24 protein-coding genes and 1 tRNA gene (2 of these 25 only partly in view) are annotated in these 57,671 nt (G+C 70.8%); 9 read left to right on the top strand and 16 right to left on the bottom strand.

Annotation, left to right across the window (positions count from 1 at the left end):
- Nucleotides 1–1,123, top strand: partial view of a lycopene cyclase family protein gene (locus ACFVAV_RS19325; RefSeq protein ID WP_379036333.1) — the 3' portion only. Its footprint begins 62 nt before the window's first position; 1,123 of the gene's 1,185 nt are visible here — the last part of the coding sequence; the start codon falls outside the window, past its left edge; its stop codon occupies nucleotides 1,121–1,123.
- A 28-nt stretch (nucleotides 1,124–1,151) separates the two neighbouring features.
- Here ACFVAV_RS19325 and ACFVAV_RS19320 read toward each other — a convergent pair whose 3' ends face one another.
- From ACFVAV_RS19320 to ACFVAV_RS19310, 3 genes are read right to left on the bottom strand one after another with little or no spacing between them, the layout of a single operon-like run.
- Nucleotides 1,152–2,018, bottom strand: coding sequence for an ABC transporter permease (locus ACFVAV_RS19320; RefSeq protein ID WP_379036331.1), 867 nt, complete (start codon nucleotides 2,016–2,018; stop codon nucleotides 1,152–1,154).
- Nucleotides 2,015–2,824 (bottom strand): ABC transporter permease, encoded by an 810-nt coding sequence (locus ACFVAV_RS19315; RefSeq protein WP_379036330.1) that lies wholly within the window; start codon nucleotides 2,822–2,824, stop codon nucleotides 2,015–2,017. Before ACFVAV_RS19315 ends, ACFVAV_RS19320 begins: the two co-directional genes overlap by 4 nt.
- Nucleotides 2,821–3,825: an ATP-binding cassette domain-containing protein gene (locus ACFVAV_RS19310; RefSeq protein WP_379036329.1), complete on the bottom strand. Its 1,005-nt coding sequence runs from the start codon at nucleotides 3,823–3,825 to the stop codon at nucleotides 2,821–2,823. The genes ACFVAV_RS19315 and ACFVAV_RS19310 overlap by 4 nt, the downstream gene beginning before the upstream one ends.
- A gap of 295 nt (nucleotides 3,826–4,120) precedes the next feature.
- Between ACFVAV_RS19310 and ACFVAV_RS19305 the strand changes: the two genes are divergently transcribed.
- On the top strand, nucleotides 4,121–5,635 hold the full coding sequence (locus ACFVAV_RS19305; RefSeq protein WP_379036328.1) for an aldehyde dehydrogenase family protein: 1,515 nt from the start codon (nucleotides 4,121–4,123) through the stop codon (nucleotides 5,633–5,635).
- 4 nt (nucleotides 5,636–5,639) lie between these two features.
- Here ACFVAV_RS19305 and ACFVAV_RS19300 read toward each other — a convergent pair whose 3' ends face one another.
- The 7 genes from ACFVAV_RS19300 to ACFVAV_RS19270 all read right to left on the bottom strand — a co-directional run bounded on the left by ACFVAV_RS19300 (nucleotide 5,640) and on the right by ACFVAV_RS19270 (nucleotide 47,241).
- Nucleotides 5,640–6,875 (bottom strand): TetR/AcrR family transcriptional regulator, encoded by a 1,236-nt coding sequence (locus ACFVAV_RS19300; protein WP_379036327.1) that lies wholly within the window; start codon nucleotides 6,873–6,875, stop codon nucleotides 5,640–5,642.
- Nucleotides 6,876–7,046: 171 nt separating this feature from the next.
- Nucleotides 7,047–8,069: an alpha/beta hydrolase gene (locus ACFVAV_RS19295; RefSeq protein ID WP_379036499.1), complete on the bottom strand. Its 1,023-nt coding sequence runs from the start codon at nucleotides 8,067–8,069 to the stop codon at nucleotides 7,047–7,049.
- A 172-nt stretch (nucleotides 8,070–8,241) separates the two neighbouring features.
- The gene (locus tag ACFVAV_RS19290; RefSeq protein WP_379036326.1) at nucleotides 8,242–25,188 is read right to left on the bottom strand and encodes an amino acid adenylation domain-containing protein; all 16,947 of its coding nucleotides are present in this window, start codon (nucleotides 25,186–25,188) and stop codon (nucleotides 8,242–8,244) included.
- A gap of 59 nt (nucleotides 25,189–25,247) precedes the next feature.
- A complete protein-coding gene (locus ACFVAV_RS19285) occupies nucleotides 25,248–32,579 on the bottom strand; it encodes an amino acid adenylation domain-containing protein (protein ID WP_379036325.1) in 7,332 nt (2,443 codons plus the stop codon).
- Nucleotides 32,580–32,737: 158 nt separating this feature from the next.
- The gene (locus ACFVAV_RS19280) at nucleotides 32,738–38,764 is read right to left on the bottom strand and encodes an amino acid adenylation domain-containing protein (RefSeq protein ID WP_379036498.1); all 6,027 of its coding nucleotides are present in this window, start codon (nucleotides 38,762–38,764) and stop codon (nucleotides 32,738–32,740) included.
- Between the two features lie 82 nt (nucleotides 38,765–38,846).
- A complete protein-coding gene (locus ACFVAV_RS19275) occupies nucleotides 38,847–46,124 on the bottom strand; it encodes an amino acid adenylation domain-containing protein (RefSeq protein WP_379036324.1) in 7,278 nt (2,425 codons plus the stop codon).
- A 253-nt stretch (nucleotides 46,125–46,377) separates the two neighbouring features.
- Nucleotides 46,378–47,241: a M23 family metallopeptidase gene (locus tag ACFVAV_RS19270; RefSeq protein ID WP_379036322.1), complete on the bottom strand. Its 864-nt coding sequence runs from the start codon at nucleotides 47,239–47,241 to the stop codon at nucleotides 46,378–46,380.
- A 267-nt stretch (nucleotides 47,242–47,508) separates the two neighbouring features.
- On the opposite strand from ACFVAV_RS19270, the gene ACFVAV_RS19265 reads away from it, so the two are divergent.
- Both ACFVAV_RS19265 and ACFVAV_RS19260 read left to right on the top strand, forming a co-directional pair.
- Entirely contained in the window at nucleotides 47,509–48,540 is a 1,032-nt protein-coding gene (locus ACFVAV_RS19265; protein WP_379036321.1) for a nitronate monooxygenase, read from the top strand.
- An 84-nt stretch (nucleotides 48,541–48,624) separates the two neighbouring features.
- Nucleotides 48,625–49,017: an SCO5389 family protein gene (locus ACFVAV_RS19260; RefSeq protein ID WP_379036320.1), complete on the top strand. Its 393-nt coding sequence runs from the start codon at nucleotides 48,625–48,627 to the stop codon at nucleotides 49,015–49,017.
- Between the two features lie 135 nt (nucleotides 49,018–49,152).
- Here the strand turns inward: ACFVAV_RS19260 and ACFVAV_RS19255 are convergent, their stop codons facing one another.
- The 3 genes from ACFVAV_RS19255 to ACFVAV_RS19245 form a co-directional block, all read right to left on the bottom strand.
- Complete coding sequence (locus tag ACFVAV_RS19255; protein WP_379036319.1) at nucleotides 49,153–50,790, bottom strand: long-chain fatty acid--CoA ligase; 1,638 nt, start codon at nucleotides 50,788–50,790, stop codon at nucleotides 49,153–49,155.
- 118 nt (nucleotides 50,791–50,908) lie between these two features.
- Nucleotides 50,909–51,292: an ArsR/SmtB family transcription factor gene (locus ACFVAV_RS19250; protein ID WP_379036318.1), complete on the bottom strand. Its 384-nt coding sequence runs from the start codon at nucleotides 51,290–51,292 to the stop codon at nucleotides 50,909–50,911.
- Nucleotides 51,293–51,328: 36 nt separating this feature from the next.
- Nucleotides 51,329–51,928, bottom strand: coding sequence for a TetR/AcrR family transcriptional regulator (locus ACFVAV_RS19245; RefSeq protein WP_379036316.1), 600 nt, complete (start codon nucleotides 51,926–51,928; stop codon nucleotides 51,329–51,331).
- A gap of 72 nt (nucleotides 51,929–52,000) precedes the next feature.
- On the opposite strand from ACFVAV_RS19245, the gene ACFVAV_RS19240 reads away from it, so the two are divergent.
- From ACFVAV_RS19240 to ACFVAV_RS19230, 3 genes are all read left to right on the top strand, one after another.
- Nucleotides 52,001–53,140, top strand: a complete 1,140-nt coding sequence (locus ACFVAV_RS19240; protein ID WP_379036315.1) for an acyl-CoA dehydrogenase family protein — start codon at nucleotides 52,001–52,003, stop codon at nucleotides 53,138–53,140.
- A 99-nt stretch (nucleotides 53,141–53,239) separates the two neighbouring features.
- On the top strand, nucleotides 53,240–54,031 hold the full coding sequence (locus tag ACFVAV_RS19235) for a DUF1542 domain-containing protein (RefSeq protein ID WP_379036313.1): 792 nt from the start codon (nucleotides 53,240–53,242) through the stop codon (nucleotides 54,029–54,031).
- Between the two features lie 298 nt (nucleotides 54,032–54,329).
- Complete coding sequence (locus ACFVAV_RS19230) at nucleotides 54,330–54,623, top strand: hypothetical protein (protein ID WP_379036312.1); 294 nt, start codon at nucleotides 54,330–54,332, stop codon at nucleotides 54,621–54,623.
- 806 nt (nucleotides 54,624–55,429) lie between these two features.
- On the opposite strand, the gene ACFVAV_RS19225 is transcribed toward ACFVAV_RS19230, so the two are convergent.
- Nucleotides 55,430–56,092: a hypothetical protein gene (locus ACFVAV_RS19225; protein WP_379036311.1), complete on the bottom strand. Its 663-nt coding sequence runs from the start codon at nucleotides 56,090–56,092 to the stop codon at nucleotides 55,430–55,432.
- 311 nt (nucleotides 56,093–56,403) lie between these two features.
- On the opposite strand from ACFVAV_RS19225, the gene ACFVAV_RS19220 reads away from it, so the two are divergent.
- A tRNA-Arg gene (locus tag ACFVAV_RS19220) sits at nucleotides 56,404–56,476 on the top strand.
- Between the two features lie 38 nt (nucleotides 56,477–56,514).
- Here ACFVAV_RS19220 and ACFVAV_RS19215 read toward each other — a convergent pair.
- Entirely contained in the window at nucleotides 56,515–56,676 is a 162-nt protein-coding gene (locus ACFVAV_RS19215) for a hypothetical protein (protein WP_379036309.1), read from the bottom strand.
- The gene (locus ACFVAV_RS19210) at nucleotides 56,673–56,903 is read right to left on the bottom strand and encodes a hypothetical protein (RefSeq protein ID WP_379036308.1); all 231 of its coding nucleotides are present in this window, start codon (nucleotides 56,901–56,903) and stop codon (nucleotides 56,673–56,675) included. The genes ACFVAV_RS19215 and ACFVAV_RS19210 overlap by 4 nt, the downstream gene beginning before the upstream one ends.
- A gap of 213 nt (nucleotides 56,904–57,116) precedes the next feature.
- Between ACFVAV_RS19210 and ACFVAV_RS19205 the strand changes: the two genes are divergently transcribed.
- Nucleotides 57,117–57,671: the 5' portion of a helix-turn-helix domain-containing protein gene (locus tag ACFVAV_RS19205; RefSeq protein WP_379036307.1), read on the top strand. The gene runs 558 nt beyond the window's last position; only the first 555 of its 1,113 coding nucleotides appear in the window; its start codon is at nucleotides 57,117–57,119; its stop codon lies beyond the right edge, outside the window.

The following is a 57,671-nucleotide window of genomic DNA, read 5'->3' as shown; positions in this document are numbered from 1 at the left end:
GGCGCATCGCGCTGCGGTGGCGGGGTTGCGGGTGGCCGCGGTGGATCCGCGGCCGGAGCGGTTGTTTCCGCCGACGTTCTCCTGCTGGGTGGACGAGCTGCCCGCGTGGTTGCCGGCGAGTGCGATCGCGCAGCGGATCGCGGCGCCGACGGTGTGGACGAAGACCGAGCATCGGATCGAGCGGCCGTACTGCGTGCTGTCGAAGGCGGGGTTGCACGAGGCGCTGGCGATCGACGACGCGACGGTGTTCGCCGATCGGGCGATGCGGGTCGAGCAGCATGCGGTGGAGCTCGCGGACGGGACGGTGATCTCGGCGGGCGTGGTCTTCGATACGCGGGGTCTGCCGACGCTGGGCAAGCGCAGGGCCGCCTCCGCGCACGGGATCTTCGTCGACGCGGAGACCGCGGCGCCGATGGTCGCCGACGGCGAGGGCCTGCTGCTGGACTGGCGGCCGGAGAACGGTGCGGGGCCGGACGAGCCGCCGTCGTTCCTGTACGCGGTGCCGCTCGGCGACGGGACGGTGATCTTCGAGGAGACCAGCCTGGGTCTGCGTGGCGGGATGCCGCAGCACGAGCTGCGCAAGCGGACCCTGAGCAGGCTCGCGGCGCACGGCATCCGGCTCACCGGGGACGAGCCGCACGAGGCCGCGCACTATCCCCTCGACCAGCCGCCGCCGAAGAAGGGCACCGCGGTGGCCGTCCCGTTCGGGTCGCGCGGCGGGATGATGCACCCGTGCACCGGCTACTCCGTGGCCGACTCGCTCGCCCTGATCGACACGGCCGTCAGCGCGGTACAGCAGGGCCATGATCCGATCGCGGCGCTGTGGCCGTGGCGGGCGCGCGCGGTGTACTGGATGCGGATGCGCGGGCTGTGGGGGCTCGGCAGACTCACCACCGACCAGTCGATCGCGATGTTCGAGGTGTTCTTCACCGAGTCCGAACGCGGTCAGCGGGCGCTGCTGTCGGCCCACGACGACTACACCGCGCTCGGCGCTGTCCTGTTCAACACGGTCGCCCACACCTGGCCGTTCCGCTGGCGCTACGACCTCGTCGGCTGGACCAACCGCGATCGCTGGCTCGACTACCCGTTCGCGTCCGCGGACGCAGAACGGCACGTGGGCTGACCCACGTGCCGTTCGACGCCGGACGGACCTACGACGACTCGGCCGCCTTCTTGTAGCCGACGATCGCCGGGTAGGCGAAGACCACCACCATGCCGACCGTCCACGCGACCGTCTTCAGCAGCGGTTCGGCGACCGGACCGCCGTAGGACAGACCCTTCATCGCGTCGATCGCGCAGCTCATCGGCTGATTCGCGACGATCGACTGCAGCCAGGTCGGGTAGGCGAAGACCGGGACGAACCCGGAGTTGAAGAACATCAGCAACGTGTTGACGATGCCGATCAGGCTGACCAGCATCACGCCCTCGGTGATGGTCGCCAACGCCGTCACCATGACGGCGAAGCCGAGACCGAACAGCACCGGGATGCAGATCAGCGCGATGTTCGTCAGCGGGTCCTCCATGAACAGGAACCCGAGCGGCACCGCGACCAGCAGCACGATGACCGTGGTGGTCAGGATGCGCAGCGCTTCGGCCAGCAGCCGGCCGGTGAGCAGCGACGCCCGGTTCAGCGGCATCGTGTAGAAGCGGCTGAGCAGCCCGCTGGCCTTGTCGCGTTTGAAGCCGAGCGCACTGACCACCGCGCCGGTCATCGCGGCGATCAGGGTGAGCAGCGCGGCCTGGCCGTAGATGCTCGGTATGCCGGTGGCATCGGTGATCGAGTCACCGAGCACGACCTGGAACATCAGCAGGGTCACCGCGGGATACACGATGGTCTGGATGGTGGTCGACGGGTCGCGCACCCACACCATGAGCAGTCGTTTGCACTGGAGCAGGCTGTGGACGAACCACACCGACACCGAGGTCTCCGGCTTGGCGTCGACCACGGGTAGCGCGGCCGCGGTCTTGGCCGCGGCCACCGGCTGGTCGATCCGCTCGGTCGTATCCACTGTCGTCATGATCGCCTCACACTCGCCCACACCGCCAGTGGGAGGAAGAAAATGCTGACCGCACCGAGCCACACCAGCGACACCCACACGCCGTCCCAGCTGGCTCCGCCCGCGGCCATATCGCTCAGCGACTGGGAGAACTGTGAGATCGGCTGATTGCGGGCGAACCCACGAATCCAGGACGGGAAACTCTGCTCCGGCACGAAGCCGGTGGAGAGCATGCCGAAGATCAGGATCGGCAGCGTGAGCGCCTGGCTCAACGCCTCGGGGTTCTTGGTGAGGCTGCCCAGCGCGTCGGCGCCGAAGGTGAGCACCAGCCCGACCAGCAGCGCGAAGCCACAGAACAGCATGGCCTGACCGAACCCGGCGTCGAAGCGGAAGCCGATCAGATAGCCGTAGCCGATGGTCGCGACCAGCGAGACCACCGAGCGGACCAGACCCGCGCTGATCCGCGACGCCAGCGGCACGATGGTGCCGATCGGCATCGTCTGCAGCCGGGTGCTCAAGCCGGTGAGCGCTTCGAACGCGGCCAGCTGCGCGTTCGACATCATCGTCATCGCCATCGTCTGCAGCACGACGATCGGCATCACGTACTGGGCGTAGTCGATGCCCTGGAACTTCATCACGTACCGCAGCGGCAGGTAGAAGCCCAGCGTCACCACCAGCGGGAAGATCAGCGCGACGATCAGTTCGCCCTTGGTGACCATGGTCCATACGACGCGGCCGGTCAGCGCCCGCCACTGGGCGAAGCTGCTCGGGTGCGCCGCGGGGACCGTGGCGAACAGCTCGTCCGCCCGGAGGGTCGGCACGCTCACTGGTGCCCGCCCGAATGCCCGGTGATCGAGAGGAACACGTCGTCGAGTGACGGCCTGCGCAGCGCGATGTCGGCCAGGTCGATGCCGGCGTTGTCGAGCCTGCGCAGTGCCTCGGCCAGGGTGGCGGCGCCTTCGGGGGCCGGGATGGAGAGTTTGTCCGCGCCGTCGACCTCGGCGGCGACGACGGCGGGGACCAGGTCACCGAGGGCCTGCACGGTCGCCGGGATCTGGCTCGGGTCGAGCGGGACGATCTCGCAGAAGCTGCCGCCGGTGCGCGCCTTGAGCTGGTCGGCGGTGCCTTCGGCGATGACGGTGCCCCGGTCGATGACGATGATGTTGTCGCTGAGCACGTCGGCCTCTTCGAGGTACTGCGTGGTCAGCAGCACCGTGATGCCCTGGTTCTTGAGCGCGGTGACCAGGTCCCACACGCCCTGACGGCTGCGCGGGTCCAGACCGGTGGTCGGCTCGTCGAGGAACACGACCTCGGGCCGCACGACCAGCCCGCAGGCGATGTCGACACGGCGGCGCATACCGCCGGAGTAGTTGCGCACGGCGCGCTTGCCCGCACTGACCAGGTCGAACTCCTCGAGCAAGGTGTCTGCGCGTTTGCGGGCGGCCGATTTGGCCAGGCCCATCAGCCTGCCGAACAGCTCTAGGTTCTCCCGGCCGGAGAGGTTCTCGTCGAGGGCGGCGTACTGGCCGGTCATCATGATCGACCGGCGCACGGCCGCACTGTCGGTGAGCACGTTGTGCCCGGCGACGACCGCGGTGCCCGAGTCGGGGCGCAGCAGCGTCGACAGGATCTTGACCGTGGTGGTCTTCCCGGCGCCGTTGGGTCCGAGGATGCCCAGCACGCTGGCCTTTTCGGCCTGGAAACTGATGCCCTGCAACGCGTGCACATCGCCGAAGGACTTGCGCACATCGGACACCAGCACCGCGGGCTCACCGCCGCGCGACGCGACGCCGCTTGCGGGCGAATCCACTGAGATCGAACTCGGCATCAACTCTCCACCATCAGCCGGGTGCGGCGCCCTGAGCGGACGAGCGCACGCGGAATTTGCTTCCCGGTAAGTGATCCATACCGTTCGGCGCGATGTTACCGGTCCGGCGGTTTTCCCGGTCCGGTCTGCGCCGACCCGGCCGGTGACGTGGCTGCTGTGGTCTTGCTCACGGAGGCAGTGGAAGGGCAGTGTGATGACCTTGTCGGCTCGCCCAGGCACCCATACGCTGACGGTTGGGGAAACACTCGTCTCACCGGCCCGCGCGCGGGCGTGTTCGATCTCGTGAGAGGTGACAATGGGCGACTCAGCACCGGCAGGCGCCGCCGTGCCGACGGGGCGATCCGACGTGCTGACGTCGTTCGACCCGCGCACCGGCGAACAACTCGCGCACTATCCGGTCCACGGGCAGTCCGAGGTCACCCGCGCGGTACGCACGGCTCGCGCGACCCAGAACTGGTGGGGCGAACTGGGATTCGGCGCTCGCAAGCGGCTACTGCTCGACTGGCGCAGCCATATCGCCAGGCACACCGGCGAATTGGTGGAGGTGCTGCGCAACGAGACGGGCAAGCCCGAGGCCGACGCCGCGCTGGAAGTGATGCTGGCGGTGGAGAATCTGGACTGGGCCGCCCGCAATGCCCAGAGCACGCTGGGCCGTAAACGCCTGGCCACCGGCTGGTTCACCCGCAATCAGCATGCCTCCGTCGGCTATCTGCCGGTGGGCGTCGTGGGTGTGCTCGGCGCCTGGAACAACCCGGTCTTCACGCCGATGAGCTCGATCGCCTACGCCATGGCGGCGGGCAACGCGGTGGTGTTCAACCCGCACGAGCTGACCACCGGCGTCGGCACCTGGCTGGCCGGAAGCTGGGCCGCGGTGGTGCCCGATCAGCCGGTGCTGCAAGCGGTCACCGGTGACTCGCGCACCGCGACCGCGCTGTGCAAGGCCAAGGTCGACAAGATCGCCTACGCCGGTCCGGAAGCAGGCGGGCGGGAGGTGATCGCACTGTGCGCGCAGACGCTCACGCCGGTCGTGGTGGAGAACAGCGGCAAGGGCAGCATGATCGTGCACGTCGACGCCGTCCTCGACGCGGCGGCCGAGGCCGCGGTCTTCGGTGCGATGGCCAACGCGGGCCAGAACGCCTCGGGCATCCAGCGCTGTTATGTCGCCGATTCGGTGTTCGACGATTTCCTGGCCAGGGTGGCCGACCGGGCGGCGAAACTGCGGCCGGGCGCCGACAATCGCGCCGCCTACGGCCCGATGATCAATGCCACCCAGGTCGACGTGGTGCGCAAGCAGGTCCGCGACGCCATCGCCCGCGGCGGGCACGCGGTCCTCGGTGGCCTCGATTCCTTCCGCGATCCGTATGTGGAACCGATCGTGCTGGCGGAAGTGCCCGAAGAGAGCATCGCGATCACCGGCGAGGGCATCGGCCCGGTGCTGGTGGTGAACCGCGTCGCCGACCTCGCCGACGCGGTGACCCGGGTGAACGCGGCGGGCAACGGCATCGCGGTCACCGTGTTCACCCGCGATATCCCCAGCGCCGAGTTCATCGCCGAACAGCTGAGAGTCGGTGTGGTGACGGTGAATTCGTCGACCGCCTTCACCGGTATCCCGGCCCTGCCGTTCGGCGGCGTCGGCGAGTACGGGCAGGGCCACAGCCACGGTCAGCAGGGCCTGCGCGAATTCAGCCGCACGATGTCGATCGCGCGCCGGCGCTATCGGGCTCCGGTCCGACTATCGACCTTCGACCGTCATCCCGGCCATCTACACACGGCCAAAGCCCTCTTCCGGCTCCGCCACGGCCGCGGCTAGCTACTCAGTTCCGGTCGGCCGGGCCGCCGAGGAGGACGGCGCCGGTCAGTGCGCCGAGGCGGGCGAGTTGTTCGGGGCGGGAGTCGAAGCGCAGCAGCCTGCCGACGTCGATGATCTGGCCGATCGCGGCGTGCACGCGGAAGCGCGATTCGATCGGGTCGTCGTCGAGCAGGTTGGCCCACTCGAGGATGTTCTGGCGCTGGATGGCCCGCAGCCGGTGCTGTTCGGCCTGCGGGAGGTTGCTGAATTCCGCGTAGTAGACCGGCATGATCTCCGGGGTCGCGAAGGTGAGGCGGGCATAGCGGTCGGCGATGCGGCGGGCGGCGTCGGCGCGGCTCTCGGCCTCGGCCAGCGCCTCGCCGATCGCGACGGCCAGGCGGTCGCCGGTGCGGTGGAAGGCGGCGGCGAGCAGGTCGGCCTTGCTGTCGAAGTGCCGGTAGACGCTGGAGGCGTTGATGCCGACGGCGGCGCCGATCTCCTCGATGCCCGACTCGTGGTAGCCGTTGCGCCCGAAGATCCGGATCGCCTCGGTGAGCAGCTGTTCGCGTTTCGAGGTCACCGGCAGGCCGCGGTTCTGTCTATCCGGTTCGGCCTCGGCCGGTGCGGGCGGCAACTCGGCGCGCACGATCGCCCAGGCCATGTCGCGCTGCACGGCGAGCATCCGTCCGTGCGAGAGGGTGGTGCGGTGCGCGGCGATGCTGGCCAGCGCACTCAGCGCGCCGACCGCGAGCAGGGTGACGTCGTCGGGGCTCGCGTCGGGCCGCATTTCGGCGATCGGCGCGGCGACCATCGCCTCCAGTTCGCGATAGAACGCGCGGATGCGCACCCGGTCCTCGCGCTCGAGGTAGCGGCGTTCCCAGCGGTAGAGGCCGGCCTCGCGGCGGATTTCGATATTGTGCTCGGCGACGGCGGTGAGCAGCGCGTCGAGCCTGGCCTCGGGGCTCAGCGCCGGGTCGTCGGCGGCCTTGGCGACGTCACGCAGGCTCCGCGCGCCTTCCTCGGCGGCGGCGACGAGCAGGGCGTACTTGTTCGCGAAGTGGCGGTACAGGGCGGGACCGGAGATGCCGACCTCGGCCGCGATCTCGTCCACGCCGACCGGGTAGTAGCCGCGTGCGCTGAACGCACGGGCGGCGGCCCGCATGATCTGGATCTTGCGGTCCTTGGGCCTGCGGCGCACGACCCGCGCCGGTGCGGTGGTCGGCTCGCAGGCGCGTTCGGCCTCACTGCGATCGGCGACCATGCACTCACTTTCCGTTCCGCGAACCGGGGCTGTGGACGGCTCCGGCGCCGCCGGTTGGCAGCGCCGGACCAGTCAACCTAAGTTAACCACAATTCGCAAACGTCGAGTGGCAGTCCGGAAAACGGAAACCGCCCCGGCGGTACCGGAGCGGCTTCGTCGAACACGAAGTCCCTACAGGCCGAGGCCGCGAGCCAGGATCGGCCACGACAGCTTCAGCTCGTCCTTCCAATAGCCCCACGAGTGGGTGCCGTTGGGACGGAAGTTGAAGGTCGCCGGGATACCGAGCTCCTCGAGCCGGTTGGCCAGGTTGTTCGTGCAGTAGTTGGTGCCCGCCTCGATGACGCCGCCGATGATGATCTGGTTGGCCAGGCCGTAGGCGCCGGGCAGGGCGTACGGACCATTGAGGGTGTCGTACGGACCGGGCAGGCCGTTGCCGGTGGAGACGTAGAGATCCAGACCGCGCAGGCCTTCGGCGTTCACGTACGGGTCGTTCTTGACCCACTCCTCCGAGCCCTGCGGGCCCCACATGTTCATGGTGTCGCCGCCGCCCCAGGTCTCGACCGTGAGCTTGACGAACTCGGAGCCGACCGGGTCGCTGGTCTGCGCGCACCCGCTGTAGGCGGCGGCCGCCTTGTACAGGCCGGGCTTGGCGATCGGCAGCGCGAGCACGGTGGTGCCCGAGGTGGACAGGCCGGCGATGGCGTTCACGCCGTTGGTGCCCAGCGCGCCGTCGATCAGCGGGGGCAACTCCTCGGTGAAGAAGGTCTTCCACTTGTTGCGGCCGACGACCGGGTCGTCCTTGATCCAGTCGGTGTAGTAGCTCCAGGCGCCGCCGATCGGCTGGATGACGTTGACGTTCTTGTCGCCGAGGAACTCCAGCGCATCGGTCTTGGCGACCCAGGACGCGGTGTCCTCGCCGCCACCGGCACCGTTGAGCAGGTACAGGGTGGGGCGCGGGACGGTGGCGTCGGCGGGGCGCTGCACGTCGACGATGATGTTCTGGTCCATGGCCGCGGAGTACACGTGCAACCGCAGGCTGCGCGAATCCTTGACCTCGGCCTTGACGATCTTGGAGCCGTCCTCGGAAACAGGGTTCGCGAGCAGGGTTTTGGAATCGATGATCGGGTCAGCCGAAGCCGGGCTCGCGCCGATACCGGACATCAGTCCGGCGGCCACTGCTGTCGCCGCGATCATCGCCGCGGCGCGGGAGCCACGACGCCGGGAGTGCCGACGAATCAATTTCGCACCTTCGCTTCGTTTCGAATGGGTTGCACCACGCCAGAACCCTACGGGCTACCAGGGCGCTACAACAGTAGGAATCGTTACAACAGCGCGGTCACATCATGCCTCACCAGCCACACCGATGTCATCGGGCCCCCGTCTCCCGGTCGCCCGCATCGAGCAGCTCCGCCAGGCGCGGGCCGATTTCGGCCAGCGCTTGCGGTGAGGTCATCTGATCATGCACCACCGCGACCGGCCGGTCGCGCACATCGCCGTCGACATACGGCGCCCAATTCCGGGCAGCCGTCTCGTGTCCGAGCGCGCTGAAGTACTCCAGCCTGCCCCGGAACACCGCGGGCCGGTGCTCGGCGATCAGCTCGGCCGAGCGCACCGCGCTGCGGTAGATCCGGCGCACCCGTTCCGGGGTGAGCACGGCCATGTTGGCCGGGATGATCGCGTGCAGCGCGGCCAGCCCGTCCTCGCTGAGCTCGCGCACACCGGCGGCGGGCAGTGCCGCGCTCAGGTCGACGCCGAGTTCGGCGAGCGCGTCGCGGACCGCGGTGTGGAAATCGGGGACGTCGATGTCGGGGTGCGAGTCGAGCATCGCCAGCAGCGAGACCCGCTCCCCCGCCGCCTGCAGTTCGGTGGCGACGGCGTGCGCGAGCACACCGCCCAGCGACCAGCCCATCAGCCGGTACGGACCGTGCGGCTGCTCGGCCCTGATCTCGGCGGCGTAGCGGCGGGCCATCTCCGCGAGCGTGCCGGGCAGGTAACCCGCCTCGCTCAGCGCGGGCGACTGCAGGCCGAAGATCGGCCGCCGGGCCGGGATGTACTGGGCCAGACCGGCGTAGCACCAGGACAGGCCGTACATCGGGTGGACGCAGAACAGCGGGCCGCCCGCTTCGGTGCCGTGCGGCACCCGGTTGCGGATGGGCAGCAGCACGCCGAGGGCGTCGTCGGATTCGAGGTCGTAGTCGCCGCCACCGGACTGGGTGGCATCGACGCGGGCGGCCAGCCCGGCGACCGTGGCATCGGTGAAGAACCACTGCACCCGCACCTCGGCGCCGACCCTGGTGCGCAGCCTGCTGATCGCCTTGGTGGCGACCAGCGAGTTGCCACCGAGCTCGAAGAAGTCGTCGTCGAGGCCGACCTTGCCCGCGCCGAGCACCTCCGCGTACACCTCGGCGACCGCCCGCTGCAGCGGGGTCGTCGGCGGCCGGTAGGGCCGGGTGGTGACCGCGGGCACCGGCAGTGCGTTGCGGTCGAGTTTGCCGCTCGCGTTGAGCGGCAACGACTTCAGCGTCACCAGGGTCGAGGGCACCATGTACGACGGCAGCGCCGCGCGGGCATGGGCGAGCAGCGCCGTCTCGTCGAGACCGTTGCCTTCCGCACCGCTCTCGATCGAGTATCCGGCGGCGGGAGTCGCGGTCTCCGGCTTGTCGGTCTCGACCGGCACCACGTAGCCGACCAGCCGGTCACCGGTCGGTCCGTGGACGAGCGCGACCGCGGCGTGCCGGACCCCCGGATGGTCGCTCAGCACGGCCTCGATCTCGCCGAGCTCGATCCGCTGACCACGCAGCTTCACCTGGAAGTCACTGCGCCCCAGGTACTCCAGCTCCTGCTCGGCGGTCCAGCGGACCACATCGCCGGTGCGGTAGAGCCTGCCGCCGCCGGGATGGGCGACGAACCGCTCGGCGGTCAGCGCCGGCGCGCCGAGGTACCCGCGCGCCAGCTGCACGCCTTCCAGGTACAGCTCGCCCGCGGTGCCGGGCGGTACCGGCCGCAGCTGACGATCGAGCACATGCACCCGGGTGTTGGCGACGGGTATACCGATCGGAATGCTCACGGCGGCAGCGGCTTCGGCCTGCGCCGCGGTGACGACGGTCGCCTCGGCCGGGCCGTACCAGTTGATCAGGTCGACACCGGGCAGCGCCTGCGCGAACCGCCGTGCGGTCGAGGCCGACAGCGCTTCACCGGCGGCGAATACCCGGCGCAGCGCCGGGAATTCGGCTTCGCGCCGGTCGGCGAGGAAAGCGTCGAGCATGGACGGCACGAAATGCACTGTCGTGACGGCACGGTCGGCGAGCACCTGAGCCAGATAGACCGGATCGCGGTGGCCGTCCGGTTCGGCGAGCACCACGGTCGCGCCGGTCTGCAACGGCCACAACAGTTCCCAGGTGGAGATGTCGAAGGTGACCGGTGTCTTGTGCAGCACCACGTCGCCGGGACCGTGCGGGTAGGTGCGCTGCGCCCAGCGGAACTGGGCGACCAGCTGGCGGTGGGTGAGCATGACGCCCTTGGGCGCACCGGTGGAGCCCGATGTGTGGATGACATAGGCCAGGTTGTCCGGCTGCGGCGCAGGCATCGGCGCAGAAACCGCCGCACCCAGGGTGTCGATCTCGACGACGGGAACGGCAGCGGCAGTGGCGAATCCGGTCCCGCCGGTCGTGAGCACGCAGACGGGAGCGGCCGCGGCCAGTACCCGCTCGGTGCGCTCGGCCGGATGATCCGGGTCGACCGGCACATAGGCGGCACCGGCGCGCAGCACCGCGTAGATCGCTGTCACGAGGTCGACGCCGCGCCGCATCGCGACCGCGACCAGCCCCTCGGGACCCGCGCCCTCGGCTCGCAGCGCGGCGGCGAGCGCACGGACCCTGGCGTCGAATTCACCATAGGTGAGCGAGGTTTCGCCGTCGACGAGCGCGATGGCGCCGGGAGTCTTCGTCACCTGCGCGTCGAACAGCGACAGCAGAGTCGCCTCGCCGAGCAGCTCCGGCGCGTCGGTGGCATTGATCCCGGACAGGGTCGCGCGCTCCTCCGCCAGCAGCACGTCGATCTCGGCGATCCGCGCGTGCGGTGCCGCGGTGAAGCGGGCCAGCAGCATCGAGAAGCGTTGCGCCAGTGCGGTCGCGGTGTCCTCGCCGAACACGTCGCGCAGGTATTTCACCGAGACCCGCAGCTGTCCGTCGGCGACGACCTGCACGGTCAGCGGGTAGTGCGTGCCGTTGGTGGCGTCCATCCCGGTGACGGCGGCCGATCCGCTGGCGGCCAGAGCCAGGCCCTCCCGGTCGACCGGGAAGGACTCGAACACGACCAGCGAGTCGAACAGGGCCTCGATACCCGCGATCTCCTGGATCTCACCGAGCCCGAGGTAGTGGTGATCGAGCAGCGCGGCCTGATCGTCCTGCAGCCTGCGCAGCAGTTCGGCGACGGTGTCGCCGGGCCGCACCCGCACCCGCACCGGAATCGCGTTGAGGAACAGGCCGACCATGCGTTCCACGCCGTCGAGCGCGGCGGGCCTGCCGGAGACGGTGGCGCCGAACACGACGTCGTCGCGGTCGACCAGGCGCGCGATGAGCACGCCCCACGCGGCCTGGACCACGGTGTTCACCGTGACACCGAGTCCCACGGCGAGTTCGCTCAGCGCGGCGGTGTCGGCCTGCGACAGCGCGAAGCCGGTTTCGCCCGTCCCCGTGGCGATCTCGCGCCCCTGGTCGACCGGTGCCAGCGGGGTCGGCTCGGCGAGACCGGTGAGCGCGGCCCGCCAGGCCTGGCGCGCGGCCTCGGGATCCTGTTCGACCAGCCAGGCCAGGTAGTCGCGGTAGGGCGCCGGTTTCGGCAGGCGCCGGGTGCGAGCGCCGACCGCGTAGGCGGTGAGCAGTTCCTGTAGCAGCAGCGGGGTCGACCAGCCGTCGATCAGGATGTGGTGGCTGGTGACCAGCAGGTGCGCGGTGTCCGGTGTGCGCACGAGGGTGAAGCGCAGCAGCGGGGCGACGGCCATGTCGAAGTGCGCGGCCACGTCGGCCGCCCTGATCCGCTGGTAGGTCGCGGCGTCGGCGTCGATGACCTGCCACGGCACGTCGATGTCGTCGAGCACCACCTGCAGCGGGGTGCCCGCGGCGTCGGTGGCGAACGCGACGCGCAGGTTGTCGTGGCGGTCGAGCACGGTCTGCGCGGCCCGGTGCAGTCGCTCGGCGTCGACGGCCGGGTCGAGGTCGAGGACGAACTGGGTGATGTAGGGATCGACCGAGTTCTCCGCGAGCAACGCGTGGAACAGCATGCCGGATTGCAGCGGCGTCACCGGCCACACGTCGCTGAGCAGCGGGTAGCGCCGGGCGAGCCGGCCGAGTTCGGTCTGGCCCAGGCGTACCAGCGGGAAGTCCGACGGGGTGAATCCGCCTGCGCCGGGGCGCAATCCGTGTTCGGCGAGGCCGCCGAGCGCGCGGATCCAGTGTTCGGCGAAGGCCTTGACCGCGTCGGCGGTGAGCACCGCGGTGGCGTAGTCGAAGCGGGCGACCATGCCGTCGTCGGTGGCGTCGACGGTGAGGGCCAGCGCCAGGTCGTCGGCGGTGACGTCGGTGTGCACCTTGGCCGGGCGCAGATCGCGGAAGCGCACCGCGAACCGGCCTCGGTCGAGCGCGCGCACGCTGTCGGCGGCCTCGACGTCGAGGTAGCGCAGCAGGCCGAAGCCCGCACCGTGCGCGGGCACCGTCCGGCGCAGTTCCTTGATCTGGGCCAGCGCGATACCGGCGGCCGGACCGCCGACGAGCGCGTCGGCGATGTCGACGCCCTCCAGGCGCAGCGCCAGCGGGTAGTCGGTGGTGAACCCGCCGACGACATTCTCCGCGTCGGGCCTGCCGAGCACGCGCTGGTCGGCGCGCAGCCGGACCACGGTGCCGATCGCCCGCGCGACGGCGGAGTCGGCCGCGGTGGACAGGGCGAGCGCGGTGGCGGTGAGCAGCACCTCGTCGACCGTGGCGCGGTAGGCCTCGGCGACCGTGCTGACAGCGGCGGTGCCCTCGCCGGTAATGCTCAGCGAGACCCGGTTTCGCTGGTGCAGATCGGCGGATTCGGCTGCCCTGGATCGGATCGCGCGATGCCAGTACTCGCGATCGGTGCGAGCGCGGGCCGAGGACGGGTAGTCGGCGAGCCTGCGCACGAGGTCGCCGAGCCCGGCATCGGGTGCGGCGGGCGCCGCGTGGCGGCCGCGGCTCCACGCGGTGGTCAGCTGGTCGACGACGGAACGCCACGACACCTCGTCCAGGACGAGGGCATTGGCGACCACGACCAGGGTGGAGCCGCTCTCGGCGTTGCCGGTGAGCACGAAGTGGATATTGCGGCCCTCGTCCGGATCGAGTGCGGCGGCGGCCGCGGCGACGATGTCGTCGACCGGCAGCGAGGACTCACCGTCGGTGGCGTCGAGCTTGCGGAAGGCGTCGCCGGTCCGCTCCTGCTGCGACGGAATCACCAATACCGGTGTGCCACCGGTGCGGTCGAGCACCGCCCACAGCATCGGATGCTGGTTCATCACCGCGTGGGCGACCTCGGCTACCGCGTCGTCGGAACAATCGGCGGGCACGTCGAGCAGCACGGCACGCGGTTCGACCGCGCTCTCCCCCGCCTCGATCAGCTGCGCCGCCGTGGCGGTCAGCGGCAGGGCGGCGGGCCGCAAGCCCACGTCGAGGGTGACCTCTGCGCGCCCGGCGAGCGCACCGACGGTGCGCGCGTCGAACAGGTCACGCGGGCGCAGCACCACGCCTGCCGCCGCGGCCCGGGAGACCACCTGGATGGCGGTGATGCTGTCGCCGCCGAGGGCGAAGAAGTCGTCGTCGAGGCCGACCCGGTCGTGGCCGAGCACCTCGCCGATCACCCGGGCGACGGCGCGTTCGGCCGCGGTGCGCGGCGGCCGGTACTCGCTGCGCGCGGTGACCGGGTCCGGCAGTGCGCGCCGGTCCAGCTTGCCGACGGGGGTCAGCGGAAGCTCGTCGAGGACGATGATCGCGGCGGGCACCATGTAGTCGGGCAGCACCCGCGCTGCCAGCGCCGTGAGTTCGGCCGGGTCGAGCCGCTCCCCCGGTTCGGCCAGGACATAGGACACCAGCATGGTCGCGCCCGCGCCGTTGTCGCGGCCGAGGGTGGTGACCCAGGAGACGCCGGGTGCGACGGCCAGCACGGCGTCGATCTCGCCCAGTTCGATCCGCAGGCCGCGGATCTTCACCTGGAAGTCGTTGCGGCCCACGAACTCCAGGACATCGCCGTGGCGGCGCACGAGGTCGCCGGTGCGGTAGAGGCGGGCCCCCGCCGTGGAGCCCTCGGCGGCGCCGCCGTCAGGTACGGCCCCGAACGGGTCGGCGACGAAGCGGGCAGCGGTCAGGCCGGCGCGGCGGTGGTAGCCGCGGGCCAGCTGGATGCCGCCCAGGTACAGCTCACCGGTGACGCCCTCGGGGACCGGGCGCAGCCGCTCGTCGAGGACCAGCGCGCGGATGCCGCGGATCGGACCGCCCATGTGCACCGCCGCGCCCGGCTCCAGCGGGTCGCTGATGCAGGTCATGATGGTCGTCTCGGTGGGGCCGTAGCCGTTGTGGAACTTGCGCTCCGGCACGGTGTTCCAGCGCGCCACGAGATCGTCCGGCACGTGCTCGCCGCCGACGACCAATGCCCGCAGCCCCGGCACGCCGGCCGGGTCGAGCGTGGCGACGACCGCGGGCGTGAGAAAGGCGTGCGTCACGTCCTCGGACCGGATCAGCTCGGCGAGCTCGGTACCGCCGACCGATCCGGCCGGAGCCACCACCAGCGTGCCCGCGCCGCCGAGCGCGAGCAGCAGTTCGAGCATGGACGCGTCGAACGACGGCGAGGCGAAAGCCAGTGCGCGCGTATCGGAATCGAGACCGTAGCGCTCCTGCTGCTCGGCGCAGAAGTTGGCCAGGCCGGCATGGGTGACGACGACGCCCTTAGGCAGACCCGTCGAGCCGGAGGTGTAGATCATGTACGCGCCGTTGCCGGTCCGCGGCTGGGCACGCAGCTCGATCTCGCGCAGGCCGACCGAGGCGTATTTCGCGACCTCGGCCATGAATTCCCTGTCGTCGAGCGCGACCCAGCCGCCGTCGCCGGGCAGGATGGGCAGCCCGGTGAGTTCGGCGGAGAGGGTGATGCCGAAGACCGCATCCGAGTCGGCGACCATGTGACTGATCCGCTCGGCCGGGTAGCCGGGATCGATCGGCACGATCAGCGCGCCGGTGCGGGCGATCGCCCAGACCGCGAGCACCGATTCGACCGACCGCCGGATCGCCACGGCGACAGCGACTTCCGGGCCCGCACCGCGGGCGATGAGACCGCGAGCCAGCTGGCTGGCCGCCGCGTCGAGCTGGGTGTAGCTGAAACCGCGACCGTCACCGCGCACGGCGATACCCGACGGGTTGGCGCGCACCGCGGCGTCCATCAGCTGCGACAGCGTGCGTTCCGGTTCGGCGGGCGGGCCGGTGAAGGTGGTCTGCGCGGTGAACTCGGCGTCGTCGAGCAGGTCGACGTCGCCCACCGCGATCTCCGGATCGGCGACTACCTCGGCGAGCACGCGGACGAACCGAGCGCCGAGCGCCTGCACGGTCGCCTCGTCGAACAGGTCTGTGGCGTAGGTGAATTCGGCGTGCATGCCGCCGTGGTCCGGCCGTTCGCGCACGGTGAGCAGCAGGTCGAACTTGGCTTCGGCGGTGCGGGCGTCCAGCGCGCTCACCCCGATGCCGGGCAGTTCGAACGCGACCGGGGCCAGGTTCTCGAACGACAGCGCCACCTGGAACAGCGGATGCCTGCCCGCCGACCTGGCGGGCTGCACGGCCTCGACGACCCGCTCGAACGGGACGTCGGCGTGCGCGAAGGCCCGCAGGTCGGTGTCGCGGGTCTGCCGCAGCAGTGCGGTGAACGGCTCGGCCTCGGCGATCCGGCTGCGCAGCACCAGGGTGTTGACGAACATGCCGACGAGATCGTCGAGCTCACGGGCGCCGCGGCCCGCGATCGGGGTGCCGATCGCGACGTCGTCGGTGCCGCTGGTGCGGGCCAGCAACACCGCGAGCGCGGCCTGCACGACCATGAACACGGTGACGCCCTCGGCGCGAGCCAGCCCGGCCAGGTCCGCGTGCAGCGTCGCGTCGATCTCGACGGTGCTGACGGCGCCGGCGAAGGACTGGACCGGCGGGCGCGGCCGGTCGGCGGGCAGCGCGATCTCCTCGGGCAGCCCGGCGAGTTCCCCGGTCCAGTAGGCCAGCTGCGCGGCGGCCGTCGAGGCCGGATCGGCTTCGTCGCCGAGCGATTCCCGTTGCCACACAGCGTAATCCGCGTACTGCAGCGGCAGCGGCGACCAGGCGGGCGCGGCACCCCCGGTGCGCGCGGTGTAGGCCAGGACCAGGTCACGGGTGAGCGGGCCCATCGAGAAGCCGTCGGCGGCGATGTGATGGGCGACGAACACCAGCACGTGATCGTCGGCGCCCAGCCGCAGCAGCCGCAGCCGCACCGGTGGCGCGGTGGTGACGTCGAATCCGGTAGCGACGGTGCGGCGCACCTCGTCGGCGACCTGGTCAGCGGTGACCGGCACCGGAGTCAAGTCGATACGCACCGCGCCGGGCGCGAGGATCTCCTGCACCGGGCCGTCGCTCGGCGCGCCGCGATCGGCGGGACCGGAACGATCGGCGGGCGCAGAGTGTGACCACGCGGAGCCCGCCGAAGCGGCTTCGCCGAGCACCGGGTAGCGGGTGCGCAGAACCTCGTGCCGGGCGAACAGGTCGCCGACGGCCACGCCGAGGGCGGCGAGGTCGAGGGCGCCGGTGAGGCGGATCGCGGCGGGGATGTTGTAGACGGTGGCGTCGGGATCGAGCTGGTTGAGCAGCCACATCCGCTGCTGTGCCAGCGACAGCGGCAGCCGCTCCGGGCGCGGGCCTGCGACCAGCGGCAGCGCGGAGAATTCGTCGGACCGGTGCACGCGCAGGGCGAGGTCGGTGACTGTCGGCGCCTCGAACAGCAGGCGAACGCCGACCGCGCGATCCAGCGCGGCGCCGATGCGCGCGGCGGCCCTGGTGGCGAGCAGGGAGTTGCCGCCGAGCGCGAAGAAGTCGTCGTCGGCGCCGACCGCGTCGACACCGAGGATCTCGGCGTAGACCCCGGCGACGAGTTGTTCGGTCGGTGTCGCGGGCGCCCGGAACGCCGCGGCCTCGAAGACCGGCGCGGGCAGCGCGGCCCGGTCCAGCTTGCCGTTGACCGTGCGCGGCAGCGCGTCGAGCACGACGAACGCATCCGGCACCAGGTAGGCGGGCAGCCTGTCGCGCAGTGCGGACTTCACCTGCGCCACATCGAGTTCCGTGCCCGCGATGTAGGCGACCAGTCGATCACCGAAGTGCGGATCGGTGCGGGCGAGCACCGCTGCTTGCGTGATCTCGGGCAGGCCGAGCAGGGCGGCTTCGATTTCACCCGGCTCGACCCGGAAACCACGGATCTTCACCTGGAAGTCGGTGCGGCCCAGATAGATCAGCGCACCGTTCCCGTCGCGGGTGACCAGGTCGCCGGTGCGGTACATGCGGGCGCCCGGCTCGAAGGGGTCGGCGAGGAAGCGTTCGGCGGTCAGCGCGGCCTTGCGCAGGTAGCCGCGGGCCAGCTGGACGCCCGCGAGATACAGCTCGCCCCTGACGCCCGGTGCGACCGGGCGCAGGCGCTCGTCGAGGACGTAGACCCGGCAGTTCCATTCGGGGATGCCGATCGGCACGTTCAGCACGTCGGCCGCGGTGACCCGGTGATCGGTGATCGACACGGCGGCCTCGGTCGGGCCGTACAGGTTGTCGATCCTGGTGTCGGGCAGCGCGGCCAGCAGGCGCTGGGCGAGCGGTGCGGGCAGTGCCTCGCCGATGGCGAGAATGCGCCGCAGCGTCGCCTGCTCGCGCCGCGCCTCCCAGTAGCCGGACAGCGCGTCCAGCAGCGAGGGCACCGCGGTCAGCGTGGTCACCCCGGCGTCGGTGATGAGCGCGTCCAGGTAGGCGGGATCGCGGTGCCCGTCGGGGGCGGCGATCACCAGGCGGCCACCGCACACCGCGGCGGACCAGAACTCCCACACCGACAGGTCGAAGGTGGCCGGGGTCTTCAGCAGGAACACGTCGGTGGCGTCGGTACCGAATTCACCACGCAACCAGCGCAACTGGTTGACCACGGCGGCGTGCGGCACGGCGACGCCCTTGGGGCGGCCGGTGGAGCCGGAGGTGAAGATGACGTAGGCCGTGTTCTCCGGGCGCAGCGGCGCGCGACGGTCCGTGTCGGTGACCGGCGCCGGGTCGACGGACTGGAGCACGGGATGATCCACCCGGACCACCGGTGCGGCATCGGTACGGAAACCGTTGCTGAGCACACAGATCGGTGCGGCCGTGCCGAGGATGTAGTCGGTGCGGTCGGCGGGCTGATCCGGATCGATCGGCACGTACGCGCCGCCGGACCGGGTCACCGCGAACATGGCGACGACGAGATCGATCGAGCGCGGCAGTGCGAGCGCGACCAGTGATTCCGGGCCGACGCCCAGCGAGATCAGGTGGCGGGCAAGACGGTTCACCCGCGCCTCGAACTCGGCGTAGGTGAGCTCCAGCCGTCCCTCGGGCAGATCGGCGACCAGCGCGACGGTCTCGGGGCGGGCCAGCGACGGCAGGTCGGCCAGGGTGCCACCGGGGACGGCGAGATCGGTGCTGCCGGTGGTGATCTCGGCGGCGCGTTCGGCGGCGGTCCGCAGGTCGACATCACCGACGACCACGCCGGGCTCGCGCACCACCGCGTCGAGCAGCAGCGTGAGCCGATCGGCGAAGGCCTGCACGGTGGCGGCGTCGAACAGGTCGGTGGCGTAGGTGAAGAAGCCCTCGATGCCGGTCGGTGCACCGTCGGCGTCATAACCGTCGCCGACGATCAGATGCAGATCGAACTGTGAGACAGCCAGTTCCGCGGACACCGGCGCGATGCGCAGACCGGGCAATTCCAGCGCGGCACGGTCGACGTTCTGGAAGGACAGACCCACCTGGAACAGCGGATGTCGTGCTGTCGAGCGCGGCGGATCGAGTACCTCGACGAGCCGCTCGAACGGGACGTCGGCGGCGGCGAACGCGGCCAGGTCGCTCGCGCGCTGAGCGGCAAGGAGATCGGTGAAGGCGGCATTGCCGTCGTAGCGGGTGCGCAGCACGACGGTGTTGACGAACATGCCGATCAGGTCGTCGAGTTCGCGTTCACCACGACCGGCGACCGGGGTGCCGACAGCCACGTCGGCGGCCGAGGCCAGCCGGGCCAGCAGCACGGCGAAGGCGGTGTGCAGCACCATGAACACGGTCGCGCCGCTGTTCTGCGCGATCCGGGCGAGCCCGGCGTGGGTGTCCGCGTCGATCCGCACCGGCACCCGGCTGCCGGACAGCGAGGCCACCGCGGGACGCGGGCGATCGGCGGGCAGTTCCAGTAGATCCGGCAGGCCGGACAATTCGTCGCGCCAGAACGAGATCTGCTTGGCGGCAGCGGAATCGGTGTCGGTTTCGTCGCCGAGGCGGTCCAGCTGCCACAGGGCATAGTCGGCGTACTGCACCGGCAGGGTGGCCCAGCCGGGTGCATGGCCTGCGGTGCGCGCCAGGTAGGCGGTGGTCACGTCACGCACCAGCGGCACCATCGACGACGCGTCGGCGGCGATGTGGTGCACCACGACGGCGAGCACATACTCGGTGGGCGCGTCAGCCTCGACCCCGGTGATGTCGAACAGCCGGACCCGGAGCGGGACCTCGGTGGTCACATCGAACGCGGTCGCCGCGAGCGCGGTGATCTGCTCGGCGAGACCCGCCGCAGTAGCTACTGGCGGGACGACCGAAGACCCCGTGTTGTCACTGTCCGCCAGCTGGTCCCAGGCCGCCGCGACGCGGTGCACCGACACGTCCAAGCCGACCTGCTCGACGGGCAGCACCTGCTGGATCGGGCCGTCACCGGTGTCGGGGTAGATCGTGCGCAGCACTTCGTGCCTGGCCAGTACGTCGCGCAGGGCGGCGCCGAGGGCGACCACGTCCAGGCTGCCGGTCAGGCGTAGCGCGAACGGGAGGTTGTAGGCGGCCGCGCCGTCACCGCCCACGCCCTGGTCGAACCGGTTGAGGAACCACATACGCCGCTGGGCGGGCGAGAGCGGCAGCTCGGCGGGCCGCTCCAGTGTGCCGAGCCCACTGGTGGAGGCGGTGTCGGCGTCGGTGTCGAGCGCGGCGGCGAGGCCGGCGACGGTCGGCGTCTCGAACAGGGTGCGGACGGCGACCCGGCCGCCGGTGGCCGCGCCGAGGCGGGCGACCAGCTTGGTCGCGATCAGCGAATTGCCGCCGAGCGCGAAGAAATCGTCGTCCGCGCCGATATCGGTGCGGCCCAGCACTTCTCCGAACAGTGCCGCGACCAGCCGCTCCTGCTCGGTGCTCGGGGCGCGGAAGGCACGGGCGGTGAAGTGTGGCGCGGGCAGCGCCTTGCGATCGAGCTTGCCGCTGGCGTTGAGCGGCAACGCGTCGAGCACGGTGACAGCGGCCGGAACCATATAGGCGGGCAGGATTTTCGAGGCGAAGGCCTGGAGCCGGTCCGGCTCCGCCGCGTGGCCGGGGCTCGACACGACATAGGCGACCAGCTGGTCACCGAGTTCGGTCGCGGCCACCAAAGCCACTGCCTGGCTGACGGATTCGTGCGCGAGCAGCGCGGTCTCGATCTCGCCGAGCTCGATCCGCTGACCACGGAACTTCACCTGGAAGTCGATGCGGCCCAGGTAGTCCAGGCGATGCGGCGCGGTCGTGGTGGGAGGGCGCCACACCACGAGATCGCCGGTGCGGTACATGCGCTTGCCCGTGTCGAACGGGTCGGCGACGAAGCGGTCGGCGGTCAGGCCAGGCCGCGCGACATAGCCGCGCGCGAGCTGATCACCCGCGAGATAGAGCTCACCCGCGATACCGGGCGGCACGGGTCGCAGCCGCGAATCCAGCACGTAGACACGGGTATTCCACTGCGGCAGGCCGATCGGCACCGTGCGCTCGCCCGCACGTGCGGGCCAGTAGGTCACCGACACCGCAGCCTCGGTGGGGCCGTACAGGTTGTGCAGGCGGGCCGAGCTGACAGCGGCCATCGCGTCGACGGTCTCCGGCGGCAGTGCCTCGCCGATGACGAACACCTCGCGCAGCGACGGCATCGAGCCCGGCACCACGTCGCCACCGGTGGGCGCGGAGGCAGCAGCGGAGCGTGACGCAGCGCCATCGGCAGCGGTGCTGTTCGACGCCGCCTGGGCGGCGAACACCGTGAGCATCGACGGCACGAAATCGGTGACGGTGACGCTGTGCCGATCGATCAGATCGATCAGATAGGCCGGATCACGATGCCCGTCCGGGGTGGCGAGCACCAGCGTCGCGCCGACCCGCAGCGGCATGAAATAGCCCCACAGCGACACATCGAAGGTGGTCGCGGTCTTCTGCAGGTACACATCACCCAGGGCCAGCGGGTATTTCGCCAGCATCCACACCAGCTGGTTGTGGATGGCGGCGTGCGAGATCGCGACGCCCTTGGGCTTGCCGGTGGAGCCGGAGGTGAAGATGACGTAGGCCGGGTGGTCGGCGCGCAGGGGCGTGCGCAGCTCCGCCGAACGCACCGGGTCGACGGGCACACCACGGGTGTCGAGCTCGTCGAGCAGCAGCAGCTCGGTCCCCGCGGGCACCGCCATCACGTCGGTGCTCAGGACGGCGGCCGGGCGGGCGGTGTCGAGGATGTAGGCGATGCGCTCGGCCGGATGATCCGGGTCGAGCGGCACGTACGCGCCGCCCGCGGTGAGCACCGCGTACATGGCGACGACGAGTTCCGGCGAGCGCCGGATCGCCAGGCCGACAAGCCCTTCCGGACCGACGCCCGCCTGGATCAGCAGCCGGGCCAGCGCGTTGACGCGTTCGTCGAACTGCCGATAGGTCAGTTCGGAGCCCTCGTAGACGAGCGCGGTGGCGCCCGGATGTGCCTGGACCGCACGGCGATACGCGTCCAGCATCCGTTCCGGCGCCATCGCGTGGCCGGTCCCGTTCCAGGCGACCAGGGTCTGTTCGCGCTCGGCCGGGGTGAGCAGGCCGATGTCGGCGATCGCCACATCGGCGTCGGCGGCGACCACGTCGAGCAGGTGGGTGAAGCGACTGGCCAGTGTCTCGATCGAGTCGGCGTCGAACAGATCGGTGGCGTAGTTGAAGGACGCGGCCATCGGCTCGGTCGGGTCGGCGCCGGGAACAATGGTCAGCTGGAGGTCGAAACGTGCTACCACACCGTCGAATTCGACGGGGGCCGCGTCCAGGCCGGGCAGCCGCAGATTCGGCAGATCCAGGTTCTGGAAGAACAGCGCGACCTGGAACAGCGGGTGGTGGGCCTGCGAACGGACCGGGTCGAGCAGTTCGACGAGACGCTCGAACGGCAGGTCGGCATTGCCGAAGGCGGCCAGGTCGGCGCGCTTGGTCTCGCGCAGCAGCTCGGCGAAGCTCGCCCGCTGGTCGATGCGCGAGCGCAGCACCAGGGTGTTGACGAACATGCCGATCAGGTCGTCGAGTTCGCGCGCGCCGCGCCCGGCGACGGGGGTGCCGATGGCGATGTCGTCGGTGTGCGCGAGCCTGCCGAGCAGCACCGCGAAGGCGGCGTGCACGACCATGAACTCCGAGGCGCCGCTGCGCTGGGCCAGCGCGGCGATCGCGGCGTGTACCGAGGCCGGGATCTGGAAGCCGAATTCGGCACCGCGGCCGGTGAATACCGGCGGGCGCGGGCGATCGGTGGGCAGGTCGAGCCGGTCGGGCAGCCCGGCCAGTGCCTCGCGCCAGTGCGCGATCTGGGCGGCGGCGACCGAATCGGGGTCGTCCTCGGCGCCGAGCAGTTCGCGATGCCAGAGCGTGTAGTCGGTGTACTGCACCGGCAGCGGCTGCCAGCTCGGCCGCGACCGGTTGCGGCGCGCGAGGTAGGCGCCGAGCAGGTCACGCAGCAGCGGCGCGACGGAGGCGCCGTCGGCGGTGATGTGGTGCAGCGCCACCGCGAGCACGTGGTCACGCGGGCCGAGTTCGGCCAGCGCCACCCGCAGCGGCACGCCCGCGGCGACGTCGAAGCCGGTGGCGGCGAATTCGCCCAGCCACAGCGGCAATTCGTCCTCGGTGAGCGAGTCGACCAGCACATCGGGCACCGCGTCGGCGATCGGCAGCACCACCTGGTGGCCGACACCGTCGGCGACCGGGCCGTCGGGCGCTCCGCCGTCGTAGACCGGGTAGTAGGTGCGCAGGGATTCGTGCCGGTGCACCAGGTCGGTCAGCGCGGCGTGCAGGGCGCGCGCGTCGAACGGACCGGCCAGCCGCAGCGCGAACGGGATGGTCTCGGCGGTGGAGTTCGGATCGAACTGGTTGAGGAACCACATCCGCCGCTGCGCGGGCGAGAGCGGGATCAGCTCGGGTCGCTCACGGCGCGTCAGCGGGGCGTGGCCGCCCGCGCCCTTGAGCGGTTCGAGCAGCCGGGCCAAGTCCGCGACCGTCGGGCTCTCGAAGACATGGCCCGCGGGCACCCGCGCCGACAGCTCGGCGCCGAGCCTGGCCGCGGCCTGGGTGGCCAGCAGTGAATTGCCGCCGAGTGCGAAGAAGTCGTCGTCGGCGCCGACCGGGCGTTCCGGCGCGAGCAGCTCGGTGAAGATGTGCGCGACCAGTTCCTCCATCGCCCCCGAGGGCGCGCGGAACTCCTTGGCGCGCAAAGTCGGCGCGGGCAGCGCGGCCCGGTCGAGCTTGCCGACGGGGGTCAGCGGGATGGTGTCGAGCACGGTCAGCGCGGTCGGCACCATGTGCGCGGGCAGGCCCGCCTTGGCGTGCGTGAGCAGCTGGTCCAGGTCGATCGTCGCGCCTGGCATCGCGTGCACGTAGGCGGCGAGAATCGTGGTGCCGTTGTCGAGTTCGTGGCCGACGGTGACGGCGAAGTCGACGCTGTCGTGCGCGGTGAGCACGGTGTCGATCTCGCCGAGCTCGATCCGGAAACCACGGACCTTCACCTGGAAGTCGTTGCGGCCGACGAACTCGACCGCGCCGTCGGGACGCCTGCGCACCAGGTCGCCCGTGCGGTACATGCGTCCACCGGCGGGATCGAACGGGTCGGTGACGAAACGGGATGCCGTCAGCGCCGGTCGCCCGTGATAGCCGCGGGCCAGCTCGTTGCCCGCGATGTACAGCTCGCCGATCATCCCGTCCGGCACCCGGACCAGGCGTTCGTCGAGCACGTATTCGGTGACCCCGCGCAGCGGCGGGCCGAAGTTCACGGCCGCGCCCGGCGCCAGCGCGGCGCTGATGTTGGTCATGATGGTGGTCTCGGTCGGCCCATAGCCGTTGTGGAAATGCCGTGTGCCCGAGGGCAATTCGGTGGCCCAGCGGCGGACCATGGCGGGCGGGACGTCCTCGCCGCCGCTGGCGATCACGACCAGGTCGTCCAGCCCGGCCGGGTCCACCGAGGCGAGCGCGGCGGCGGTGATGAACATGTGCGTCACCGACTCGCGGCGCAGCACCTCGGCGAGCTCGGGCCCGCCGAAGATCCCGGCGGGCGCGATCACCATGGTCGCCGCGGCGCCGACCGCCATCAGCAGTTCGAGCACGGCGCCGTCGAATGAGGGCGAGGCGAAGTGCAAGGTCCGCGAGGTGTGCTCGATGCCGTAGAGCGCGCGCTGTTCAGCGCAGAATCCGGCCAGGCCCGTGTGGGTCACCACGACGCCCTTGGGCAGGCCGGTGGAGCCCGAGGTGTAGGTGATGTAGGCCGGGTGGGTCAGCCGCAGCGGGCGCACCCGGTCGGCGAAGGTCACCGGGTCGCCGGGCTGCTCCTCGGCGGCGCGGCGCACGGCCGGATCGTCGAGGCACAGCCAGTCGACGGTGCCGGGCAGCCGGTCCAGCGCGGCGCCGACCGCGAGACCGAGCACCGCGCCGGAATCGGCGAGCATGTGCGTGACGCGGGCGGGCGGATAGTTCGGGTCGACCGGCAGGAACGCGGCACCGGCCTTGGTGACCGCCCACATGGCGAGCACCGACTCCGGCGAGCGCGGGATACCGACGGCGACGATGTCCTCGGGACCGACACCGCGCGCGATCAGCAGCCGGGCCAGCCGGTTGGCACGTTCGTCGAGCTCGGCGTAGGTCCAGCGCACCGGTGCGGACACGCCGTCGTCCCAGGACAGCGCGAGGCCACCCGGGTTGGATTCCACGGCGACGGACAGCAGTTGCGGCAGCGACTTTCCGCGCTGCCGGGCCCGGGCGCCGGACGCCCTGCTGGCCCGGGTCACGCCCGCTCCCTCCGATCGACGGAGTCGACTAGCCGTTGCCCGGTCATGCGCACCTGCACCTATCCATCCATCCCGACCGCCGCACGCCGCTGGTGCGGCTGCCCGGCGTTGCCGATCATTTCACTCAGGGCGACGATCGTCGCACCGGCGCCGTCGCCCGGCGCGGCCACCGCCACCGCCGACTCGGTGAACACATGGCTCACCTCGTCCTCGCCGCCGTCGTCCGGCGCCATCACCAGCGTCGCGCCGCCAATTCCGGTCGCGACGATCTCCAGCACACCGGCCACCGAATCCGGCCGCCCCGCTGCCCTCGTCCGTGAATCGAAGCTGAGCCCGGTGCGCTGGGCCACCCGCTCGGCGGCCCCGGCCAGCTCGTCGTAGCTCAGCGTGCGGCCACCGCCGACGAAGGCGACATCGTCACCGCGCAGCGCGCGGGTACGGTGCGCGTAGCCGATCGGGCGCGGTGACTCCGCGGCCAGCTCCGCCTTCAGCGCGGGGTCGGCCAGGTCGTACCAGTCCAGGCCGTCGGGCGCGTCGAGGATATCGATCGTCAGGCCCAGCTTCACCTCGAGCCGGCCGGGCAGCTCGGCGTCCATCGCCACCAGCGGTACCACCGCGGCACCGGCCTTGAGCACCGCCCAGGTGGCGATCGCCGCGTCCACCCCGCGATCGAGGCGCACCGCCACACCGGTGCCGGGGCCTGCCCCGCGGGCGATCAGCGAGCGCGCCAATTGGGAAGAGCGGGCATCGAACTGGTGATAGGCGAGTTCGGTATCGCCCAGATCGATGGCGGGGGCGTCGGGGTCCTCCTCCACCGCGGCGCCCAGTTCCTGGGCCAGCGCGGCGCCGTTGGCCGACGGTGCGGGGGCATAGGCCGCCGCGGTCAGTTCGCGTTCACGTTCCCCGGCGTCGCGCAGATCGATGTCACCGATGCGGACCGTGGGGTCGGCGGCGACCGCGGTGACGATCTCGGTGAGTCCGCGCGCGAACGCCGCGACGGTGTGCTCGTCGAACAGGTCGGTGGCGTAGGTGAAGACGATGCCGAGCACATCGGTTTCGCCCGTCTCGGTCAGCCGCGGCTCCACATTGACCTGCAGGTCGAACTTGGCGGGCCGCGCGGCCAGATCCAGCGCCTCGATGGTGAGCCCGGGCAGCCGCAGCACCGGTGCCTCGGTGTTGTGGAAGGACAGCACCACCTGGAACAGCGGGTTGTGCGAGACGGTGCCGGTGGGCGCCACCTCCTCGACGATCCGCTCGAACGGCAGGTCGGCGTTGGCGAACGCGGCCAGATCGACCTCGCGGGCCGTGCTGACCAGCTCGTCGAAGCCGCGCAGTGGCGATACCTGGGTGCGCAGGGTCAGCGTGTTGACGAACATGCCGACCAGATCGTCGAGCTCGGGTTCGCCGCGGCCCGCGATCGGGGTGCCGATCGCGATGTCGGTACTGCCGGAGACGCGGGCGAGCAGCACGGCCAGCGCCGCGTGCACGACCATGAACAGCGACGCGTTGTGGCTGCGCGCGATCTCGGCCAGCCGGGCGTGCACGTCGGCCGGCAGCGTGGTGCTCACATCGGCGCCGCGGAGCGAGGCGTGCGGCGGGCGCGGGTGGTCGTGCGGCAGTTCGACGGTGCCCGCCTGCCCGGCCAGCGTGTGCCGCCAGAAGTCGAGTTGGCGTGCGGCGGTGGAGTTCTCGTCGGTCTCCTCACCCAGCACCTCGCGCTGCCAGAGCGCGTAGTCGGCGTACTGCACCGGCAGCGGCGCCCAGCTCGGCGAGCGGCCTTCGACCCTGGCCCGGTAGGCGATCACCAGATCGCGGGCCAGCGGCGCCAGCGAGGCGCCGTCGGCGATGATGTGCTGCACCACCACGGCGAGCACATGCTCTTCCTCGGCCAGCGGATCGTCGTCGGGGACCGTGAACAGCGCGGCCCGCAACGGAATTCGCTCCGAAACATCGAAACCGCCTGCGAGCAGCCACATCACGCGATCGCGCGGGTCGTCGCACTCCTCGATCGGCAGCCCGGTCGGCAGGACCGCGCTGACCGGCAGGATCTCCTGGTACGGCACCCCGTCGGGGCCCGCGGGGAACCGGGTGCGCAGTGCCTCGTGCCGTTCCAGCACGTCGGCGACCGCGTAGCGCAGCGCCGAGGTGTCCAGCGCACCGCGCAGGCGCAGTGCCAGCGGGATGTTGTAGGCCGGGGAATCCGGGTCGATCCGGTTGAGCAGCCACATCCGCTGCTGGGCGGGCGAGAGCGGGATGACGCCACGGTCCTGCGCCGGGGTCAGCGGTGGCCGCGGTGCGGCCACCGCGCCGGGCCGCACCCGCGCGGCCAGCGCGGCGACGGTCGGCGCCTCGAACAGGTCGCGGACCACCAGATCGGTGCCGAGCGCCTGGTCGATGCGGGCGATGGCCCTGGTGGCCAGCAGCGAGTTGCCGCCGCGGTCGAAGAAGTTGTCGTCCAGGCCGACCTCGGCCACCCCGAGCAGCGTCGCGAAGACCTCGGCGACGCTCAGTTCGATCGGCGTGGTCGGCGCGCGGAAGGCGGTGGCCGCGGTGAACTCGGGCGCGGGCAGGGCGGTCCGGTCGAGCTTGCCGTTGGCGGTCAGCGGCAGGCTCGCGATCACCACGACCGCGTCGGGAACCATGTAGCCGGTGAGGAATTCGGCGACCTCGGCGCGCACGGCGACCGGGTCCAGTGCCGCGCCGTCGACCGGGACGACGTAGCCGATCAGCCGGTCACCCGCGTGCTCGTCGGCGCGGACGACGACGGCGGCCTGGCCGACGCCGGGCACACCGAGCAGGGCGGCCTCGATCTCGCCGGGCTCGATCCGGAACCCGCGCAGCTGGACCTGCTGGTCGCCGCGACCGCCGTATTCCAGGGCGGGCGTGCCACGGAAACCGATCCAGCGGCCGAGGTCACCGGAGCGGTACCGGCGGGAGCCGGGCGGTCCGAACGGGTCGGCGACGAAGCGGGTCGCGGTGAGACCCGGCTTGCCCAGGTAGCCGCGGGAGAGCTGACCGCCGGCGATGTAGAGCTCACCGGCGACGCCGAACGGCACCGGCCGCAGCCGGTCGTCGAGCACGGCCACCGACAGGCCGGGCAGCGCGCGACCGATCAGGCTGCTCGGCAGTTCCGCGGCGCCCGCGTCCATCGTCAGATGCGAGACGTGCACGGTGGTCTCGGTGATGCCGTACATGTTCACCAGTTGCGGTGCGGCGGCATCGGTTCCGTAGCGCGCGTACCAGCGGCTGAGCTTGCGCGGATCGAGCGCCTCGCCGCCGAAGACGACGTAGCGCAGCGGCAGCGGCGCCGCGCCGGCGGCCTGGGCGGCCCGGTCGGCCTCGTCGAGCTGGGCGAACGCGGTGGGGGTCTGGCTCAGCACGGTCACCTGTTCGCGGGCCAGCAGCTCCCTGAACTGGATCGGCGAGCGCGAGGTGACATGGTCGACCACGACCACCGACGCACCGCCGGCGAGCGCGCACCACAGTTCCCAGATGGAGAAGTCGAAGGCGAAGGAGTGGAACACCGTCCACACGTCGTCTTCGTCGAAGGTGAACAGCAGCTGGGTGTTGGCGAACAGCTCGAGCACATTGCGGTGGGTGACGCCGACGCCCTTGGGCAGGCCGGTGGACCCGGAGGTGTAGATGACGTAGGCCAGGTGATCCGGGCGCAGCGTCGCGCGCCGCTCGGCCGGGCGCAGCGGTTCGGTGGAGTAGCCGAGGTCCTCGTCGAGCAGCACCACGGGCAGGTCGGCGGGCACCAGGTTCCGCTCGATCGAAGTCGTGAGCAGCACAGTGGGTTTCGCGTCGGCGAGGACGTATTCCAGGCGCTGCGCGGGATATCCGGAGTCGATCGGCAGGTACCCGGCGCCCGAGAGCAGCACGGCGAGCAGCGCGACCGGCAGTTCCTCGGTGCGCGGAACGGCAACGGCCACCAGGGTTTCCGGGCCGGCGCCATAGGCGATCAGCGTGCGGGCCAGCGCCGAGGCGCGGCCGAGCAGATCGGCGAAGGTGAGCGAGCGCTCCCCCGCCCGCACCGCGATCGCGTCCGGTCGCTGCTGTGCCTGCGCGCAGATCAGGTCGGCCAGGGTGACTTCCGGCACCGCGATGCCCGGCGAATCACCTTCGCGCAGCACCAGTTCGCGTTCACCGGGGGCGAGCACATCGATATCGCCGACCGGCACCGACGGATCGGCGACCACCGCCGCCAGCACCCGCGACCAGCGGTCGGCGAAATCGGCGACGGTGGCACGGTCGAACAGGTCGGTGGCGTAGACGAACGCGGCCGCCATGCCCTGCGGCGCTCCGTCGGCGCCGATCTGCTCGGCCAGCTCCACCTGCAGGTCGAACTTCGCCAGCGGCACCGTGAAATCGGCGGCGGACACGGCGAGACCGGGCAGCGCCAGATCGCTGCGGGCCAGGTTCTGGAAGGTCAGCATCACCTGGAACAGCGGATGTCGCGCGGTCGAGCGCACCGGCTCCAGCAGGTCGACGAGGCGCTCGAACGGCACGTCGGCGTGGCCGAAGGCCGCGAGGTCGCCCGCCCTGACATCGCGGAGCAGGTCGATGAAGCTCGCCGCCGGATGGACCTCGGTGCGCAGCACGAGGGTGTTGACGAACATGCCGATCAGCTCGTCGAGCGCCTGCTCGCCGCGCCCGGCGACCGGGGTGCCGACCGCGATGTCGCGGGTGCCCGACAGCCTGGCCAGCAGCAGTGCCAGCGCGGTGTGCACGACCATGAACAGCGTCGCGTTGTGCTCACGGGCCAGCGCGGCCAGCCCGGCGTGTACCGAGGCGGGCACCTGGACGCTCAGCGTGCCGCCTGCCCGGCTGGCGACGGCGGGGCGCGGCCGGTCGGTGGGCAGTTCCAGCTGCTCGGGCAGGCCGGACAGGGCCCGGCGCCAGAACGCGACCTGCGCGGCGAGCAGCGACTGCGGGTCGTTCTCATCGCCGAGCAGCTCGCGTTGCCACAGCGAGTAGTCGACGTACTGCACCGGCAGCGGTGGCCAGTGCGGCGCGCCACCGCCACGGCGTTCGGCGTAGGCGGTCAGCAGGTCCCTGGTCAGCGGCGCGAAGGAGAAACCGTCGGCGGCGATGTGGTGCACCACGCACACCACGACGTGCTCGGTCTCCGACAACTCGAGCACCCGGACGCGCACCGGCGGGGCGGCGGTCACGTCGAAGCCGGTCAGCGCGGCGGCGGCGATGGCGCCGCCCAGCTCGGCCTCGGTCACCTCGACGACGTCGAACTCCGGTGCCGCCGCCGGATCACCGGGGGCGAGCACCACCTGATGGCCTTCACCGTCGAGCACCAGGCTGGGCCACTCGGAGACGGCACCGTCCGACACCGGATAGACGGTGCGCAGCACCTCGTGCCGGGTGACCAGGTCGGCGACGGCCGCGCGCAGGGCGGGCAGGTCGAGCCGGCCGGACAGGCGCACCGCGACGGGGATGTTGTCGACCGCCGAGGCCGGATCGAAGCGGTTGAGGAACCACATCCGCTGCTGGGCGTACGACAGCGGGACCAGCGCGGGTCGCGGCCGCGGGGTCAGCGCGAGCATGCGCGCCGAAACGCGCTGCTGCTCGGCCTTGTTCGCCAGGGCGGCGACGGTCGGCGCCTCGAAGACCGCCTGGACCGGGACCCGCACGTCGAGCGCGGCGCCGATCCGGGCGACGGCCTGCGCGGCGAGCAGCGAGTCGCCGCCCAGTTCGAAGAAGTCGTCGTCGGCGCCGACGCGGCCGGAACCGCCGCGCAGCAACAGCGCCGCGAACACATCGGCGACCACCTGTTCGGCCGGGGTGGCCGGGGCGCGGAACCCGCGCGCGGTGAACACCGGCGTCGGCAGCGCGGCCCGATCGAGCTTGCCCACCGAGGTCAGCGGCAGCGCGTCGAGCTCCATGATGACGGCCGGAATCATGTACGCCGGGAGCGATCCGGCCAGGAATTCCGCCAGTGCCCCGGTGTCGACCGAGCGCCCGACCCGGGGCAGCACATAGGACACCAGCGCGGTCGCGCCCGACGGCATCGTCTTGCCCAGGGTCACCGCGTAGTCGAGGTCGGGATGCGCGGTGAGCGCGTTGTCTATCTCGCCGAGCTCGATCCGGAAGCCGCGCACCTTCACCTGGAAGTCGGTGCGGCCCAGGTATTCCAGCGTCCCGTCGGTTTCGAGCCTGCGCACCAGGTCACCGGTGCGGTAGAGCCTGCCGGTGCTGAACGGCGAGGCGACGAAGCGTTCCGCGGTGAGCCCCGGCCTGCCCAGGTACCCCTGCGCCAGCGCGGGACCGGACAGGTAGAGCTCGCCGACGACACCGGCGGGCACCGGCCGCAACCGGGCATCGAGGACGTAGAGACCCATGCCCGGCACCGCGCTGCCGATGGTGATCGGCGCGTGCGGGTGCAGCGGCCCGGTGCTGGTGGCGAGGATCGTCGCCTCGGTCGGCCCGTAGCCGTTGTGGAAGGCGCGGCCGTTGGTGGCCCAGCGGCCGACCAATTCCGGACCGAACCGGTCACCGGCGACGACGACCGTGCGCAGATCGGGCAGACCCGCCGGGTCGACCGACTCGAGCGCGCCCGGCGTGATCAGCAGGTGCGTGATGCGTTCGCGGCGCAGCAGATCCGAGAGTTCGAAACCGCCGAAGATCCGCGGCGGCGAGATGACCAGGGTGGCGCCGGTCGCGAAGGCCAGCAGCAGTTCCAGCACCGACACGTCGAAGTTCGGCGAGCAAACGTGCAGCACCCGCGAATCCGGTTCCACGCCATAGTGTTCGCGCTCGGCGGCGATCAGCGCGGCGAGGCCGGCGTTGGTGACGACGACGCCCTTGGGCTTGCCGGTGGAGCCGGAGGTGTAGATGACGTAGGCGGGATGTCGATCGTCGATCTGCCTGACCCGGTCGGCGTAGCTCACCGCGTGCGCGGGCCGCACGGCGATGCGCTCGGCGACCACCGGATCGTCGAGTTCGATCCAGTAGAGGACGGTGCCGAGGGTGGCCCGATGCGTCGCGGTGGTCAGGCCGAGCACCGCGCCGGAGTCGGCGACAATGTGCGCGATCCGGTCGCTCGGATAGGCCGGGTCGACCGGCACGTAGGCGGCGCCCGCCTTGGCGACGGCCCAGACCGCGAGGACGGACTCGATGGACCGCGCGATCGCGATCGCGACGACATCGCCCGCGCCGACGCCACGGTCGATGAGTTCACGTGCCAGGCGTGAGGATTCCTCGTCGAGTTCCCGGTAGGTGAGCTGTCGCTCCTCGCCCGGCATCCCGGTCGGGTTGTAGCGGACAGCTATCGACTCGGCCGCGGATTCGACCGCGGCCGTAAGCAACTGACCGAACAGCGGTGTGCCGGTAGTACGTCGACGACCGGCACCACGGCCCGTGCGGCGGGGGGTTTCCACAGACCAATACACCTCTCGCGTCCGGCAGCCGAGTCGGACACAGCATAGTCATACCTAACCACTCTCGCCGACCCTCGCCGAGGTGTGCTCCACGACACACCGAACTCTCAGCAACAGAATCGTAAACTGCCTCGAGCCTGTTACGTGGAGCTATCGATTTACCGGCCGGAAAAGGCGATGACCTGCGCTGTTGCCGGACCGACTGTGGCCACGGCCACCGGGCCGAGCATCTGCTGATGACTGGCGTCGACCGGGTGATCGGCGATGACCCCGCTGATATACGGCCGCCACCGGGAGGCGCCACCAGGGGCGTTCCCCGTCGTCCGCAGCGCGGTGAAGTAGGTGAGATCGCCCACGAATCGGGCAGGCGTCAGCTGGGTGATCAGACCGATCGTGTGCAGCGCGCCCCGGTACATGCCGACGAACCGCGGCAGCGAGATCGGCGTCGACCCGGCCAGCGCCGCGTGCAGCGCGGCGAGGGCGTCCTCGCCCAGCGCGGACAGCCGGTCGGCGGCGGGAAGCTGCTGATCGGGAATGCCGAGTTCACGGAACGCGTCGCGCAACTCGGCGCCGAAATGGGCCAGGTCGGCGCCGGGCACGCTGTCCAGCATGGTCAGCGAGGCTACGGTCTCCCCCGCCGCCTGGAGCCTGGTGGCCACCGCCTGCGCGAGGACGCCACCCAGCGACCAGCCGAGCAGGTGATACGGCCCCTGCGGCTGGGCGGCCCTGATCTCGGCGAGGTAGCGGTCGATCAGGTCGTCCACGGTGGCGGGCCGGAAGTCCGGGTCGGTCAACGCGGGCGACTGGATGCCGATGATCGGGCGGTCCTCGGGCAGGTGCGGGGCCAAGCCCGCGTAGGCCCAGGCCAGACCGGCGACCGGGTGGATGCAGAACAGAGGTTCCCCGCTGCCGCCGCGGCGGATGGGCAGGGTCACCGCGAGTGCCGCGTCGAGGTCGCCGCCGAGGCCCGCCGGACCGGCCGCGAGCCGGTCGGCCAGCCCCGACACGGTCGGGTCGGCGAAGAAAGCGGCCACGGTGAGCTCGGTGCCGGTGCGCTCGCGCAACCGGTGCACCACCCGGGTCGCCAGCAGCGAGTTGCCGCCGAGGGAGAAGAAGTCGTCGTCGAGGCCGGGGCGGTCGACACCGAGCACCTCGGTGAACACCTCGGCCACGGCGAGCGCGTTCTCGCCCACCGGTTCCCGGTAGTGGCGCGGTTCGAGCACCGGCGCGGGGAGCGCGGCGCGGTCGAGTTTGCCGTTCGCGTTCAGCGGCAGCCGGTCGAGGACGACGAACGCCGCGGGCACCATGTACGACGGAAGCACCTGCGCCACCGCGGCTTTGGCGCCGGCCGCGGTCAGCTCGGTCTCGGGTGCGGGCACCACGTAGGCGACCAGCCGGTCCCCGAGCTGGGGATCGGACTGGGCGAGCACCGCGGCCTGGGCGACCTGCGGTGCGGCCAGCAGCGCGGCCTCGATCTCGCCGAGCTCGATGCGGAAACCGCGGATCTTCACCTGGAAGTCGGTACGGCCGCGATACTCCAGCTCACCGTCGGCGGTCCACGCCACCAGGTCACCGGTGCGGTACATCCGGGCTCCGCCCGCGGCACCAGGGTGCGGCTGAGTCCGTCCGTCATCAGTAACGGCGACCGAGCCGGCGCGGAGACCATCGGCAGACCCGTCAGCTGCGGCGAACGGGTTGGCGACGAACCGGTCGGCGGTCAGGTCGGGGCGGCCGTAGTAGCCGCGGGCGAGTTGTGCGCCTGCGAGATACAGCTCGCCCGACACACCCACCGGGACCGGGCGCAGGCGCGCGTCGAGGACGTAGACCTGACTGTTCCATTCGGGAGCGCCGATCGGCACTGTCGTGCGGTCGGCCGTCGTCACGCGGTGGTCGGTGATCGAGACGGCGGCCTCGGTCGGGCCGTACAGGTTGTGCAGCGCGGCGGAATTCGTCCCGAGGAAGCGTTGCGCGGTCGCGGCGGGCAATGCCTCGCCGATCGCCAGCACCCGGCGCAGCGTGGGCGGCAGCGTGCCGCCGGATTCGGTGAGCAGGGCGTCGAGCATCGAGGGGACGACATGCAGGGTCGTCACCGCGCGATCGGCCATGACACCGAGCAGGTATGCCGGATCACGATGCCCGTCGGGCGCGGCGATCACCAGCGTGCCGCCGCACACCGCGGCCGACCAGAACTCCCAGACCGACAGATCGAAGGTAGCTGCCGTCTTGAGCAGCACCGAATCGTCCCGGCCGAGCCCGAAAGCCGCTGTCTTCCACAGCAACTGGTTGATGATCGCACCGTGCGAGACGGCGACGCCCTTCGGCTTGCCCGTCGATCCCGACGTGAAGATCACATACGCCGTGTTCTCCGGTCGCAGCACGCCACGCCGCTCGTTTGCCGCGATCGGCGCACCCGACAGCGCCGAGAGGTCGAGGGTGTCGAGGACAACCACCGGCGCCGAGCCTGAATCGACTCCCGAACGCGCGGTAACTGGTTCGTGGACCGGGGCTGTGTCGACACCGGCCACCTGCGCCGAACCTGATGCGAATCCCGCACGCGCGGTAGCTGGTTCGTGAACCTGGGCGTATGCGCCCTCGATCGACGACGCGGAGTAGGTGAATCCCGAACCCGCCGTAGTCAATACACAGACAGGGGCGGCAGTGTCGAGTACGTGCCCGATCCGATCGGCGGGTTGCGTCGGGTCGATCGGTACGTAGGCGGCACCGGTCTGCGCTACCGCGTACATGGCGACGACGAGATCGGTGGATCGCGGGATCGCCAGTGCGACCCGGTCTTCCACGCCCACGCCCTGCGCGATCAGGTGCCGGGCGAGGCGATGCACCCGCGCGGCGAAGTCGCGGTAGGTCAGCTGGGTGCCGTCGTGGTCGACCAGCGCGAACCCGTCGGGGTGCCCGGCGGCGGTCTCGGCGAACAGCGAGGCCAGGGTGGCGGGCGGGCACGGATGCCCGGTGGCGTTCCAGCCGTGCAGGATTCGCTCCCGCTCGGCGGTCGAAAGCAGTTCCAGCTCGTCTACGGGACGCTGTGGTGTGGCGGCGACCGCGGTCAGCACCCGAGCGAACCGGTCCGCGTAATCGCGGGCGGTCGACTCGTCGAAAAGGTCTGTGGCGTAGGTGAACACGCCGCTGATGCCCTGCGCGACACCGTCGGCGTCGTAGGTGTCGGCGACGACCGCGTGCAGATCGAACTGCGAGACAGCCAGATCCACGTCGACACCCTCGACCGCGAGTTCACCGAGTTCGAGCCCGGTGCGGGTCAGGTTCTGGAAGGACAGCCCGACCTGGAACAGCGGATGCCGCGCGGTCGAGCGGGCCGGGTTGATCGCCTCGACGAGGCGTTCGAACGGCAGGTCGGCGTTGGCGAACACCTGCAGGTCGGTATCGCGCTGGCGGGCGAGCAGCTCGGTGAACGGTTCACCCGGCCGCAGCGTGGTGCGGAAGACCAGGGTGTTGACGAACATGCCGATCAGGTCGTCGAGGGCGGCCTCGCCGCGACCCGCGATGGGGGTGCCGATCGCGAGATCACCGGTGCCAGAAAGCCGGGCCAGCGTCACCGCCAGCGCGGTGTGCACCACCATGAACAGGGTGGCGCCCTGGGCGCGGGCCAGGGCCAGCAGCGCGCGGTGGGTGTCGGCGTCGATCTCGATCGGCACCCGGCCGCCCGCGAAGGACTGCACGACGGGGCGCGGGCGGTCGGCGGGCAGGTCGAGCTGATCGGGCAGGCCCGCCAGCGCGTCCCGCCAGTAGGCCAGCTGGGCCGAGGCCAGCGACGCCGGATCGTCCTCGCTGCCGAGCAGAGCCCGCTGCCAGAGCGCGTAGTCGGCGTACTGCACGGCCGGCGGCGCCCAGTCCGGTGCGGAGCCCGCCGAGCGTGCCGCGTAGGCGAGCATGAGGTCCCTGGTCAGCGGGGTCAGCGAGGAGCCGTCACCGGCGATGTGGTGCACGACGACGGCGAGCACCGACTCGTCGGGGCCGAGTTCGAACAGCGCGACCCGCAGCGGCACCTGGCTGCGCACATCGAACCCGGACGAGCCGAGCGCGTGCATGGCGGCACCCAGCTCGTCGGCGCCGATCCGGCGCACCTCGAGCTGTGGCGTCGCCGCCGATTCGGGCAGGACCTGCTGGATCGGGCCGTCGTCGGTCTCGGGGTAGATGGTGCGCAGGGTCTCGTGCCGGGCGACGAGGTCGCTCACCGCCGCCCGCAGCGCGTCCACCTCGATCGCGCCGCTGAGCCGCACCGCCATCGGGATGTTGTAGGCGACCGACTCCGGGTCGAACTGGTTGAGGAACCACATCCGCTGCTGGGCCAGCGACAGCGGAATCCGCTCCGGCCGCTCTCCGGCGACCAGCGCGGGACGCGCACCGGCGCCGGCGGATTCGCCGAGCCGCTGCGCCAGCGCCTCCACTGTCGGCGCCTCGAACAGCAGGCGGACCGGGAAGTCGGTGTCGAGCGCGGCGCCGAGACGGGCGGCGATCTGGGTGGCCAGCAGCGAGTTGCCGCCGAGCGCGAAGAAGTCGTCGTCGAGACCGAGCTGCGTATCGGCGCCGAGGTCGAGGACCTGGGCGAACGTGCCCGCGACGATCTGCTCCACCGGCGTTGCGGGCGCGCGGAATTCGGCGTGCTCGAGCACCGGCGCGGGCAGCGCCCGCCGGTCCAGCTTGCCCACCGGGGTCAGCGGGATGGTGTCGAGTTCCATCAGCACGGTCGGCACCATGTGCGCGGGCAGGCTGCGCTCGGCGAACGCGGTGAGCGCGGCGGTGTCGACGGTCGCGCCGAGCGCGGCGTGCACGTAGGACACCAGAATCGTTGCGCCGCTGTCGAGTTCGTGCCCAACCGTGGCGGCGAAGTCCAGGCTCTCGTGTGCCGAGAGCACCGCGTCGATCTCACCGAGTTCGATCCGGAAACCACGGATCTTCACCTGGAAATCGTTGCGGCCCACGTATTCCAGCGCACCGTCGGCGGTCCAGCGGACCAGGTCGCCGGTGCGGTAGAGCCGGGAACCCGCCGGGTCGAACGGATTCGGGACGAACCGCGACGCCGTGAGCCCGGGCCGCGCGTGATAGCCGCGGGTCAGCTGGGCGCCGGTGATGTAGAGCTCGCCGGTGACGCCGGGCGGGACGGGGCCGAGCCGGTCGTCGAGGACGTATTCGGCGACGCCGCGCAGCGGACCGCCGATGGTCAGCGGGTCACCGGGCTTCAGCGGCACACTGATATTCGTGACGATGGTGGTCTCGGTCGGTCCGTAGACATTGTGGAACTCGCGCAGCGTTCCATCGGCCAGCGGAATCACCCAGCGCCGCAACAGGTCCGGCGGGCACGCCTCGCCGCCGACGGCCACCACGCGGAAGTCGTCGAGTCCGGCCGGGTCGATCGAAGCCAGCGCGGCGGGGGTGATGAACGCGTGGCTCACCCGTTCCCGGCGCAGCAGCGCGGCCAGATCGTCGCCGCCGTAGACACTCGGGTCGACGATCACCATGGTCGCGCCCGCACCCACCGCGAGCAGCAGCTCCAGCAGCGAGGCGTCGAACGACGGCGAGGCGAAATGCAGGGTGCGCGAGTTGGTTTCGACGCCGTAGTGCAGGCGCTGTTCCGCACAGAATCCGGCCAGCCCGGCCTGGGTCACCGCGACGCCCTTGGGCAGACCGGTGGAGCCGGAGGTGTAGATGACGTAGGCCAGGTCCTCGGCACGGATCTGGCGCAGCCGGTCGTCATTGGTGACGGGATCGCCGGAGACCTCGTCGAGCCGGGGCACGATCGCGTCGTCGTCGAGGGCGAGCCACTCCACCTGCGTGGGCAGCCGATCGGCGACTGCGGCGATGGTCAGCCCGAACACCGCCCCGGAGTCGGAGACCATGTGCGCCACCCGATCCGGCGGATAGTTCGGGTCCACCGGCACGAAACCGGCGCCCGTCTTGGCGACCGCCCACACCGCGAGCACCGACTCGATCGACCGCGGGATACCGATGGCGACCAGGTCACCCGCGCCGATACCGCGGGCGATCAGCAGCCGCGCGATCCGGCTGGAACGCTCGTCGAGCTCGGCGTAGCCGAGACTGCCGAGGGTGTGCCCGGCATCGGCGAGCACCACGGCGACACCGTCGGGATTGGTCTCCACCGCAGTAGCCAGCAGCTGCGGCAGCGCGGTCACCCTGGCGCGCCGAGTCCGCACCGGCCGCGTCCGTACAGGTCTAGTCATCGCGATTCCACCTCACCCATCACCGAAACTCGTTGCCCCGCTGCCCCGGTCAGATTCAGGCCACCGGGGTACGCAGGTCCCCCAGCACCAGCACGACCTCGGCCGGGCCGGTGTTGCCCGGCGCGGCGTCGGCGATCAGCGCCTGCAGATCGTCGAGACCGGCGGTGTCGACCGCCTCGATACCGGCCCGATCGCCGAACAGGTGGCTCACCCATTCCTCGGCGAGCACCGTCGACAAGCCGTCCTCGGCATCGGGCACCAGCACCATCGACGCGCCCGCCACGCCGGCCGCCACCGGCTCGACGAGCACGGCGAAGCTGTCCGCCGCGCCGTTGCCGAAGGTCCGCGACTCGAAGGTCAGCTCGGTGCCGGTACGCACCTGCGCACCCGCCGTGGCGAGTTCGTCGTAGCTGCGGACGCCGTCGGCGCCGGCGAACGCCGGGTCGCCGCCGCGCAGGGCCCTGGTGCGGTCGGCGTAGGTCACCGGACGGGCCGACTGCGTCGACAGTTCCGTCCGGATCGGCGGATCGTCGAGGACGACCCACTCGAAGTCGCCCTCGGGAGCGGTGCCCGCGGTGATGCCGATCTTGGCCGCGGGTTCGACGGGCAGCGCGCCCGACATCGGCAGCACCGCGGCGCCCGCCTTGAGCACCGCCCAGACCGCCACCGCCCAGTCGATCCCACGCGGAAGATCAACGGCCACACCGGCACCCGGGCCGAACCCACGGCCGATCAGCAGCCGGGCCAGTCGCGAGGAGCGGTGGTCGAGCTGTTCGTAGGTCAGCGAGTCCTCGCCCCAGACCAGCGCGGGGCCGTCCGGATCGTCTTCCGCCGCCGCGGTGAAGGCCTGCGCCAGCGTGGTGCCGCCCGACGGGCTGGTCGGCGCGGGCGCCTGCGCGGCACCGGCGAGCAACCGAGCCCGTTCCTGCTCGTCCAGGATGTCGATGTCGCCGACGCGGATCTGCGGGTCGGCGGCGACCGCGGCCAGGATGCGGGCGAAGCGCTCGCCGATGGTGCGCACCGTCGACTCGTCGAACAGGTCGGTGGCGTAGTTGAACAGGGTGACCAGCTCGTCCGGCGTGCCCTCGGCGGTGAACCGGGGTTCGACGTCGACCTGCAGGTCGAACTTGGCCGCCACCGCGGTTTCGAGCGCAGTCACGGTGAGGCCGGGCAGTTCGAGCGCGGCCGCCTCGTTGTTGCTGAAGGTCAGCGCCACCTGGAACAGCGGGTTGTGCGCGCTGCCCTTACCCGGCGCGACCACCTCGACGACCCGCTCGAACGGCAGATCGGCATGGGCGAAGGCACCGAGATCGGTCTCGCGGGCCAGATCGACGGCCTCGTCGAACGACCCGGCCGGATCCACGACCGTGCGTAGGGTCAGCGTGTTGACGAACATGCCGACCAGCTCGTCGAGCGCCCGCTCACCGCGCCCGGCGACGGCGGTGCCGATGGCGATGTCGGAGGTGCCCGACAGCCGGGCCAGCAGCACGGCCAGCGCCGCGTGCACGACCATGAACAACGACGACTTGTGCTCGCGCGCAATATGGTTCAGCTGCGCGTGCACCTCGGCGGGCAGTCGCAGCTCGGTGGTCGCGCCGCGCAGGGTCGGCACCGCGGGGCGCGGCCGGTCCTGCGGCAGCTCGAGCAGCGGCGGGACGCCTGCCAGCTGGGTCTGCCAGTAGTCGAGCTGCGCGGCGGCGACCGAGCCGGGCTCGTCGTCCGCGCCGACGACCGCGCGCTGCCACAGCGCGAAGTCCGCGTACTGCACCGCGAGCGGCGTCCAGGCCGGGGGCTGCTGCCCGGCGCGCGACACGTAGGCCGTCATCAGGTCACGGGCCAGCGGCGCCAGCGACGCGCCGTCGGCGGAGATGTGGTGCACCACGAAGACCAGCAGCCAGTCGGCGGTCGAGCCGTCGGTGAGCAGCCGCGCCCGCACCGGCACTTCGCGCGTCACGTCGAAGCCGGCGGCAGCCAGTTCGGCAGCCCTGGACAGCACGTCGGTGGTGGTTTCGACCTCGAGACCGCTCGGCAGCACGTCGGCCACCGCCACGATCTCCTGGACCGGTGCTTCCTCGAGCGATACCGGGAAGCGGGTTCGCAGCGATTCGTGCCTGCCGAGGACATCGGTCACGGCAGCGTCGAGCGCGGTCACATCGAGCGCGCCGGTCAGCCGGATGGCGAACGGGATGTTGTAGGAGCCCGAGGCCGGGTCGAGCTGGTTGAGCACCCACATGCGCTGCTGGGCCAGCGACAGCGAAATCCGCTCCGGCCGCTCCCCCGCGACCAGCGCGGGACGTGCCGCAGCCCCGCCCGCCGCGCCGACACGCGCGGCCAGCGCGGCCACCGTCGGCGCTTCGAACAGATCGCGAATGGTGACGTCCGCGTCGAGCGCCTCGTTGATCCTGGCGATCGCGCGGGTGGCCATCAGCGAGTTGCCGCCGAGGGCGAAGTAGTCGTCGTCGGCGCCGACGCGGGCCATCCCGAGCAGCTCGGCGTAGACGCCGGCCACGATCTCCTCGGTCGGAGTGGCGGGCGCGCGGAACTCGCCCGCGGTGAAGGTCGGCGCGGGCAGCGCCTTGCGGTCGAGCTTGCCGCTGGGGTTGAGCGGGAACGCCTCCAGCGCGACCAGCGCGGCCGGAATCATGTAGGCGGGCAACGACTCACCGATGGCGGCGAGCAACGGCGCCTGCTCGATCCGCTCCCCCGGCTTGGGCACCACGTAGGCGACCAGCTGTTCACCGGCGGGCGAATCGGCCACGATCGCGACGGCCTGGCTCACGGCGGGCTGGGCGAGCAGCGCGGTCTCGATCTCGCCGAGCTCGATGCGCTGGCCGCGGAACTTCACCTGGAAGTCGGTGCGGCCCAGGTATTCCAGGACGTGGGTGTCGGCGGTCGGCGTGCGCCACACCACCAGGTCACCGGTGCGGTACATCCGCGCACCCGGCGCGAAGGGGTTGGCCACGAAGCGATCCGAGGTCAGGTCGGGCCGGGCGACATACCCGCGCGCGAGCTGATCGCCCGCCAGGTACAGCTCGCCGACGACACCGGAGGGCACCGGACGCAACCGCGAATCCAGCACGTACACCTGGGTGTTCCACTGCGGCACACCGATCGGCACCGAGCCACGGTCGGTCTCGCCCGCGGGCCAGTAGGTCACCGACACGGCGGCCTCGGTCGGGCCGTAGAGGTTGTGCACCTGCGCCGGCGAGACCGCGCGCAGCGCATCGACCGTCTCCGGCGGCAGCGCCTCACCGATGGCGAACACGTCGCGCAGGGTGGGGATGGCGCCCGGGGTGGTGTGCGCGGCGAACACGGTCAGCATCGACGGCACGAAGTCGGTCATCGTGACGCCCTGCGCCGCAATGGTTTCGGCGATGTAGGCCGGGTCGCGGTGCCCGTCGTGGGTGGCGACGACCAGCTTCGCGCCGCTGCGCAGCGGCATGAAGTAACCCCACAGCGACACGTCGAACGTGGTCGCGGTCTTCTGCAGGTACACATCGCCGGGGCCCAGCGGGTACTCGGCGAGCATCCACGCGATCTGGTTGTCGATCGCCTGATGCGACACCGCGACACCCTTCGGGCGGCCGGTGGAACCCGAGGTGAAGATGACGTAGGCCGGGTGCTGCGGCAGCACCGGACGGATCAGCTCGGCCGCACTCAGCGGCTCACCCGGGAAGCCGTCCAGCGCAACGGTATCCATCGTGATCACCGGCGTAGCGGCGGGCACCTCGACCGCGTCGGCGGTCGTGGTGAGCACGCACACCGGCTGCGCGGTATCGAGGATGTGCGCGATCCGCTCGGCCGGATGATCCGGGTCGAGCGGCACATAGGCACCGCCCGCGGTGACGATCGCGTACATACCGACAACCAGGTCCAGCGACCGGCGCACGGCCAGGCCGACCAGCGACTCCGCACCGACCCCGCGCTGCACCAGCAGCCGGGCCAGCCGGTTCACCCGCTCGTCGAACTCGCGGTAGGTCAGCTCGGCGCCCTCATAGGACAGCGCGACCGCGTCGGGATGCGCGGCGACCGCGGCACGGTAGCCGTCGAGCAGCAGCGCGGGCGCGAGCTCGTGCCGGGTGTCGTTCCACTGCTCCAGGATTCGCGTGCGCTCGACCGGCTCCAGCAGCTCGATCGCACCGACCGGGCGGGCCGGATCGGCCACCACCTCCGACAGCAGCCGCACCAGACGGTCGGCGAAACCGGCGACGGTGGCCTCGTCGAACAGATCGGTGGCGTAGGTGAACGCCGCCGACACCCCGCTCGCCACGCCGTCGGTCTCCAGCGGAACCAGGGTGAGTTCGAGATCGAACTTCGCGAACGGCACGGCCAGATCGACGCCGGAGACGGTCAGACCCGGCAGTTGCAGCTCGGTGCCCGCCAGGTTCTGGAAGGTGAGCATCACCTGGAACAGCGGGTGCCTGGCCATCGACCTGGCGGGGTCGAGCAGCTCGACCAGCCGCTCGAACGGCACATCGGCATGGCCGAAGGCGGCCACGTCGGTGCCGCGGACCGTGCCGAGCAGCTCGTCGAAGCTGCGCGCGGGGTCCACCTCGGTGCGCAGCACCAGGGTGTTGACGAACATGCCGATGACGTCGTCGAGCACCGCCTCGCCGCGGCCCGCGACGGGGGTGCCGACGGCGATGTCGGTGGTGCCCGACAGGCGGGCCAGCAGCACGGCCAGCGCCGCGTGCACCACCATGAACAGCGTCGAATTGTGTTCGCGGGACAGCCGATCCAGCGCGGCGTGCACGTCGGCGTCGATCCGGAAGTCGTAGCTCGCGCCGCGGTTGGTCATCGCCGCGGGGCGCGGGCGGTCGGCGGGCAGGTCCAATTGCTCCGGCAGCCCGGACAATTCGTCACGCCAGAAGGAGATCTGCTGCGCCAGCAGCGAATCCGGGTCGGATTCGGCACCCAGCGTGGCCCGCTGCCAGAGGGTGAAGTCGGCGTACTGCACCGGCAGCTGGTGCCAGTGCGGCGCGCTGCCGCGCAGCCGGTCGGAGTAGGCGGCGATCAGGTCGCGGGTCAGCGGCGCCATCGAGAAACCGTCGGCGGCGATGTGGTGCACCACGCACAGCAGCACGTGTTCCTCGGCGCCGAGGCGGAACAGCCGCACCCGCACCGGCGGCGCGAGCGCGACATCGAACCCGGCCACGGCCTGCTCGGCGATCAGCTGCGGCAGCTGCTCCGCCGTCGCGTCGACCACCTCGACCGGCGGCACCGCGCGCGGATCGCTCACCGGCAGCACCAGCTGCACGGCGTCGCCGTCGACCTCCGGGTAGATGGTGCGCAACACCTCGTGGCGGGCGACCAGGTCGGCCACCGCGGCACGCATCGCGGCCACATCCAGTTCGCCGGACAGCCGGACCGGCAGCGGAATGTTGTTGGCGCCGCTGGCCGGATCGAAACGGTTCAGGAACCACATCCGCTGCTGCGCGTACGACAGCGGGATCTGCTCGGGACGGGCCTGCGCGGTCAGCGGGTTGCCGGTGCCCGCGCCCACATGCGATTCGACCCGGGCGGCCAGCGCCGACACCGTCGACGCCTCGAACACCAGCTGCACGGGCACTCTGGCGTCGAGCGCGGTACCGATCCTGGCCACGGCCTGGGCGGCCAGCAGCGAGTTGCCGCCGAGCTCGAAGAAATCGTCGTCGGCGCCGACCCGGTGCTTGTCGTCCTCGCCGGGCATCAGCAGCGCGGCGAACACCTGCGCGATGATCTCCTCGATCGGCGTGCTCGGCGCGCGGAACTCGCGGGCGGTGAAGGTGGGCTCCGGCAATGCTTTTCGATCGAGCTTGCCGACCGGCGTCAGCGGGATCTCGTCGAGCAGCATGATCGCCGCGGGCACCATGTACGCGGGCAGCAGGCCCGAGAGGTGGTGGGCGAGGTCGGCCGGGGTCACCGCGGCGCCCGCGCGGGGCAGCACGTAGGCGACCAGCGAGGTCACGCCGTTGGTCAGCGTGCGGCCGAGGGTGGCCGCGAAGTCGACGTCGGCGTGCGTGGTGAGCGCGTTGTCGATCTCGCCGAGCTCGATGCGCAGGCCGCGGATCTTGACCTGGAAGTCCGAGCGCCCGAGGTACTCGAACGCACCGGAGGTGTTGCGGCGCACCAGGTCACCGGTGCGGTACAGCCGTCCGCCCGGCGCGCCCGCGTCGGCGCCGAACGGGTTGGCCACAAAGCGTTCCGCGGTCAGTGCCGGGCGGTCGAGATAGCCCTGCGCCAGCGCGGGACCGGCCAGGTACAGCTCGCCGACCACGCCCGCGGGAACCGGGCGCAGGCGCGCGTCGAGCACGAACGCCGCGACGCCGGGAATCACCGAACCCAGCGTCACCGGCTCGCCCGCGGTCATCTCGCCGGTGGTCACCATGACGGTGGCCTCGGTGGGGCCGTAGGCGTTGAACACCGAACGGTCGGCCCTCGCCCAGCGATCCACCAGTTCGGGGCCGAGCTTGTCACCACCAGTGACGACCACGCGCACGCTGTCGACCCGGGTGGAGTCCACCGACTCCAGCGCGCCGGGCGTGATCAGCAGGTGCGAGACCTGTTCACGGCGAACGAGATCGGCCAGTTCCTCGCCACCGAACACGGTCGGCGGGACGACCACCAGGGTCGCGCCCGCGGTGAAGGTGAACAGCATCTCCATCAGGGAGAAGTCGAAGCTGGGCGAGCTCAGGTGGGTCACCCGCGACTCCGCGGTGACCTGGTACTGCCTGCCCACCGCGGCCATCGTCGACAGGCCCGCCTGGGTCACCGCCACGCCCTTGGGCAGACCGGTGGAACCGGAGGTGTAGATGACATAGGCCGGGTGACGCTCGTCGAGCGTGCGCACCCGGTCGCTGTAGGAGATGGCGTGCGCCGGCTGCGCGGCGACGGCCGCCACCACCGCGGGGTCGTCGAGTTCGAGCCAGGTCGTCGAGTGGCCGAGCCCCGGCCGGTGCGCCGCGGTGGTCACACCCAGCACGGCGTGCGAGTCGGTGACGATATGAGCGATGCGCTCGGCCGGGTAGGCCGGGTCGATCGGCACGTAGGCCGCGCCGGACTTCGCCACCGCCCAGACGCTGAGCACCGATTCGATCGAGCGGGTGATCGCGACGGCGACGATGTCGCCGGGGCCGACGCCGCGGGCGATCAGTTCCCTGGCCAGGCGCGATGACTCCTCGTCGAGCGCGCGGTAGGTGAGTTCGCGCTGGTCGGCGGGGTCGCCGGTGGGGTTGAACTGGATGGCGATCGCGTCGGCTGCCGATTCGACAGCCCCGGTCAGTAACTGCCCGAATGTCGGACTGCTCGACCGGCGACGGCGGTTACCGCGGGCAGAACGGCGGGCAGTTTCCATTCGGGTTCATTCACCTCTCATCGAGCCTGGACGCGCGAACGGCCGCCCCGTGCAGATCGAGCCATCATATCGAGCGCTACATACCGTCCGAATGTCGCGCCGACAGCCCATGATTCCCGGGCCCCCGGTACTACGGGCCTCGAGGAGTATCGGCGCAGCGGCAAGCGGTGTTGCCGGATCACACAGCAAAGTGACGGGGCTCATAGCGAACCACCGTCACTTGGCTTTCGCGGACGAATCCGCACTCGAATACTCAGTGCGAGGAGGGGCCCCACTCCATCGGAACACCCTTGGACGCGAGGTACGGCAGGGGATCCATCTTGCCGCCGCCCTGATCCCAGATCTCGAGGTGCAGGTGCGGACCGGTGGACTGGCCGCGGTTGCCGACGGTCGCGATGACGTCGCCCGCGTTCACCCGCTGGCCCTGGCTGACGAGCATCTCGTTGACGTGGCCGTAGACGGCGGTGGTGCCGTCGTCCTGGAGCACCCGGACCCACAGGCCGAAGCCCGAGGCCGGGCCCGCCTCGATCACGGTGCCGCTGGACACGGAGTGGATCGGGGCGCCGAGCGTGTCGGCGAAATCCAGGCCGTAGTGCATGGCGCCCCAGCGGGCGCCGTAGCCGGAGCTGATCGGGCCGGCGACCGGGCGGGCGGCCTGCGGCGGCGCGACCTGGTGCTGGATGCCCTGGATGATGTCCTCGACCTGGGCGAGCGGGCCTGCGATCTCGGGCGGTAGGTTGCCGATGCCGAACGGCGCGGCGACGGGGGCGGCGATCGGCGCGGCGACCAGGCTGACCTCGGCGGCCTCGGCGGGCGCGGCGACCTGCTTGGCGGCGACCAGGCTGACCTCGGCGGCTTCGCGAGCGGAATCGGAGACGACGGATTCCTCGACGTCGTCGTTGTGCGTCGGCAGCAGCGGGGCCGCGTAGGAGATCGCCGGGGCGATCGAGGCGGCGGTGCCGACCAGGGCGCCCGCGGCGACCGCGGCGCTGGCGGCGACCCGCACCCGATCGGTACGCGACGGCTCGGCGCGGTGCCGGCTCGGACGCCCGGCGCCTCCGTCACCCAGCAGGGTCTTGACGGAGATGGATTCGGGGCCCACACGGTGCTGCGACAAAGTTTCGTCCTAGCGTCCGACAACAAGGAATACGAAACCGGCTTCCGACCGGCCCGGAATCCGCCTGGGCGGTTCCCGCTACCGAACTGTGTGTAACGGTTCGGCATCCGTTGTGACGGGAACTCTACTCTGTCGTGACCATTCCGCAACCTTCGATCTAGAACTCGCAGGTGGGAGACATGTCACACAGTAACGATCCCGTTGCCGAGCGGGTCACACACGCCGCCACGGCTCCGCGTTCGGGCGCCGACGGGACAGACTCGGGACATGGTGATCGAGAGTTTGCGTGTCCCCATCGTCGCCGCGCCCATGGCAGGCGGCCCGTCCACCCCGGAGTTGGTGGTCGCCGTCTCGGACGCGGGCGGGTTAGGTCAATTGGCCGCCGGCTACCTCTCCGCGGACGCGATGGCCGACCAGATCGCGGCGACCAGGGCCGCGACCACCGCCCCGTTCGGCATGAACCTGTTCGCGCCCGGCCCGGTCGCCGAGCCGGCGAGCTACGCCGCCTACCTCGCCGAGCTGGGCGCCGATTTCCCGCTCGGTAGCCCCAAACACGACACCGACGGCTGGGCCGACAAGCTCGATCTGCTGGTGGCCGACCCGGTCGCGGTGGTGTCGACGACCTTCGGCTGTCCCACCGCCGTCGAGGTCGACCGGCTGCACGCGGTCGGCACGGAGGTGTGGGTGACGGTCACCTCGCCCGCCGAGGCGCTGATCGCGATCGACGCCGGGGCCGACGCCCTCATCGCGCAGGGCGCCGAGGCGGGCGGGCACCGGGCGAGCTTCCTCGACGATCCGGCCGACGACATCGTCGACCCGCCCGGCCTGCTGACCCTGATCCAGCTGCTCACCGCCGTCACCGATCGCCCGATCATCGCCGCGGGCGGCATCGCCACCGGCGCCGCTCTGGCAGGCGTGCTCGCCGCGGGCGCGGCCGCCGCGCAGCTCGGCACCGCGCTGCTGCGCTGCCCGGAGGCCGGGACGAACGCCGTGCACCGCGGCGCGGTCGGGTCGGCGGAACCGACCATGCTGACACGCGCGTTCACCGGACGACGTGCGCGCGGAATCCGCAACCGTTTTCTCACCGAGCACACCGCGACCGCCCCCGCCGCCTACCCCGAAATTCATTACGCCACCGCGCCGTTGCGTGCCGCGGGCCGCTCCGCCGGCAACCCCGACGATGTGAATCTGTGGGCGGGGCAAGCGCATTCGCTGACCACCGAGCTACCGGTAGGCGAACTGATCGAAGGCCTGTACGCCGACGCGAAAAGCGCACTCCGGAAAGCGCTTTCAGAGTGAATCCAGTGTTGTTGACAACGAATTTCGTTTAGACTCGAAGGGCATCGCACCCCGCCGACCACCACCAAGCAGGAGGAGAGCGCCATGTCCCTCGATGTTCCCGCAGCACTGCTCGAGCGCGCCGAACAGGGCGATATCGATGACGCAGAATTCGTCGAATGCGTCCGCACATCACTGCCGTACGCCTGGGAAGTGGTGAGCCGGGTAGCCGGTGACCTGCGGGCAGGCACCGAGGAATACGCCGACAACCGGGTGCCGCCGCCGGACGAGGTGGCCCGCGGACAGCTCCTGCGCGCCCTGGCCTCCGACGCCATCCGCGGCGGGCTGGAACGGCACTTCGGCGTGAAACTCGCGTTCCAGAACTGCCACCGGGTCGCGGCCTTCCCGCTCTCGGCGGTCGGCGGCGAGACCTACACCCGCTACATCAGCCCGCGGGCCCAGCTCCTCAACCAGAGCCCGGAACTCCGGAACTGCTGAGCACCAGCGTTTCTCCTCGACAATTGAATATCGACAACTGCATCACACAACAGGATCCGACAACAGAACCAGACAACTGAATGAAAACGGCGGGCGTGGAAGCAATTCCACGCCCGCCGTCGTTATCCGCCGGAATCAGCCCAGCGTCGTCACTTCCAGCTCGCCCTCGGCGTACTGGGCGCGCAGGCGCTTCTTGTCGAACTTGCCGACGCTGGTCTTGGGCACCTCGGCGATGAAGGTCCAGCGCTCCGGCAGCTGCCACTTGGCAAACTTGTCGGCCAGGAAGTCACGCAGCTCGGCGGCCTCGGTGGCGGCGCCTTCGGTCAGCACGATGGCGACCAGCGGGCGCTCGTCCCATTTTTCGTCCGGCACACCGATCACGGCGGCCTCGGCGACCGACGGGTGGCCCATCACGGCGTTCTCCAGGTCCACCGAGGAGATCCACTCGCCACCGGACTTGATGACGTCCTTGGAGCGGTCGACCAGGGTGAGGTAGCCGTCGGTGCTGATCTTGCCGACGTCGCCGGTGCGCAGCCAGCCGTCGTCGAACTTGTCCGGGTCGATCTCGGCGCCGGTCGGCGAGTAGTAGGAGCCGGTGATCCAGGCGCCGCGGACCTCGAGCTCGCCGAGCGACTCGCCGTCGTTGGGGACGACCTTGCCGTCGTCACCGACGAGCCGGGCCTCGACATTGGCCGGGAAGCGGCCCTGGGTGTAGCGGTAGGCCCAGGCCTCCTCGCCCTCGGCACCGGCGGGCGCGTGCGCGACGCTGCCCAGCGGGGAGGTCTCGGTCATCCCCCACGCGTGCAGGATGCGCACGCCGTGCTTCTCCTCGAACGCGCGCATCATCGACGGTGGCACCGCGGAGCCACCGACGACGGCGGTGCGCAGGTGCGAGATGTCCTGCGGCTGCGCGGCCAGACCCGCGAGCACGCCGCCCCAGATGGTCGGCACGGCGGCGGCGAAGGTCGGCTTCTCGGCGGCCATCATCTCCAGCAGCGGGCCCGGCTGCAGGAAGCGGTCCGGCATCAGGATGTTCGCGCCCGACATCAGCGCCGCGTACGGCAGGCCCCACGCGTTGGCGTGGAACAGCGGCACGATCGCGAGCACGTAGTCCGAGCCCTGGAAACCCATGCCGTTGGGCTGATTCACCTGCATGGCGTGCAGCCAGTTGGAGCGATGCGAGTAGACGACGCCCTTCGGGTCGCCGGTGGTGCCGGAGGTGTAACACATTGCGGCAGCGGATCGCTCGTCGACGACCGGGAAGTCGAAGTCGGCGGACTGGCTGTCGAGCAGCTCGCGGTAGGAGTGCACCGTCACGCCCTCGGGCGCGGTCAGCGCGGACGCGTCACCGTTGACGACGATCACATGCTTGACCGTCTTCAGGTTCGGCAGGTACTGCGCGAACAGCGGCACCAGCGTGCCGTCGACGAGGACGACCTGGTCCTCGGCGTGGTTGGCGACGAAGACCAGCTGCTCCGGGAACAGCCGGATGTTGAGCGCGTGCAGGACCGAGCCCATCGCGGGCACCGCGATGTAGGCCACCATGTGCTCGTTGTTGTTCCACATGAAGGTGCCGACGCGGTCACCCTCTGCGATGCCGAGTCCGCGCAGCGCGTTGGCCAACCGGGCGGCGTCGGCGCCGAGCTCGCGGTAGGTCATGGTGCGCACCCCGTCGCCGGTCCAGGTGGACACGGTCGAATTGCCCTGGAAGGTGGCGGCATAGTTGAGCAGCTTGGCCAGCGACAGCTGGTCGTCCTGCATGGTGCTCAGCATCGATAACTCCTTCGGTCCCGGCGCGGCATGAGCCACGTCACACCGGATGCTACCGAAAAGAGACAAAGCGGCAATTGTTTCTCAGTGCAACTTTTCCTGGTGAACAGCGTGTTCAGCGTCAGCCCTCTTGCGGCCGATGCGGCGGCTCGGCGCCGGGCCCGCGATGGTGCGCGGGCACACCGGGCCCCGCGTGCTCGGCATTCTGTACGGCGTCGACGACCAGCCTGCGGACGTGGTCGTTCTCCAGGCTGTAGTAGATCGTGGTGCCCTCGCGGCGGGTCCGCACCAGCCGTGCCATCCGCAGCTTGGCCAGATGCTGCGACACCGACGGCCCCGGCTTGCCGACCGCGGTGGCCAATTCGTTCACCGACAATTCACGGTCGGCCAGCGCCCACAGCACCTGGACCCGGGTCGAGTCGGCCAGCATGCGGAACACCTCGACCACCAGGCCGACCTGGTCTTCGGCCAGTGGTGCGCGCGCTGGTCGGCTATCTGCGTCCATGCGCGGATAATAAGGCACCGCGCCGACATGGCTCGGTCAGCGCAAGGCGAGGTCGGCCAGCGCGGTCCAGTCGGCCAGCACCTGTTTGCGGCGGACCCGGTCACGGCCGACCATCTCGTCGAGGGTCGCGCCGCGGACCAGGTTGATGGTGAGCCAGAAGGCGCTCTCCAGCCGTTCGCGCGCGATGCCGGCGTCGATCAGCCCGGCACAGCGGTCGAGCAGTTCGACAGTCAGATCGTGCTGGACGCGCAGCATCTCGCGGCGCAGCGGCGGATCGTTGGCGATGCCGACGTAGAGCTCCACCGAGGCGCGGCCGAGCTGGCCCGCGAACGTCGCGGTGACCAGTTCCACCAGCACCGCGCCCGCCGACGTGCCCTTGGGCAGGGTTCTGGCCTTGCGCTGCATAGCTTCTCGCTGACGCTCGGTGAGGTGACCGATTGTCTGGGCGAACAGTTCACCGCGGGTGTGGAACTGGTGCAGTTGCGCGCCGCGGGTGACCCCGGCCCTGGCCGTGATGTCGGCGATCGACGCGCCCGCGTAGCCGGCCTCGGCCAGGCTCTCGATCGCGGCGTCGAGCAGCAGCGTCCGCGTTCGCAGACTCTTCTCCTGATGCTTGTTCGGTGGCAGCGCGGGCATCGACCCAGTATAGGCCTAGAAAATTCCGTGCTGCCTTGCACGCAATTCAGTGCTGGACGTACTGTGTCGAGCATGGCTGTTGACCGGATGCTGCCCACCGACGAGGCGCGCGAGCTGATCGAACTGACCCGCGACATCGCCGACAAGGTGCTCGAGCCGCGGGTCGCCGAGAGCGAGAAGACCGGCGTCTTCCCCGATGGCGTCTTCCCCGCACTCGGCGCGGCCGGGCTGCTGAGCCTGCCGTACCCGGAGGAGTTCGGCGGCGGCGCGCAGCCCTACGAGGTGTACCTGCAGGTGCTGGAGGAACTGGCGAGCCGCTGGGCCGCCGTCGCGGTCGCGGTGAGTGTGCACGGCCTGTCCTGCCATCCACTGTTCACCTACGGCACCGACGAGCAGAAGCAGCGGTGGCTGTCGGGCATGCTGTCCGGCGAAACCATCGGCGCCTACAGCCTTTCCGAGGCGCACGCCGGATCCGACGCGGCCGCGTTGCGCTGCCGGGCCACCCCCGTCGACGGCGGCTACCAGCTCAACGGCACCAAGGCGTGGATCACCAACGGCGGCCGCGCCGACTTCTACACCCTGTTCGCCCGCACCGGCGAGGGCTCGCGCGGCATCTCCTGCTTCCTGGTCCCCGCCGACACCGCGGGCCTGAGCTTCGGCAAGCCCGAGGAGAAGATGGGCCTGCGCGGCATCCCCACCACCACCGCCGCCTACGACGACGCCTTCCTGCCCACCGAGCGCCGCATCGGCGACGAGGGACAGGGCCTGTCGATCGCGTTCAGCGCGCTGGACGCGGGCCGCCTCGGCATCGCCGCCGTCGCCACCGGTGTCGCGCAGCGCGCGCTCGACGAGGCCGTCGCCTACGCCAAGGAGCGAGAGGCGTTCGGCCGCAAGATCATCGACCACCAGGGCCTTGGCTTCGTGCTCGCCGACATGGCCGCCGCGGTCGACACCGCCCGCGCCACCTACCTCGACGCCGCCCGCCGCCGCGATGCCGGACTGCCCTATTCGCGGCAGGCCAGTGTCGCCAAGCTGGTCGCCACCGATGCCGCGATGAAGGTGACCACCGACGCCGTGCAGGTCTTCGGCGGCTACGGCTACACCCAGGACTTCCCGGTCGAGCGCTACATGCGCGAGGCCAAGGTCATGCAGATCTTCGAGGGCACCAATCAGATCCAGCGCCTGGTCATCGCCCGCCATCTCGCCGGGTGAGCTATCCCGCAACTCGCTGATCAAGCAGCCTCAGCCCGCCAGGGCAACCGGCCAGTAAACTGGACGGCGTCTCGAGACCTCAGGCGAAAGAGGTGCGCGATGCTGTGGTGGCTGATAGCGATTGTCGTCGTGTGCGTGGTGGCGCTGCTGTATCTGCGCGCCGAGCAGAACAAGCGGAACGCGCGTGAACTCGAAGAAGCCCAGGCCGATGCCAGGGTGACGATCGAACGGCTCGGCGGTCAGGTGTACCACCTGTCGCCGCGCAACGAAGCGGCCAGGCAGGCCCTGGCCGACGCGTCCGAACGCTACAACGCCGCGGGCGGTCAGATGGACAGGGCGAACTCGCCCGTCCACGCCCGTTTGGCCAAGCAGACGGCGGTGGAGGGGCTCTACTACATCCGCGCGGCACGCACCGCGATGCAGATGGACCCGGGCCCGCCGGTGCCCACCCTCGACGGTCAGGACATCGCGGGACACGTCGACGAGCTGCGGGTCGTCGAGCACAACGGCCGCCGCATCACCGCCTCCCCCGCCCCGTCTCCGGGCACGCCTAATTACCACCCCGGTGGTCGCGTGGCCGGACGACCGGTTCCCGCGGGGTGGTATTCGGAGCCGTGGTGGAAGCCCGCGCTGATAGCCGGCGCCTGGGGCGCCGGTGCGGCTCTGTTGTTCACGTCGTTGTTCGCCGGGATGTCCGGAGTCGGCTACGACGCCCAGGCGTTCGAGGACGGCACCGGTGAGGCGGCGCTCGACCACGGGGACCAGGGCGAGATCGGCCAGGATCCGGGGTACGACCCGGGTCAGGATTCAGGGGGCTGGGGCAACTCCGACAGTGGGTTCGAGGGTGGGCACGACGGGTTCGACAGCGGCGGCGGATTCGACGCCTTCTGATCCGGCCCGTAACGGATGCTCGGTGGGGAGCGACCTGCTCTGCGCTCGGCGAGCAGCCATGGATCACCTCGCGCAGCGACTCCGCCGCATCCGGGTCGGCGTGCCGATCCGGTCCGGAACATTTCTGGTCGTAGGCGGTGCCATCGGCGCCCAGTTGCCCGGCACCCGGCTGCCGGACCCTCCGTAGTCCGGCACTCCGTTACCCGGCACTTCGCCACCCGGAGGCCTGCTGCCGGGTCCCTTGCTGCCGGACCCCCTGCTGCGTGGACCGCAGCCGGACCCACTCCTGCCGAGTCCCTTGCAGCCGGACCCCCTGCTGCGTGGACCGCAGCCGGACCAACTCCTGCCGAGTCCCTTGCAGCTGGACGCCCTGCTGCGTGGACTGCAGCCGGACCAACTCCTGCCGGGCCCCAATCTGCGCGGCTCCCCGCAGCCGGACATCCGGCTGCGCGGTGGCTCGCTGCTGGATCCCATCCCGCGTAACGGCCGGCAGCTGCCGGACCCCACCCTGCTGTCCGGCGCCCTGGTGTGCGGCGGCCTGCTGCCGGGCGGCCTCGTGTGCGGAGGAACCCTGATCGGCGGCGCCGGATGATCGGTGCGGACAGGCCCGCGAGCACCACGCCCAGGATGATCAGCGGCAGTAACAGGATCGGGCGGACCCCGGACTCCGCGATCAGCAGAGCCGGCACCGCGCTCTCGGCTGCCGGGCCCGCGACAGCGGGGATCGCGAGGTCGACGGATTCGACGGCAGGCAATGCGATAGCGGTCGATGCGGCATCGAGGTGCCGCGGGCCCGCGTCGAGCGGCGCTGCCGGCGGCGAGATGTCCGGCGAGTCGACCGGCACCGTGGCCGGGCCGAACACTGTGGCCAGGCCGGTGAGCCCGGCCAGCACGCCCGCGCCGAGATCGCCGGGCAACAACTGCTGAACACTGGGCACGACCACCCCCAACGCCTCATCGACCAACCGGCGATCGGGGGCAGGTAGGGCGGGCCCGCGCGGATTCAGGCCGATCCGCTCCAGCATCGGACCGAGATCGACCAGTGACAGGATCGGCTCGACCGGTGGCAGGGGAAGCGACGGCTCCTGCACTGGCGCTGTGTATTCCGAATACGGGTCGGCGGTAATCGGCGCATCGAACTCCGCAGGCGCGTCGAACTGCGTAGGCGCGTCGACCGGCAACACCGGGTCGACGACACCCGGCACCACGAACAGAGCGTGATCGACCGGGATGGCGTCATCCGCGGCGGCAACGCCCGCCACCGACAGCATCGCGAACATCAGGCCCGCCAGCACACCACCGCAAACGTACCGGGCTCTGCGCATCGCACTCCTTTCCTTCTCGTAGTTGCCAGCGGACAGCCCACATCGCCAACCCGATGGGACATCAGTCCGATCGTCAGCTCGGCATCCGGCATTCAGCCAGCTCCGCGGCACCGCGCCGGACCTGCTTGGACGTGGGCAGGCCCTGCGCGACGACGCGGACGCGCGGATTCTCGTTCTCGATCTGCTGCGCCGAAGCGGCGAGCAGATCCCTCGCGACGGCCCGTAGCCGTTCGGTGTCGGCGAGATCGACCGCGGCCATCTCGGTGGCACGTGACGAATCCGCCTGCTGGAGCCGGTCGAAGAGACCGATCAATTCGCCCTGTGCGGTAAGCCATTCGTCGCGGAACAGGTTCGGGATCGGCAATCGATGCGCGGAATCGCGCGCACTCCCGGCCGCGGCGGCACGGGTACCGAGAATCGTCGCCGCCGTATCGCGGTACTGCACCGGGGTGAGCGCACCGGAATCGCGTTCGGCAGCTTCGAGATCGGCGCGATACCGGGTCTGTAAGGAGCAAACGGATCGGTAGAACGCCAGCATGGTCTCCTGCGTGTCCGCGCTCGCGCCGTCGAGCTCGGCGGTGCGCGCGGCGGGCTCCCGATCGGCGCCGTGTCGTTGCGACAGCGTCGAATCCGGATCGACCAACCCACCGTCGACCGAGCACGCCAACGCCCCGAGACACGCCGCCGCGGCCAGCACGAGCACCACGGACCGACACGAGCAGAACCCCACAACCATGACCACGTACTCCTCGGGAGAAGGCAGAAAGTCATTGCGTGAACGAATGCCCGAAGAGGCGGGCGGAAGCCACCCGGAACGCTAGGACACCGCACCCACACCCCATGGGCCCACACCCGTTTCAGATCAGCGTGTCGCCCCAGCCGCCGCAGAATGCCTGTAGTGCTGGAGCAACCCCCGCCGTCCAGGCCCGCGCGATCCACCGCCCGCACACGAGGTCCCCAGGATGACTACGCTACGGACGGCGCACGCTATACTCAGCACGGTCGAACCGGGCCATGTATAGCCGGTTCCGGTAGCCGACCGGCCCCGCCTTCGTAGCTCAGGGGATAGAGCACCGCTCTCCTAAAGCGGGTGTCGCAGGTTCGAATCCTGCCGAGGGCACATTATCGACGCTGGTTCACAGCGTTTTTTGCTCCGCCCTAAGATCGGCGGCGAACTCGATTCCGTTCGGTCTCCGCCTCCACCCGTCGCCGAATCTCCTCGACCGTGCGATCGGGCGGTACCTGAGTCGGCCAGAACACGACGCCGACCAGGACGGCCAACGGCAGGCCGATCGCGATGACGAACCCGAGCGTGGTCACCCGTCCGCCCTCGCGCCGGTCAGGTCCTCCGGTTGCTCGTGCCCGTCGCGCTGTTCGGCGGCGGTCAGCCACGCGGCCAGGTTGTCTAGCGGCCCATGGCAGACGACCCGGAACGGGCTGTACAGCTCCCACCCGTACGGCGGTTCCGGTGCGCGGCGGATCGCCAAAGACCGCATTGCGGCCCGCTCGGTCAGCTCATCGAGCCGAGGTTTGATTGCGTCGCTCATCGGTCCCCCTGTGGTCGTTCGGTGAATGCGCCCACCGCCGGAGAGCTTTCGCCATCGTCTGCGCAGCTCACCGCGCCCGATGTGCCGAGGATCGCCCCCGGGCATCGGCCCGGCGGTGGGGCTGAAATCAACGCTAGGCGTGCGTTATTGGTGGTCACAGGCCTACGGTGTTGACAGAGTGTTCACAGCTCACCGAGCCGAAGGATCACCGCGATGGAACCGGGCGCACAGCTGAGAGCCGCGCGTGAGGCGGCCGGGGTAGGGCTGCGCGAAATCGCCCGGATGACGCACTACTCGCCCGCGTATCTGTCGCTCATCGAGTCTGGCAAGCGTCCGGTACCGGCCGAGGTCGCCGCCGCCTACACCGCCGCACTCGGCGAACCGGTCGACGGGGAACGCGCCGGGGCCGAATGGATACAACGGGTAGCCGCGTCCGATGTCGGCGGGGATACCTTGGACCGGCTGGAGATGGCCGTGGATGACCTGGCGTCGGCCTACTCCACCACCGCGCCCGCCGATCTGCTGGTCGGTATTCGTCAGCATCTCGGCTACACCGCGCGCTTGCTGGACGGGAAGATGACACTGGTCCAGCACCGCCGCCTTCTGGTCACTGCCGGGTGGCTCTCGCTGCTGGCCGGAACGTGCCACATCGACCTGGACGAACTCCCGGCCGCCGCTACCCGTCTGCGCGCTGCCCGCGACATCGCCGAAGAGTCCGAGCACCCAGGGATATCGGCCTGGACGCTGGAGACACGGGCCTGGCAGCAC

The organism is Nocardia sp. NPDC057663 (assembly GCF_042799895.1).
Lineage (GTDB): Bacteria > Actinomycetota > Actinomycetes > Mycobacteriales > Mycobacteriaceae > Nocardia.
This window is presented reverse-complemented; position numbering and strand designations above follow the sequence as displayed.

Excerpts from the sequence above, each read along its gene's own strand:
- ACFVAV_RS19320 (WP_379036331.1), bottom strand. The coding sequence starts at position 2,018 with ATGACGACAGTGGATACGACCGAGCGGATCGACCAGCCGGTGGCCGCG.
- ACFVAV_RS19310 (WP_379036329.1), bottom strand. The coding sequence starts at position 3,825 with ATGCCGAGTTCGATCTCAGTGGATTCGCCCGCAAGCGGCGTCGCGTCG.
- ACFVAV_RS19305 (WP_379036328.1), top strand. The coding sequence starts at position 4,121 with ATGGGCGACTCAGCACCGGCAGGCGCCGCCGTGCCGACGGGGCGATCC.
- ACFVAV_RS19300 (WP_379036327.1), bottom strand. The coding sequence starts at position 6,875 with ATGGTCGCCGATCGCAGTGAGGCCGAACGCGCCTGCGAGCCGACCACC.
- ACFVAV_RS19295 (WP_379036499.1), bottom strand. The coding sequence starts at position 8,069 with ATGATCGCGGCGACAGCAGTGGCCGCCGGACTGATGTCCGGTATCGGC.
- ACFVAV_RS19275 (WP_379036324.1), bottom strand. The coding sequence starts at position 46,124 with ATGGAAACTGCCCGCCGTTCTGCCCGCGGTAACCGCCGTCGCCGGTCG.
- ACFVAV_RS19265 (WP_379036321.1), top strand. The coding sequence starts at position 47,509 with ATGGTGATCGAGAGTTTGCGTGTCCCCATCGTCGCCGCGCCCATGGCA.
- ACFVAV_RS19260 (WP_379036320.1), top strand. The coding sequence starts at position 48,625 with ATGTCCCTCGATGTTCCCGCAGCACTGCTCGAGCGCGCCGAACAGGGC.
- ACFVAV_RS19255 (WP_379036319.1), bottom strand. The coding sequence starts at position 50,790 with ATGCTGAGCACCATGCAGGACGACCAGCTGTCGCTGGCCAAGCTGCTC.
- ACFVAV_RS19250 (WP_379036318.1), bottom strand. The coding sequence starts at position 51,292 with ATGGACGCAGATAGCCGACCAGCGCGCGCACCACTGGCCGAAGACCAG.
- ACFVAV_RS19245 (WP_379036316.1), bottom strand. The coding sequence starts at position 51,928 with ATGCCCGCGCTGCCACCGAACAAGCATCAGGAGAAGAGTCTGCGAACG.
- ACFVAV_RS19240 (WP_379036315.1), top strand. The coding sequence starts at position 52,001 with ATGGCTGTTGACCGGATGCTGCCCACCGACGAGGCGCGCGAGCTGATC.
- ACFVAV_RS19235 (WP_379036313.1), top strand. The coding sequence starts at position 53,240 with ATGCTGTGGTGGCTGATAGCGATTGTCGTCGTGTGCGTGGTGGCGCTG.
- ACFVAV_RS19225 (WP_379036311.1), bottom strand. The coding sequence starts at position 56,092 with ATGGTTGTGGGGTTCTGCTCGTGTCGGTCCGTGGTGCTCGTGCTGGCC.
- ACFVAV_RS19210 (WP_379036308.1), bottom strand. The coding sequence starts at position 56,903 with ATGAGCGACGCAATCAAACCTCGGCTCGATGAGCTGACCGAGCGGGCC.